The 57,671-nt window shown below is 55.8% G+C and carries 47 protein-coding genes, 1 tRNA gene and 1 pseudogene (1 of these 49 running past the window's edge); 23 read left to right on the top strand and 26 right to left on the bottom strand.

Features of this window, described 5'->3' with window-relative positions; translation table 11 throughout:
• Nucleotides 1-591 carry the 5' portion of a Na/Pi cotransporter family protein gene (locus D9N13_RS13125; protein ID WP_290590783.1) on the bottom strand. The gene continues 1,029 nt to the left of window position 1, outside the view, so the window shows 591 of its 1,620 coding nt (coding positions 1-591); it begins with the start codon at nucleotides 589-591; the stop codon falls past the left edge of the window.
• 208 nt (nucleotides 592-799) lie between these two features.
• On the opposite strand from D9N13_RS13125, the gene D9N13_RS13120 reads away from it, so the two are divergent.
• Nucleotides 800-1,339 carry a porin family protein gene (locus tag D9N13_RS13120; RefSeq protein ID WP_290590780.1) on the top strand — a complete coding sequence of 180 codons (540 nt, stop codon included), beginning with the start codon at nucleotides 800-802 and terminating at the stop codon, nucleotides 1,337-1,339.
• Nucleotides 1,340-1,348: 9 nt separating this feature from the next.
• Here D9N13_RS13120 and D9N13_RS13115 read toward each other — a convergent pair whose 3' ends face one another.
• The 15 genes and pseudogenes from D9N13_RS13115 to D9N13_RS13050 all read right to left on the bottom strand — a co-directional run bounded on the left by D9N13_RS13115 (nucleotide 1,349) and on the right by D9N13_RS13050 (nucleotide 15,647).
• Nucleotides 1,349-5,107 carry a DUF6701 domain-containing protein gene (locus tag D9N13_RS13115; RefSeq protein ID WP_290590777.1) on the bottom strand — a complete coding sequence of 1,253 codons (3,759 nt, stop codon included), beginning with the start codon at nucleotides 5,105-5,107 and terminating at the stop codon, nucleotides 1,349-1,351.
• Nucleotides 5,094-5,498 carry a hypothetical protein gene (locus D9N13_RS13110; protein ID WP_290590774.1) on the bottom strand — a complete coding sequence of 135 codons (405 nt, stop codon included), beginning with the start codon at nucleotides 5,496-5,498 and terminating at the stop codon, nucleotides 5,094-5,096. Before D9N13_RS13110 ends, D9N13_RS13115 begins: the two co-directional genes overlap by 14 nt.
• Nucleotides 5,495-6,364 carry a prepilin-type N-terminal cleavage/methylation domain-containing protein gene (locus tag D9N13_RS13105; RefSeq protein WP_290590771.1) on the bottom strand — a complete coding sequence of 290 codons (870 nt, stop codon included), beginning with the start codon at nucleotides 6,362-6,364 and terminating at the stop codon, nucleotides 5,495-5,497. The genes D9N13_RS13110 and D9N13_RS13105 overlap by 4 nt, the downstream gene beginning before the upstream one ends.
• Nucleotides 6,339-6,860, bottom strand: coding sequence for a hypothetical protein (locus D9N13_RS13100; protein ID WP_290590769.1), 522 nt, complete (start codon nucleotides 6,858-6,860; stop codon nucleotides 6,339-6,341). The genes D9N13_RS13105 and D9N13_RS13100 overlap by 26 nt, the downstream gene beginning before the upstream one ends.
• Nucleotides 6,850-7,257 carry a GspH/FimT family pseudopilin gene (locus tag D9N13_RS13095; RefSeq protein ID WP_290590766.1) on the bottom strand — a complete coding sequence of 136 codons (408 nt, stop codon included), beginning with the start codon at nucleotides 7,255-7,257 and terminating at the stop codon, nucleotides 6,850-6,852. Before D9N13_RS13095 ends, D9N13_RS13100 begins: the two co-directional genes overlap by 11 nt.
• Nucleotides 7,258-7,335 (bottom strand): annotated as a pseudogene (locus tag D9N13_RS24335) (prepilin-type N-terminal cleavage/methylation domain-containing protein); the annotation flags it as partial.
• A gap of 11 nt (nucleotides 7,336-7,346) precedes the next feature.
• On the bottom strand, nucleotides 7,347-7,790 hold the full coding sequence (locus D9N13_RS13090) for a type II secretion system protein (RefSeq protein WP_290590763.1): 444 nt from the start codon (nucleotides 7,788-7,790) through the stop codon (nucleotides 7,347-7,349).
• A 24-nt stretch (nucleotides 7,791-7,814) separates the two neighbouring features.
• Entirely contained in the window at nucleotides 7,815-8,333 is a 519-nt protein-coding gene (locus D9N13_RS13085) for a Tfp pilus assembly protein FimT/FimU (RefSeq protein ID WP_290590761.1), read from the bottom strand.
• A 129-nt stretch (nucleotides 8,334-8,462) separates the two neighbouring features.
• Complete coding sequence (locus D9N13_RS13080; protein ID WP_290590758.1) at nucleotides 8,463-9,683, bottom strand: type II secretion system F family protein; 1,221 nt, start codon at nucleotides 9,681-9,683, stop codon at nucleotides 8,463-8,465.
• Nucleotides 9,684-9,688: 5 nt separating this feature from the next.
• Nucleotides 9,689-11,398 (bottom strand): GspE/PulE family protein, encoded by a 1,710-nt coding sequence (locus D9N13_RS13075; RefSeq protein ID WP_290590755.1) that lies wholly within the window; start codon nucleotides 11,396-11,398, stop codon nucleotides 9,689-9,691.
• A 3-nt stretch (nucleotides 11,399-11,401) separates the two neighbouring features.
• Entirely contained in the window at nucleotides 11,402-13,126 is a 1,725-nt protein-coding gene (mshL, locus tag D9N13_RS13070) for a pilus (MSHA type) biogenesis protein MshL (protein ID WP_290590752.1), read from the bottom strand.
• A complete protein-coding gene (locus tag D9N13_RS13065; protein ID WP_290590749.1) occupies nucleotides 13,119-13,445 on the bottom strand; it encodes a hypothetical protein in 327 nt (108 codons plus the stop codon). Before D9N13_RS13065 ends, mshL begins: the two co-directional genes overlap by 8 nt.
• Nucleotides 13,432-14,103 (bottom strand): hypothetical protein, encoded by a 672-nt coding sequence (locus tag D9N13_RS13060; RefSeq protein WP_290590746.1) that lies wholly within the window; start codon nucleotides 14,101-14,103, stop codon nucleotides 13,432-13,434. The genes D9N13_RS13065 and D9N13_RS13060 overlap by 14 nt, the downstream gene beginning before the upstream one ends.
• Entirely contained in the window at nucleotides 14,081-14,701 is a 621-nt protein-coding gene (locus D9N13_RS13055) for a PilN domain-containing protein (protein ID WP_290590743.1), read from the bottom strand. The genes D9N13_RS13060 and D9N13_RS13055 overlap by 23 nt, the downstream gene beginning before the upstream one ends.
• Nucleotides 14,688-15,647: a hypothetical protein gene (locus D9N13_RS13050; RefSeq protein WP_290590740.1), complete on the bottom strand. Its 960-nt coding sequence runs from the start codon at nucleotides 15,645-15,647 to the stop codon at nucleotides 14,688-14,690. The genes D9N13_RS13055 and D9N13_RS13050 overlap by 14 nt, the downstream gene beginning before the upstream one ends.
• Before the next feature lie 138 nt (nucleotides 15,648-15,785).
• Here D9N13_RS13050 and trmL point away from each other — a divergent pair, with 138 nt between their 5' ends.
• The 3 genes from trmL (at nucleotide 15,786) to D9N13_RS13035 (ending at nucleotide 17,224) form a co-directional block, all read left to right on the top strand.
• Nucleotides 15,786-16,250: a tRNA (uridine(34)/cytosine(34)/5-carboxymethylaminomethyluridine(34)-2'-O)-methyltransferase TrmL gene (gene trmL / locus D9N13_RS13045; protein WP_290590737.1), complete on the top strand. Its 465-nt coding sequence runs from the start codon at nucleotides 15,786-15,788 to the stop codon at nucleotides 16,248-16,250.
• A complete protein-coding gene (locus D9N13_RS13040) occupies nucleotides 16,234-16,392 on the top strand; it encodes a hypothetical protein (RefSeq protein ID WP_290590735.1) in 159 nt (52 codons plus the stop codon). Before trmL ends, D9N13_RS13040 begins: the two co-directional genes overlap by 17 nt.
• 85 nt (nucleotides 16,393-16,477) lie before the next feature.
• Complete coding sequence (locus tag D9N13_RS13035) at nucleotides 16,478-17,224, top strand: ParA family protein (RefSeq protein ID WP_290590732.1); 747 nt, start codon at nucleotides 16,478-16,480, stop codon at nucleotides 17,222-17,224.
• Nucleotides 17,225-17,241: 17 nt separating this feature from the next.
• Here the strand turns inward: D9N13_RS13035 and D9N13_RS13030 are convergent, their stop codons facing one another.
• Nucleotides 17,242-18,807 carry an autotransporter domain-containing protein gene (locus tag D9N13_RS13030; RefSeq protein WP_290590729.1) on the bottom strand — a complete coding sequence of 522 codons (1,566 nt, stop codon included), beginning with the start codon at nucleotides 18,805-18,807 and terminating at the stop codon, nucleotides 17,242-17,244.
• A gap of 135 nt (nucleotides 18,808-18,942) precedes the next feature.
• On the opposite strand from D9N13_RS13030, the gene D9N13_RS13025 reads away from it, so the two are divergent.
• Entirely contained in the window at nucleotides 18,943-20,169 is a 1,227-nt protein-coding gene (locus tag D9N13_RS13025) for a glycosyltransferase (RefSeq protein ID WP_290590727.1), read from the top strand.
• A gap of 71 nt (nucleotides 20,170-20,240) precedes the next feature.
• Here the strand turns inward: D9N13_RS13025 and secB are convergent, their stop codons facing one another.
• The 3 genes from secB to D9N13_RS13010 all read right to left on the bottom strand — a co-directional run bounded on the left by secB (nucleotide 20,241) and on the right by D9N13_RS13010 (nucleotide 21,532).
• Nucleotides 20,241-20,720, bottom strand: coding sequence for a protein-export chaperone SecB (gene secB / locus D9N13_RS13020; protein WP_290590723.1), 480 nt, complete (start codon nucleotides 20,718-20,720; stop codon nucleotides 20,241-20,243).
• 90 nt (nucleotides 20,721-20,810) lie between these two features.
• A complete protein-coding gene (gene grxC, locus D9N13_RS13015) occupies nucleotides 20,811-21,065 on the bottom strand; it encodes a glutaredoxin 3 (RefSeq protein WP_290590720.1) in 255 nt (84 codons plus the stop codon).
• 47 nt (nucleotides 21,066-21,112) lie between these two features.
• Nucleotides 21,113-21,532 (bottom strand): rhodanese-like domain-containing protein, encoded by a 420-nt coding sequence (locus D9N13_RS13010; protein WP_290590718.1) that lies wholly within the window; start codon nucleotides 21,530-21,532, stop codon nucleotides 21,113-21,115.
• A gap of 198 nt (nucleotides 21,533-21,730) precedes the next feature.
• Here D9N13_RS13010 and gpmI point away from each other — a divergent pair, with 198 nt between their 5' ends.
• From gpmI to D9N13_RS12940, 14 genes are all read left to right on the top strand, one after another.
• Nucleotides 21,731-23,272 carry a 2,3-bisphosphoglycerate-independent phosphoglycerate mutase gene (gene gpmI / locus D9N13_RS13005; RefSeq protein WP_290590714.1) on the top strand — a complete coding sequence of 514 codons (1,542 nt, stop codon included), beginning with the start codon at nucleotides 21,731-21,733 and terminating at the stop codon, nucleotides 23,270-23,272.
• A gap of 10 nt (nucleotides 23,273-23,282) precedes the next feature.
• Nucleotides 23,283-24,434 carry a murein hydrolase activator EnvC family protein gene (locus tag D9N13_RS13000; RefSeq protein ID WP_290590711.1) on the top strand — a complete coding sequence of 384 codons (1,152 nt, stop codon included), beginning with the start codon at nucleotides 23,283-23,285 and terminating at the stop codon, nucleotides 24,432-24,434.
• 191 nt (nucleotides 24,435-24,625) lie between these two features.
• Nucleotides 24,626-26,017 carry a S41 family peptidase gene (locus D9N13_RS12995; protein WP_290590707.1) on the top strand — a complete coding sequence of 464 codons (1,392 nt, stop codon included), beginning with the start codon at nucleotides 24,626-24,628 and terminating at the stop codon, nucleotides 26,015-26,017.
• Between the two features lie 197 nt (nucleotides 26,018-26,214).
• On the top strand, nucleotides 26,215-28,356 hold the full coding sequence (nosR, locus tag D9N13_RS12990) for a transcriptional regulator NosR (protein WP_411268162.1): 2,142 nt from the start codon (nucleotides 26,215-26,217) through the stop codon (nucleotides 28,354-28,356).
• 15 nt (nucleotides 28,357-28,371) lie between these two features.
• Nucleotides 28,372-30,252 carry a TAT-dependent nitrous-oxide reductase gene (nosZ, locus tag D9N13_RS12985; protein ID WP_290590701.1) on the top strand — a complete coding sequence of 627 codons (1,881 nt, stop codon included), beginning with the start codon at nucleotides 28,372-28,374 and terminating at the stop codon, nucleotides 30,250-30,252.
• Complete coding sequence (locus D9N13_RS12980; RefSeq protein ID WP_411268170.1) at nucleotides 30,252-31,538, top strand: nitrous oxide reductase family maturation protein NosD; 1,287 nt, start codon at nucleotides 30,252-30,254, stop codon at nucleotides 31,536-31,538. Before nosZ ends, D9N13_RS12980 begins: the two co-directional genes overlap by 1 nt.
• Nucleotides 31,535-32,464: an ABC transporter ATP-binding protein gene (locus D9N13_RS12975; RefSeq protein ID WP_290590687.1), complete on the top strand. Its 930-nt coding sequence runs from the start codon at nucleotides 31,535-31,537 to the stop codon at nucleotides 32,462-32,464. The genes D9N13_RS12980 and D9N13_RS12975 overlap by 4 nt, the downstream gene beginning before the upstream one ends.
• Nucleotides 32,461-33,285: an ABC transporter permease gene (locus tag D9N13_RS12970; protein WP_290590686.1), complete on the top strand. Its 825-nt coding sequence runs from the start codon at nucleotides 32,461-32,463 to the stop codon at nucleotides 33,283-33,285. Before D9N13_RS12975 ends, D9N13_RS12970 begins: the two co-directional genes overlap by 4 nt.
• Nucleotides 33,286-33,299: 14 nt before the next feature.
• On the top strand, nucleotides 33,300-33,785 hold the full coding sequence (locus D9N13_RS12965) for a nitrous oxide reductase accessory protein NosL (protein ID WP_290590683.1): 486 nt from the start codon (nucleotides 33,300-33,302) through the stop codon (nucleotides 33,783-33,785).
• Between the two features lie 152 nt (nucleotides 33,786-33,937).
• Nucleotides 33,938-34,801: a divergent polysaccharide deacetylase family protein gene (locus D9N13_RS12960; protein ID WP_290590680.1), complete on the top strand. Its 864-nt coding sequence runs from the start codon at nucleotides 33,938-33,940 to the stop codon at nucleotides 34,799-34,801.
• A gap of 75 nt (nucleotides 34,802-34,876) precedes the next feature.
• Entirely contained in the window at nucleotides 34,877-35,914 is a 1,038-nt protein-coding gene (locus D9N13_RS12955; RefSeq protein WP_290590677.1) for a hypothetical protein, read from the top strand.
• Between the two features lie 209 nt (nucleotides 35,915-36,123).
• Nucleotides 36,124-37,299, top strand: a complete 1,176-nt coding sequence (locus D9N13_RS12950; protein WP_290590674.1) for a S8 family peptidase — start codon at nucleotides 36,124-36,126, stop codon at nucleotides 37,297-37,299.
• Nucleotides 37,292-38,497, top strand: coding sequence for a TIGR03032 family protein (locus D9N13_RS12945; RefSeq protein WP_290590672.1), 1,206 nt, complete (start codon nucleotides 37,292-37,294; stop codon nucleotides 38,495-38,497). The genes D9N13_RS12950 and D9N13_RS12945 overlap by 8 nt, the downstream gene beginning before the upstream one ends.
• Before the next feature lie 25 nt (nucleotides 38,498-38,522).
• The gene (locus tag D9N13_RS12940) at nucleotides 38,523-47,225 is read left to right on the top strand and encodes a tandem-95 repeat protein (RefSeq protein ID WP_290590669.1); all 8,703 of its coding nucleotides are present in this window, start codon (nucleotides 38,523-38,525) and stop codon (nucleotides 47,223-47,225) included.
• Here the strand turns inward: D9N13_RS12940 and D9N13_RS12935 are convergent.
• The 6 genes from D9N13_RS12935 to D9N13_RS12910 form a co-directional block, all read right to left on the bottom strand.
• Nucleotides 47,219-47,656 (bottom strand): GNAT family N-acetyltransferase, encoded by a 438-nt coding sequence (locus D9N13_RS12935; RefSeq protein WP_290590666.1) that lies wholly within the window; start codon nucleotides 47,654-47,656, stop codon nucleotides 47,219-47,221. The genes D9N13_RS12940 and D9N13_RS12935 overlap by 7 nt on opposite strands.
• 15 nt (nucleotides 47,657-47,671) lie before the next feature.
• Nucleotides 47,672-48,448: an imidazole glycerol phosphate synthase subunit HisF gene (hisF, locus tag D9N13_RS12930; RefSeq protein WP_290590663.1), complete on the bottom strand. Its 777-nt coding sequence runs from the start codon at nucleotides 48,446-48,448 to the stop codon at nucleotides 47,672-47,674.
• An 18-nt stretch (nucleotides 48,449-48,466) separates the two neighbouring features.
• Nucleotides 48,467-49,201, bottom strand: a complete 735-nt coding sequence (hisA, locus tag D9N13_RS12925) for a 1-(5-phosphoribosyl)-5-[(5-phosphoribosylamino)methylideneamino]imidazole-4-carboxamide isomerase (RefSeq protein WP_290590660.1) — start codon at nucleotides 49,199-49,201, stop codon at nucleotides 48,467-48,469.
• A gap of 202 nt (nucleotides 49,202-49,403) precedes the next feature.
• Nucleotides 49,404-50,054, bottom strand: coding sequence for an imidazole glycerol phosphate synthase subunit HisH (gene hisH, locus D9N13_RS12920; protein ID WP_290590657.1), 651 nt, complete (start codon nucleotides 50,052-50,054; stop codon nucleotides 49,404-49,406).
• A 46-nt stretch (nucleotides 50,055-50,100) separates the two neighbouring features.
• Nucleotides 50,101-50,694, bottom strand: a complete 594-nt coding sequence (hisB, locus tag D9N13_RS12915) for an imidazoleglycerol-phosphate dehydratase HisB (protein ID WP_290590655.1) — start codon at nucleotides 50,692-50,694, stop codon at nucleotides 50,101-50,103.
• Between the two features lie 186 nt (nucleotides 50,695-50,880).
• Nucleotides 50,881-53,877: an ATP-binding protein gene (locus D9N13_RS12910; RefSeq protein WP_290590652.1), complete on the bottom strand. Its 2,997-nt coding sequence runs from the start codon at nucleotides 53,875-53,877 to the stop codon at nucleotides 50,881-50,883.
• A gap of 189 nt (nucleotides 53,878-54,066) precedes the next feature.
• Between D9N13_RS12910 and mutY the strand changes: the two genes are divergently transcribed.
• The 4 genes from mutY (at nucleotide 54,067) to D9N13_RS12890 (ending at nucleotide 56,899) form a co-directional block, all read left to right on the top strand.
• Entirely contained in the window at nucleotides 54,067-55,143 is a 1,077-nt protein-coding gene (gene mutY, locus D9N13_RS12905; protein ID WP_290590649.1) for an A/G-specific adenine glycosylase, read from the top strand.
• 8 nt (nucleotides 55,144-55,151) lie between these two features.
• On the top strand, nucleotides 55,152-55,424 hold the full coding sequence (locus tag D9N13_RS12900; RefSeq protein ID WP_290590647.1) for an oxidative damage protection protein: 273 nt from the start codon (nucleotides 55,152-55,154) through the stop codon (nucleotides 55,422-55,424).
• Nucleotides 55,425-55,502: 78 nt separating this feature from the next.
• Nucleotides 55,503-55,578 (top strand) — tRNA-Phe (locus D9N13_RS12895).
• Between the two features lie 178 nt (nucleotides 55,579-55,756).
• Nucleotides 55,757-56,899 (top strand): hypothetical protein, encoded by a 1,143-nt coding sequence (locus D9N13_RS12890; protein ID WP_290590644.1) that lies wholly within the window; start codon nucleotides 55,757-55,759, stop codon nucleotides 56,897-56,899.
• The last annotated feature ends 772 nt before the right edge of the window (nucleotides 56,900-57,671 follow it).

Below are 57,671 nucleotides of genomic sequence, written 5' to 3'. Positions count from 1 at the left end.
GGAGGCGCTGGAGGACTGCATGATCACCGTCAGCAGGAAGCCCAACGCCAGCAGCAGTAAGACATGCGGTACATCAAAGGCGCCCTCGTCCAGAAACAGCAGCTGATCCTGATAGGCGGACATACTGCCCTGGAGGAAGTCCAATCCCACGAACAACAGACCAAAACCGGTAAGCGCACTGCCCAGGGCCCGCCAGCGGGCACCACGCCCCAGCACCTGCAGGAACGCTCCCACCCCCACCATCGGCAGGGCAAACAGCTGTACCTGCACTTTGAAACCTATCAGGGCCACGATCCAGGCGGTCATGGTGGTGCCCACATTGCTGCCGAACACCACCCACACCGCCTGCCCCATGGACAGCAGGCGGGCATTGACGAACCCAATGGTGGCCACGGTGACCACGCTGGAACTCTGTACCAGCGCCGTCAATAAAAAGCCGGAAAAAAAACCGCGCCGTTTGGTGTTGGTGCTGCGATGCAGATACAGATCCAGTTTATCCCCGGCGGACTGCTTCAGACCATCGGTCAGCAACATCATACCGATCAAAAATAATCCAATCCCACCCAGCACCGTGCCCAAGGCAATCAACATACACACCCCTGTTCAATGACTCCGTTGATAATGCTAAGCGCTATTCTAAACACTTTTGCCGCCTCCTATTATTAACCTTGGTCAACCGGGTGCCGGGCAACCTCCATTTTCAAAGGCCTGATTCAGCTCACATTCAGTTAAGCCCACCTATGGTATAAACGCGTTCATAACAGGCCTTGGACCTGTTTATTACAACGGAGAGACCAATATGAAATCAGTAATAACCCATTCCGCCTTTGTACTCACCTTGCTGGCCGCAGGTTCTGCGATGGCTGCCGATCCTTACGCCGGGGGCAGTATTGTCTTCCTGGATGCCGATGCAACCGACGTAAGAGGTGCCGATGCCTCCCTCACGGGGGTTACCGGGCGCCTGGGGGCCATGGCCAATGACAACATCGGTGGCGAAGTCAGGGTCACCCTTGGGGTTGGCGACGACTCAGTGGGGTCCGGGGTCTTTGAAACCGATGTGGAACTCAACAGCATGATCGGCGGCTACCTGCGGGCGGGCATCCCGGCCGGGCCCAGCTTTTATCCCTACGCCATTCTGGGTTTTACCCGAGTGGAATTGGAATACTCCAATCCGAATTTTGGCAATGAGTCCGAAAGCGAAACAGATGTGTCTTATGGTTTTGGGGTGGACCTGAGCCTGGACCGCAACCTGAGCCTGAACGTGGAATACATGAACTATTACGATAAGGACAGTGACGAGATCAGTGGTTTTTCCATTGGCATCGCCTCCAAAATCTAACGTCATGGGCTAACGATAGGATTCCCTCATGAACAACAGCGGTCTGTCGTCGGACTGTTCACCGAAAACCGCGGTACCATAGGGGTTCTGTCGCAAACCATCGCCGTTAAAATCATAGCAGAGCCAGTGCTCACCGCATTCTTCACCGGGATCGTTGTCACTGGTATCTGCATCCAACAACCACCGCAGGGTCGCGCGGCCGGAATTGGGGTTATCGGCGCCATCATAACCCGGCGCGGTCAAACTGATCAGGGCATACCCCGGCGCCTGCGCAATTCCACCCACGCTGGTTTCCCCCGCATCCAGGTTACCGCTGTACTGCGCCAACTCAACATCGCTGGATAACACCAAGGTTCCCAGACAGGCATTGTTATCATCGGTGTTATTGATAAACGCCCCGGCGCTGTTCCAGTATTGCAGGCGCAGGGTCATGATCAAGGGCGTCTGCACCGAACCATAACGGTTATCAATCCAGCCCCGGCCGTAACGCAGCTCCACTCCACTGATATCCTCCAGCACGTACTCGCTGCAACTGCCCGCAGGCTGATAGCAAATACGGTCACCGTTGCTTTCGGTGACGGTTAAAGCCGCATCCGAAATCCGATAATCCAGTAACGGATTCCAGGGTACATCGCCGGCATCGGGCTGGTCATTCAACTTGGCGATGGTTAGCCCATGGGAAGTGGTGCTGTACAGACCGATCCCCGCTGCCCGGGAAAGCCAGCCGGCACCGCTGATGCTGACATCAAAACAGGCCCCATCAATACCACCGAAGCCATCCAGGCAGGCCGAACCTGCGGCCACACTGGCGGGGTCCAGCAACACTTCGTGGGTCAGTTGCGGCAGGCTCCAGAAATCCCCCTCATAGTTTTCGGTGGTCGCCCCCAGGGTGTTCACCGCGGTCACTGTGATGATGGGTTCCGCCACAAAGCCAAAAGCTTGCCCCTGATAGGTCATGTCGCAGCTCCAGGTGGCCGGGTCCGGGCCATTGCGCAATTGCGGCGTGTTGTCCGCCAGCAGAAACTGATCCGGGTAAAAACGCCCCACATTGTCTATCCTGCCGGTAACGTTGCGGCCCGAGTTCAAATAGCCACCGCTTTGCAAGCCGGCGTCCAGCTGAATGATCCCCACTTCATCAAAACGCACCGCCGTGGTGGCCACACCACTGCTGAAGGTGTTGGCCAGCGCCACGGTTGCACCGGCCAGACCATTGTCCACCCCACCCACAGGGGCCACCAGTTGCGAGGAAAGGATCACGTCTTCCCCTTCACTGCCGAAGCTGGGGGTAACGCCGTTGGCAGACAAATCCGCACCGGCATCGGCATAGCCATCCACCGGGCTGGTATCATCGTTGGCATCGTACAACACTGCCCGCACCTGTACATCAAACAGTTCTCCTGCCTTCACAAACCCGTCGCCGGCAAACGTGGTGGCCGCAGGGTTGGGCAGCGGCGTTGCATCCCCGGATTGCGCCGATAGATCAAACCCGAACGGCCGCACGGTGTAGTCGTTGGTGTTGGCGCTGATGACCACCGGCTGGTTATTAATATCCAGAACCAATCCGGAGCTGTCGTCCATCAGGTTCAATGCGTACTCCCCCACATCCGTGGTTACCAGGGTGGTGGTGGCTTCACCCTGGGTAAAGCCAAGGGTAAAATTATTGCTGCCCGGTTGGGCGTCCGGCAGTGTTACGTTGCCGCCGCTGCCGGATAAAGCCGGAGCAGCACCAGCGGAGAAATTCGCCCCGCGGCTGATCCAGGCCTTGAGGGCGATATCACCGTTGTATTCCGCAAACAGGCCGCACTCTGTGCCATCGGTTTCACGTTTCAACATCTGCACCAAAAAACCGTGATCACGGCCGGCAATCACATCATCACCCAGAGTATCGTTGGTGGAAATCACCAACGCGTTCTCACTGAACGTGATGGCGTTGGATACGCCGCTGGCGGTGCCGCCGTTTTCACTGGCCGTCACCGTTAAGGTATCCGCATGGGTATTGCTCAGTGACAACACCACCTGGCCGTTATCACCGGCTGCAAAGGTGTACTGGGCCGCGCCATCGTCGTTTGTGTCCGGATCCGGCGCCAGGCTGCCACTGGCACCCGGCGCGCTCCAGTTACCGTGATTGGTACTGGTGCTGAGATTGATGGTGCCGGTAAACCCGCTATAGGTGGAGCCATCATCCAACAGCGCCCGCAGCGTCACCTCGGTGGGCGCACAAACACTGGCGGTGCTGGCGACGGTGACTTCAAAGCCATCCAACACACTGGCACAGGGATTGGTGGCGTTCATGTCCGCAATCACATCCGTGGTAGTGATGGCGCGATCATACAGTTTGACTTCATCGATGATGCCCCGCCAGCGGCGCGAGGTGATGCCCTGATCCGCGCCGATTTCCATGGGATCACTATTGGTTACCAGGGTTTCTCCGGTGTAGGTGCGATTCGCCACTTCCACCCCATCCAGATAAATACTCTGCCGACTTTGCGAGTACACGATGCCGATGTGGTGCCAGTTACCCAGGGTAATGGTGGCGCTGCCGGAATCAAAAGAACGGGTGGTGTTACCGTTGCGGGTACTTTGCCACCACCAGTAAATCTGACCACTGGGATTGATATGAAACTCATAGTTTTCATCTTTCGAAAAAATCGAGCTGAGATCCCCCGGCGCATACTCATCCATACGAATCCAGGCCAAAATGGCCAGCTCACTGGTGAGATCCAGCAGCGGATTATCGTTCACCCGAATCAGGTTATTGCCATCAAACTCAGCGCCATTACACACCTGAGCCGGTACCGACGCAGGGTTGCCAATGCTGGTTCCATTCAAGCCGTTAAACGATGAATCAATCACCTCACCGGTGCTGCCATTCCAGGTAGGGCCTTCCAGTTTGTAGTGGGCTACCAGACCATCATCGCTGACGAAGGAATCCACGCAGGTATGAAAATTGGCATTGGGCACATCCACGAAGCTGCCGCCGGCGGGTGTTTGCCATTGTAAATGGGCGGTTTTGGTAGAGAACGCTTCCGGTTCTTTGAAGAACTCCATCAATACGGAATAGCGTTGTCCGGCAAGCAGCGGGATCACTGTACTGGTCTGCGTGCCATAGGTATCCACCCAGCGATTGATGATCTGATTGCTGTTGCCCACCTCACCCAACCAGACCCGGGAGCCGTCTTCGGATACGGCACGAAAGGTATAGTCACCGCTGATGTCCGGCTCGATCATGCCCTCCCAGCGGATGGAGAAGCCGTTAAACCAGGCCCCCGCCGGCCAAGTAAAAATGCCCCAGTCAAAATCAATGGCGCTGTCCACCCGTTGAAACTGAGCGTTGCCCGAGAGGGTATCGTTACCCCAATAGGAGGCCGCCAGACCATTTTGTTGCGTGGTAAAATAGAAACCATCGCTGGTGTTATTGAATACGGTATCCGTAATATCCTCGATCCCGCTGGCGGCAACGTTATAGGTGCGGCCAGCCGTCATGTCTGTGCCCAACACCAGTATCACCTGATAGCCTTCATCGGATAATACCGCACGGGAAATGGCTGGCGCCCCCCCGCTGTTTACCGTCAGTGTATAGTTCGTCACTGTTTCCGCGCTGGATTGCTTGAGCATGGCCTGCCCGCCCACCGAATCAAAGGTGAGCATAATCTGATTGTCAACGCCGCATACCGCATTGGCCTGTAAGACCCGTGCCACCGCACCCTGACACAGGGCAGCAAAACAGAACAACAGGGTAATAACAGCGCGGAGGCTATAGCTCAACATTCAACACCACCGTCAATTGCCGTGAAACAAAATCCAGATCAGAGGGTACACCGCCACTTTGCGCCTGCACATCAACCTGAAAAACCCTGGTGGTATTGCCTGCCTCGTTGTAATCCAGACTGCTGCAATTCACCACCACCTGAACGCCATTGATGGTGTACGTTCCCGCTGCCGGGGCACAGGTGTCGGTTGCATTGATGTGATAGGCCGCCCGTTCGACACCGGCTTTTGCTGCCCAGAAGGCACGGCTGGACTGCAATCGAATATCGGTAACCCCGGAAGCAACGTTCAACAATTGCGCCATGGCCCCCACCAGCAACGCCACAATCACAATCATAAAAATAATGGCCGGTAGCGCAATGCCCGAATGCTGTCTGGCGTTCCGCTTCATGACCGATTCTCTATGGTGATGGAACGAACCAGGGTGACACTCTCACCGGAGTCGGTCACCTGCAGGGAGATCGTGAGCATGCCGTAGGTGGCATCCAATGTGGTATAGCCGAACTGGCAAAGGGTGACGCCATCAATTAATAGCGCCGCACTGGAACCGGCAGGGGCCGAGGTGGGTTGGCTGGATTGAATAGGATAGCCGCCATAGCGGGTGATGCTGGTTCCATTGCACAGGTAACTGGCGGCGTTGTTCACCAGATAGAAACGCCCGGCGGCCGACCCCAATGCAAACTGAAAACCCGGCGCCAGCGTAATCTGGTTGCCGCTGATGGCCGGGATCACCCCACTTGGTGTGATTACATGGCTGCCCAAAGGCACCAGGGTTCCGCTACCCGAGCCAGCGTACAGATTGATGCCTGCGCTGCCCATGGCGGAGGTATTGCCCACCACCACTCTGGCATTGGCGGGCAGGGCGGGCATGGTGCCGGAATGCAATACGTCGAATTCTGTATCCAACGTGGAAAAATCCAGGGTAGCCACCTGCGCCGCTACCGGGTCTGCCAGGGAACTGTCCGGACGTTTACGATAACGGCCCCAATCCTGAACGGGCACCCATTCCAGCGCATTGCCGCCACTGACCCGGATGCTGTGTGGTACGGCGTTGCGCAAATCCCGCGCCATGACCTGTAATGCCATATCCGCTTTTGCCACCAGCTCCGCACGCCGGGCTGTGTCTACATACCCCAGCATCTGATTACCCACCATGGTGGTTACCAGCACCGACACCACCCCCATCAGCGAGATGGCGATCACCAGTTCCACCAAGGTGAAACCGCTATGCTCAACTACACGCGGGATCACTTTCATATTGGGTCCGATAACCAATGAGGCTGACGGTTTCATTCAACGGTGTGGTGATATTGACGGTGACTTTCAGGGCACAGTTGGACGGCACACTATCCAGATCCGAGGTGGTGGCCACACTCATGGCAACGCTGTAACCCGCCAGCCCGGCAACAGTAACCCCATTGGGCAGTGTAATACTGCTGCTGTTGTAATTGTTGTAATCGCACACGCGTACAAAGTCCTCCCGGTTACCGGTGGGGGCAGAGGCCGGACACACACTGCCATCTGGTGCCAGAAAAGGTTTCAGCAGCGCTTCTTCCAGGTAGGATTCCGCCAGTGAAATGGCCTGAGTTCGAATCATCGGATCGGCACTGCGCCCGGCAATGGAAGCATAGGCCGTCATCAGGCCGACAATCATAACGCCGGCAATGGCAATCGCCATTACCAGTTCGATCAGGGTGGTGCCCTGCTCGGTGCACCTTACCGCAACGGGGTAATCACGCAGATCAGTGCACATAGCCGGTTGCCCCTTCCACCGTAATCACAGTACCACCCACGGTGACCTGGGCTGCGGTACTCAGGACATTCAATGCGCTGTTCATGGCCCGGCCGCGACCATCAAACAATATAGGGTCCACTGTGGCTACATAACTGGAACCTGAAGGCAGTGGGGCACGCTCACTGAATCCCGTGGTGTAGTCGCCGGGATTGGTAACGGCGGTGGCGGCAAAACCATTGCTGCTGTTGCAATCGGAATCAACGCTGACCGTAAACCCGCTGCTGGTGAAATCCACCTGGGTGATGCAGCCGGAACCGGCGGCCTTGGCCCGGGCGTACTGCAACGCGGCGGACAGATCATCCAGGAAGGTGCGCTCCTCGTACACATCACTGGAAGCAAATCGGGGTCCGACCACAACAGCCAGGACCCCGATAATGGTAATTACGGTGATGAGTTCGATTAGGGTGAAGCCACTAGCCCGGCTACCATTCATATGAACCCAATTTAACAGCCGGTATCCACACCGGTGAACGTCGGTGGAGTGGTGGCAGCGGTGGCGGCGGTATAGATAATCGTGCAGTCTGTCACAAAAGTGATAGTGCCCGCCCCTGCAGCATAAACAGGTGTTATATCGCCCAGATCCACTGCGGTTCCAATCCCTCCAGCGGTAGCGGCGGGATAGCCGTAAGCCATCGCTACAGTCTGTCCTTCCAGAGTGACTGTTTCACCGGTTGCAGCAGACTGATCACAACCGGCATCTGCCAAGCAGGCCGCATGCGCAATTGCCGAGCCCGAGCGCAGACTACCCAACACACCACTTCGCGCCGCCGCCTGAGCATCACTACTCAAGTCCGCAAAGCGCGGCAGCGCGAACGCCGACAGAATACCCAGAATGACGATCACCATGATCAATTCAATTAAGGTGAAACCCGATTGTTGCTTCTTCATTACTCTACCTCTTGATAAAACTCACTAATTTATCGTTGTAATCACTTCGCCGGTTCTGGCGTTGTACACAATATTGCTGCCGGTATCGGTGCGGCGATACAGGTAGCGGCAATTCCCATTTACGGTATCCACCAGATAATCAGAGCTGGAAGCCACGCTGGCCGATACCGACGGCGCGTTGGCAACCAACACCCCACGCCAAATTCGTACGCAACGTTCCGCACTGTCCATTACGTCGCTGTTGTTGGAGCCGGAGCCCTGACCAACATCCGTAGGCCAACCTTCATTGCTGGTGGCCACATCATCATTGCCAAAGCCGTCCACTTCATCCACTGCCAGGGAACTGCCGTTCGCCACCCACTGACTGCGCACCAGCACCACCGCCGACGCCATTGCACCGCCCGCGCCGAATACCGCCGCCTCATGAGCGTTGTCGTAGGTATCCAACATCTTGGGCAGCGCAACCGCCGCCAGTATAGAAATAAGCGCGATTACCACCACCATTTCTATCATCGTAAAACCGTTGCTGTGTATGTTGCCCATCAGGTTTTCCGTTAAAACCCTTGTTTTCAAAACATTTGTCGAACGTGCTGCCTGTCTCATAAATATAGTCCAGATTTGCGCAACCATTAGCCGTTTAACGATTCTTTACAACCGCTAATCCGGCTTTTCTCACCGCTTCATTGCTGAGCCCAGCTCCCACATGGGCAAGAACACACCCAAGGCCAACACCAGCACCAAAATACCCAAAAAAACCAGAATGATAGGCTCAATGGCATCGGCCAATCCTTTCAGGTCGTAATCCACTTCCTCATCATAAAAATCCGCAACATCGTGTAACAGACGATCCAGCGAACCGGTTTCTTCTCCAATAGTGATCATCTGCACCACCAAATCCGAGAAAATTCCCGCCGCAGACGAGGTCCGCGCCAGGGAATCACCCCGTTCCACTCCACGCCGAATGGAATCAATATGAGAGGCGATATATTCATTACCTACAGTGGGGCCTACTATACTTAGGGCCTGCAATACCGGCACGCCGGATTCAAACGTCATGGCAAAGCTGCGGGCAAAGCGCGACAACGCGATCTTTTCAAAAATGCTGCCGATGATGGGTATTTTCATCTTGATTTCATCCCACCACAAGCGCCCCGACTCGGTATCGATATAGCGCACAAACCCAACGCTGCCGCCCACAATGGTACCGATCACCAACCACCAGTAATCCACCGTAAAATTCGATACCGTCACCAGTATCTGAGTGGGTACCGGCAGCTCTGCCCCCACCTTGGTGAACACCTTGGCAAACTGGGGAATCACAAACATATTCACAATCATCAGCGCAATGAACATGGCACTGACCACAAACATGGGATAACGCATGGCCTGCGTCATGCGGTTGCGGGTGTCCCGCTCCATTTCGATATGGGAAATCAGTTTGGAAAAAGCATCTTCCAGACGCCCCGTGTTTTCACCCACGTGAATCATGCTGACGAACATGGTGTTAAAAATGTTGCTGTGGGCACCCATGGCATTGGCCAGACTGGAACCGGTGGCCAGGCGCACATTGATATCCGATAGCGCCTCCTTGATGAGGTCCGATTTACTGATATCCGCCAAACCGGCAATGGCTTGAATGATGGGCACACCGGCCCGGGTCAGGGCCCGCATCTGACGGCACAGCATGATCAGATCGTCGTACTTTACTTTCTTGCGAAACGAAATATTGAGGTCGAGCAGACTGGCAGGCTTGGCCTCCAGTTCCCGAATGGCAACGGGCACAATGGATTGATTCTGCAACTGGATGGCCGCAGCCTGGGCATTGCTGGCCTCCAGCGTTCCGGATACTTCATTGCCCTGGGCAGTTCGCCCCCGATAGGAAAACGTCTGCATGGCGTTTATCCGTCATCCAGCGTGGCGGTGATCTTGAAGACTTCCTGCACTGAGGTGATGCCCGCCCGTGCATAATCCAGTGTACACAGGCTCAAGCTGCGGAAGTTCGGATTGTCTGCCGCCGCCCGTGCGAACTCCGCCGCATCGCCTTTGCGCAGCGCGTAAAGCAGGTTTTCATCCATCTCCAACAATTCATACACACCAACGCGGCCGGAATAGCCGGTGTTGTTGCAGTGGTGGCAACCGCTGCCTTTATGATATTCCGCATCCAACGCGGTGCCATCGATATTGCCCAGCCAGGTAAGCTCCTGCGGACTCAATTTATAGGGCTGAGTACAGTGTTCACATATTTTTCTGACCAGGCGCTGCGCGATCACCGCCCGCAGAGAGGATGCCACCAGAAACGCATCACAACCCATGTCGATCAGGCGCATGGCGGTTGAAATGGAATCATTGGTGTGCAGCGTTGAGAGCACCATATGCCCGGTCATGGCCGCCCGCAAACCGATCTCCGCTGTCTCGTGATCCCGCATCTCCCCCACCAGAATCACATCCGGATCCTGACGCAGGGCGGTACGCAACACCGAGGAAAACGTCAAACCAATCTTGGAACTGACCTGCACCTGATTGATGCGGGGCAAACGGTATTCAATGGGATCCTCTGCCGTAATAACTTTGCGTTCCGGCACATTCAACATACTCAAGGCCGCATACAGGGTGGTGGTTTTACCGCTGCCGGTGGGCCCGGTCACCAGCACCATACCGTAGGGACGCTGAATCAGATTTTCAAACCGCTTGCGGATAGTCTCCGGCATGCCCAGCTTGTCCATGGACAACATGCCCGCCGACTGATCCAGCAAACGCATGACCACGCACTCACCATAAGGCACCGGCAGGGTAGACAATCGCACATCAATACTCTTGCCCATCACCCGCACATTAAAGCGACCATCCTGGGGTAAACGCTTTTCAGAAATATCCAGGCCGGACATGATTTTCAGGCGCGACACCAACGCCGGGGCGATGCGGCGTTCTTTCATCACCTGCTCCTGCAACTCACCATCGATCCGCAAGCGCACCCGCAATACCTGCTCATCCGGTTCGATATGTATATCCGAGGCCCGTACCTGCACGGCATCCTCAAAGATACTCTGCAGCAAACGTACGACCGGTGCTTCTGCGGTATCGGTGGTGGTGGCCAGGCTCTCCAGATCGAAGTCGGTGCTTTCCAGCTCTGAATCCAATTCCACCGCAATCGAGGCAATCTGTTCAGAACGTCGATAGGAGCGATCCATGGCGGAGAGCAACTCCTGCTCCTTGACAAACGCAGGGTGCACCGGCCGTTTCAGAATACGTTGCAGTTCGTCGATCGCGATCAAATCCAGCGGATCCAGCATGCCCACTAAAATGCCGTCTGGCTGCTCGGCCAGCAAAATGGCACGAAAACGGCGGGCATAGGTTTCCGGTAGCACTTTTATAAGTTCGTTGTTCAGTCGGAAGCGGGCCAGATCCACAAAGGGATAGCCAAAATGATTGGCCATGGTTTGCAGCATCTGGGATTCGGTGACAAAGCCCAGGTCGATAACCACTTTACCGATTTTCTTACCGGTGCGCTTTTGTTCGTTCAACGCCTGTTTCAGCTGCTCATCCACAATGAGCCCTTTGGATACCAACAGATCACCGATACGTACCTTGGGCGCTTTGGAAGGTTCCATGGCTTAATCCACCTCCTGCTGTTCAGCTGGTTGTGTTGAGCCTTGCTCCTCTTGCTGTTGCAGGATCGGCGACTGATTCATTCTCGGTAGATAGGGTTGGAAACGGTGTTCGATGGACTCCACCTCACTGCGGTATCCGCGGTCATCCACCACAAAGGGTTTCAGCAGGATCACCAACTCACTTTTGGTCTTCCGCCGCAAGGTCTGCTTAAAGAGGATATCGCCGATCAGGGGAATGTCACCCAGGTAGGGGATCTGCGATACCTCTTCCCTGAAACTATCCTGCATCAGTCCACCAATCACCACCACCTGGCCGTTACCGGCGCGAATAATGCTGTCGGTTTCACGAATAGTACTGAATGCCAACGGCAGCGACAGCTCATCGTCCCCCAGGCCAATATCCTTACGTTTTTCCACCACCTCGGAAATAGAGGGATGCACATGCAGGATCACATCGCCACCATCGGAAATTTGCGGTGTCACATCCAACGCGATACCGGAAAAGAACGGGGTGAGCGTAATATCCGGGGTGTCACTCACCGTCGACGAGGTAGTGGTGGTGGTGCTGGAAATATCCGTCACAAAAAACTCATCAGAGCCCACTTTGATAACGGCCTTTTGATTGTTCAGGGTGGAAATCCTGGGGCTGGACAACACCTTCACCTGGCCTTGCAGTTCAAGCAAACGCAGCACGGCGGTAAAGTCGGTAAAATTGGCGCCCAAAGTAAACACGCCACCAATCAGGGAAACGTTTTCGTTCACCAGGGAACTGAAATCCGCCTGATCCAGGCCGGCGGCAACACGGTTGTCGCTGGTTTCCAGGCTGCCGTTATAGCCCTCACCAAAAGTGTCCCATTGAATCCCGGTGGCATAACCCTGGGATAACTCCACTTCCAGAATTTTAGCTTCAATCAACACCTGTTGCTGCAGGCTCAATTGGGCGCTGTCGAGAAAATCCTGCACTTCCCGCAGCTCTTGCGGCAGCGCTTTCACCACCGCAATTCCGGATACCGGATCCACCACCACGCTGCGACCATCACCACCGCCCACAATCATGGTTAAAATGTTCTGCAGTTGCTGCCAGAAGGCGCTGTTGCTCTCGGTTTTAATATTGCTGCTTTGCTGCACCTGGGTTTCGCGGGAACTGCTGGTGCTGTTGCCGCTGCTCTCATCCTCACCGGTGGTACTGACCTGGCCGCTGCTGACGGAGGTCGTGGACACTCCCAACCGATTTACATTCAGGTAGTTAATACGAAACACCCGGCTGAGCATGGTTTTAGGCAGTATTTGATAACCATAGGGTTTGCGTACGTAATCGTAGCCGTAGGCATCTCGCACCGCACGCAGGGTTTCTTCCAGATTAACACTGCGCAGTTGAATCGAAATATTCCCGGTTACCTCCGGGTGCACCACCATATTGACGGACGTGCCATGCACCAGGCTCATGAAAAACTGGCGGGCGGGAGTATCGGCCGCAGTCACATCAAACCGTGGCATTGCTGTTTTGGCTTTTCTGACCGACACAGGCTTGATCACCTCCGGTGCGGCCTCGGTTTTTACCTTACTCTGAGTACTGCCGGTGGATTCAGGTAAAGGCTGCGCTGCCGGCTGGCTTGCAGATTTGGCTGCAGGTGCGGCTGATTCCGGCACAGGCTTATACCAGGATGCACAGCCGCTCAGGGTGACCAGCGCCAGCAATACAACGGCGTGCAGACACACTTTATTCATGGTCACGATCCTTTCTTATAGCAGCCACCGGCAACTGTAGCGTGAGCCTTTGCCCGGCCCTTCGTACCACCACCGATGATTCATTAATGGCCACAACCCGGGCCCCGGCCACTTCATCCGCCACCGCCACCACTGCTTCATTGATCACGGCGCGCAGGCTACCGGCATCATTCAAAATCATGGTGAGCTTCAGCGGTTCATACACCGGTGCAGCCTGGTTATTATGGTAAAGGGGTGGCCGGGTAGGATCGCCGGCCGCCAAGGCCACTGACCCCGACACCATCATCAACAATAAACAACAAACTCTAATGAGCAACACGTAACAACGCCTCCTGTGAGCTCAGGGTATGCACCTGCAAAGTCAGGCTACCTTTTGGATACTCTTCGACAACATACTCCAGCTGATCCCATAACAGCTTAGACGGCAGTTCCTCCACCGCTGCCAGATAATCCCTTACCTGAAAAAACGAACCGGACAGGGTCAGCTCCAGGTCGTGGCGAAAAATCGCTGCAGCGTTGTGCTGGTTCTTGTCTGCCACCATTAGCCGCTGCGCCGCTCTGGACTGGACGCTTTGCACTTTCAGGCCAAACCGCTCACTGAGCAATTCACCGAGAATAACCGGCATCTCCTGCGGTGCGATCATGCCATCGGTGATCGCGGATATTTGGCCATCCAGCGCGGCATGCATGGTCTGAAGACGGGCTATGGAATCCTGCAATACGATATTGGGATTACCGGCAATAGCCGCCTGCAATTCATCAATGCGCAGATTGGATGCCTGCATTGACGACAACAATACGGCTTTGTCCTTTTCTATCTGCTCCCGCTCCTGCATCCAGGGTCGCAACAACAACTGGTCAAACAGGCCCAGCAACAGCACGCAACTGAGCGCCAACAGGATGGCCCGCTCCCGCACACTCAGGCGGTGTACCTTTTCCTCCAGCTCCCGATATCTAGTTCGCAGGTCGTTCATCATGCTGCGTACTCACGCTGAATGTTAAAAATCGCTGGTTGTCCTGCATCCTTTCCAGATTAAACACCTTGAAACCAAATCCCTGGAACTGGTCTTCCTGCTTAAGATCCGCCACGTAGGCTGGAATGGTCTTCGGCTTATCGGTAATGCCATGCAGGCTCAGCTCCGGCCCCGGTGACTGCATCACAATCCGGGTCAGCCAGATGGAGGGGTTATCCCGATTAGCCAGCGCCTGCAGGTATCCGGAAAAATGCACCATGTGGGTATCGCCCTGCTGTTGCAACTGATAAAGAAACTGCCTCTTGCTTTGCAAACCATCCTGCAGGCGCTGTTCTTCCTGCTGCAGGCGCTCATCCAACACGATGCTGTCCACCTGCTGTTGCAACTTGTCGATGGAAACTTCCAGCCGTTGCCGCGATAATTCCATGGTCGCCAGGGTTTCACGCTCGGCAAGGGTGCGCGACCATTCCAGCGCAGTCACCACCAGTAACAAACCCAACACCAGACCGATGCCCAACAGCAGTTGTTTCAGCGGCAGTACGATCACCGGCTTGCGGAAACTGTCCTGATAAAAGTTAATGCGTTGGTTAAGCGTACTCACGCAACCCTCCCAACGCTGCGCCCATGGCCGGCGCCAATGGCCCCTCCGCAGTGTCGGATTGCCAACCGGGATCTTTCAGTGTTTCTTCCACGCTGAATTGTTCTGCGCTAATGGGCAGGCGTTCGCTCAAGCCTTCGCACCAGGCATTATGAGCCTCAGAGTTGGAGACCATATACAATGCACCAATACCGGATTTGCCGATCTGGCTTTCGTAGTAATCCAGGGAGCGCTGCACGTCCAACGCCAAGTTATCCACCGGTTCCTGCTGGAACTCCAGATTGCCGGTGAATACGCCACCCCCGCTGCCCAACTCAATGGTGCGGGTCAAATACAGGTAGCCATTCTCGATCAGGTTAATGGTGCCGCCATCACCGTTCAGATACAGGAACGCGGCGCCCCGTTCTGCCGATGATGTCAGAGCGCTGGCCAGCGCAGCCATGGCCAGCTCATTGATGGTGATTTCCTGCAGGTTTATGTTGTGCTGATCACACTGCTCAACAATGCCCTGTATCAGGGCCCGTTCGATGGCCGCCACATAGAGCATGTTCATGCGGCCACGGTAGGCATCGTCCGGCAACCGAAACGCATCCATCACCATATCGTCCACCGCTTGATGAATAAGGTCTTTTACCTTCCAGCGCACCGCTTCACGTAATTCCTGATCCGGGACATCCGGTGCATCCACCAGCAACAGGTTGTAATACTGATGGCCGAGGCAGATATAACAGGGCGCCGCGGGCAACGGCGCGCTGCTGCGTAACGCCGCCAGCGCGTCCGCCGGGCTGGTAAAGGATTGCTCAATACTGTGGCTTTGGGTAATCTGCGGGCCGGATGCAGCCTGTTGCACGAGACACCACACCGCCTGGTCCGGGGTCAAACTGATCCCCAGCACCGCCTCGGCACCGGCTTTGCTTTTTTGAAACAACTGTTTATACCAACGACTCATTACCCTATCCCACTTTGGGAAAATTGCCTGCTTATTGAAAGAGTAGACGAGAATTCGTAATTGGGATGTAAATCACACAGTTAGGGGTTGTTTTTTGTACAGAATTTTGCCCCTCAAGCTTAACGGTAAGCCATTAATATGCTTCATATTGTGCTCTTTCAACCGGAAATCCCGCCCAACACCGGCAACATCATCAGGCTCTGCGCCAACACCGGCATGCAGTTGCATCTGATTAAACCACTGGGCTTTGAACTGGATGACAAGCGCATGCGGCGGGCCGGGCTGGATTACCACGAATGGGCAAGCCTTGAGCTGCACGACAGTTTTGATGATTTTATAAGCCACGCCAAACCCGGGCATTGTTATGCCCTGTCCACCAAGGGCAGTCGGCACCACCACACTGTGCACTATGAGCCGGGGGACGCCATTGTGTTCGGACCGGAAACCCGGGGCCTGCCCCTTGGCATCCGCGAACACCCGGCCATGACCGCCTGCATCCGCATCCCCATGCAGGCCGACAGCCGCAGCCTGAACCTGTCCAACGCCACCGCCATTGTGGTATACGAAGCCTGGCGTCAATTGGGGTTTGCCGGGGCACAATAAACGCACCACCCAACTTGCAACCTGGCTGACCGGCAGCCTGGGCCTGGGCTACCAGCATGACAACGGTGATGAATCCGGTTTTCCCGATGAAGAATACGGGCTGTATTTCTTCTACAGGATCTGGTGCGCGGGAACGCGCTGATCCCGCTGGTGAAGCACCGTCATCGCAGATCAACAAAGCGGTGATAATGTAGTACAGTGCAGAAGCGGGGGAAGCAAACACCATCATGAAACGAATCGCATTTTTCAATGTAAAGGGCGGCGTCGGCAAAACCACATCGGCGGTGAATATCGCCTGGCTGGCGGCGCAGGATGATATCAATACCATTTTGTGGGATCTGGACCCACAAAGTTGTGCATCCTGGTACATGGGCATCGCCGACGATCACCCCAACAAATCCATCAACATATTCAAGGGCAAAACCCCCATCGGCAAACTGCGCCTGCATACCACTCAACCCAGGCTGTCGGTAATACCCGCTGACCTGAGCCTGCGCAAACTGGAAGCCATCCTGGCCGATGAAGTCAAATCCGAGCAGTTGTTACAGAAACTCACTGAGCATTTAAGTGAGCAGAGCAAGCTGTTGATTTTTGATTGCGCCCCTGCCTATTCAAAGCTGTCGGAGAACCTGTTTTCCAATTGCGACGTGCTGGCAATTCCACTGCTGCCCTCGCCCCTGTCATTGCGTTCCTACTCACAACTGAAAGAGTTTCTACAAAGAAAAAAGCGCTGGCGCAAACTGACCCTGCAACCGTTTTTTACCATGGTGGACCGCCGACGCAAAATCCATAACGATGTAATCAAAGACGCCACAAACGTGATCGATGATGATGACCCGATTGTCATTCCTTATGCCAGCGAGTATGAAAAAATGGGGATACATCAGGCACCCATTCATGCCTTTGCACCCGCTACGCAGGCTGCAAAGGCATATGAGTTGTTATGGGAGCGACTGAAGCAGGCAACACATTAATTGCTACCTGCTTGCTTTTACATTTCGTAATTGAAACCCAAGCTATATTGATAAGCGGTTATATTTTCATAACCTTCAATTGACCTGACCGATACAAAGGTAGAAAAACCTCCAGCCAAGATAAACACCGAGTTAATTTCCGCTTCGTAGAACAGGCTATCCTCGGATTCAGGTTGCAGTGAAAACTCACCATTACTACTGGAATCCGCCAACAGTGAAAATTCCACTGGAGAATAGTCAGAGCTATTCTCACTGACCATGGAGGCGCTGAAGCCCGGCACCCACACACCCCAGTCGTAACTGACGGCGTAGGTGCCCGAGACACCTAACGAGGTCGAAAGCTGGTTCATTTCCTGATCACCGACCCCCATGAGCCAGGCACTATCGCCAGTTTCATCGTAGCCATCCACTTCTGTCATGATGTAGTCAAGCCGCAGATACGGGGTCAAAGTCCAGCCATCACGACTGAATGTCCATTGAACCTGCGTGCTAAGATTCCATTGTTCACTGTCAGTGTCGCCGTAGACAACCTGAGTCACGGGAACCGTTATATTTCGCTTGGTGTCTATGGTGCCCATCGCATATCCCAGTTGCACATCAACCCCTAATTGCTGGTTGGCAAACCAAGAGAAATACCCGGTCAAGCTGTAGACATCGGAATCCAACTGCCCGGACTCCTGAGCATATTCAACCTCATGGGTTGCCCAATCGAAAGCCCCTCCCACATGCAGATTCGGACGCAGACGGTAATCAACCCCAACGGTAACACCATAGGTGTCTGAGTCATATGCAGACTCCAAGCCACTGGCATCGTGTTCAACTTGATCGATATGTATGGTTCCAAACACACCGATAGGCGCGGCTTGGTCAGATGATGCCGTACCACCTTTATAATCCGCCAAAGGGATGCTGGTACCATTCAGAACCAGTTGACTTGGATTCAATCCCTGCCGAATCAACTGCTGACCGGAGTAAATTCGGTCAGTTTGACCGCGGCTCATCTCGCTCATCATGCGCCGGGTGACGAGAATTTCTTCTGGTGTAATTTCGGCTGTCAGCTGCGCTAATTCTTCGTCGGTCAAGGCACCTATTCCAGCACAGGCGGCAGCCAATTCTTCACTGACATTGTCGCTATTGCTGTCATCACAAACGCTATCAATCATTTCTCCGGTGGATTTATTATTGTCCCCAACAACAATGCTGGATGCTCCAACTCCAACTGAAACAGTCACCAGCGCGATGTCGGAGCCGTAATCCTCACCGTTTTCGAAAACCTCGTACTCGAAAGTATCTTGCCCCTGGAAATCGGGATTGGGTACATACGTAATCGAACCATCATTGTTGACGCTTACGCTGCCATTTTCAGCGGGTTTCAGGCCAGACTCTCCGTTATCGACATTAACGAATGGATCCCCAAACTGAACTCCGGTGAAAACATCATTGGCCAATACGTTAATAACTATGGTGTCGTTAACGGCACCCCGAGCGACATCATTCTTCGCCGTTACATCAGCGTAAGCCTGTTCCGAGACCGCAGCCGCCAGTAGTAGCAACGGCACCCCATGTTGTGGTCTTAGTTTCATAGTGACATTCCATTTTTGAGTATTTGTGTGCGATTCTACCCGTATTGAATCGCCGTGAGTAGGTAATATGTCAACCATTGGTCTGTACTTTTACCGCCGGGCAAACTGGCTTGACTTGCTGGAACATAATAAGGAATGAACCATAAAAAATGTAGGAAAACCGTCTTGTGCACCTGGGAGTTGGGCGGGCAACTGGGTCATATTTCCTCTTTGTCCCACATCACCGGCGTTCTGGAAGGGCGGAATTACCGATGTTACGCCGCGCTGAAAGACTTGTCACGGGCCTCCTCCTTCTTTGAAGGGCAACGTACATCGCTGCTACAAGCACCGGTATTCTTGCCCAAAATCAAGATGCAAAGACCTGTTCAATGCCTGGCAGATACTCTTTTGCTGGCTGGATATCTTAAAGTGGAGGAGCTGCAGGGTCTGTTGCAGGCTTGGCGCAACCTGATCGAATTGATAAATCCGGACATCTTGATCTCAGACTATTCTCCCACTGCTGTGCTGGCTGCCCGTGAACTCTCCTGCAGTAAGATTTTTGTGGGCTCCGGCTTTGCACAGCCCGTTCAGGGGCACCCGATTCGCAGCTGGAATCCGGATCACCCACAACCGGAAATGATAAAACGGCAGGAAGCAATGGTGGTGAACACGATCAACAAAGTGCTGCAATTACAGACAGAGGGATCACAAAAAGAAGCTCCCGTTACCCGAATCTCGGATTTGTATGAGGACTCGAGTCGCGTAATCATTACGTCAACACCGGAATTTGACCTTTACAATGACCTTCGCAGCCACGCCATATATCAGGTAAAAACCAACGCCGGCAAGACTCGCCCCTCCGTGCGATTCGGCTGCAACGATCGTCCGAAATTATTGGCCTACCTCAACCCCGGCCACCCACAATTCGACATCATCGCTGAGGCACTGGCGCAGTGTAAAGCGACTGTGTTTGTGATCTGCCCACGCACCAACCCTAATCGACTTAAGCACCTTGAGTCTGAGCACTTCCAATTCAGCACTGAACCAGTCCAGTTCACCCAGGCGCTTGCGGAAGCTGATTTGCTGGTAAATCATGGTAACAATGGAGCAACCATGGAAAGCGTGTTGATGGGAACACCGGTGTTTGCTCTTCCGATCCACCTGGAACAATTACTTACTGCAAAAACATTGGAACAATTGGGAATTGGACACTGCTTCATCAAGCCCGCTTCGGTTACACAATTAAAGCAGGCGCTGAATAAGGCCTTGGAATCCGAAGTATTAACCCGTAAATGCGTGCTATATGCCAAGAATCATGGCGAACTGGTGGAAATGTCCCTTGGCGACAGGGTTGCCAATGAATGTGATGCATTGCTGAACTAGTACAACGTACACAGTAAAAGGGCCAAGTTCTTTGGCCCTTTTAGCTTCAATACACTGTTCGAATTCCGGAATCAGTGAGTAGGCTGCGCGCCCTGCTTGGCCTGTTCCTGCTGTTTACGCAGATTTTCAGCAAATGCCGCCTCGAAATTAATGGGCTGCAACAAGAATTGTGGGAACGTGCCACGGGCCACCACATCGGAGATGGTTTCCCGCGCATAAGGGAACAGAATATTGGCGCACACGCCTTTCAGAATGGCTTCTTTCTGGATGCCTTCCACCCCCTGCAGCAGGAACAGGCCGGCCTGAGCCACTTCGGCGATGAAAGCAGTATTCTCACCGTTTTTCACCGTGACCGTGACTTTCAACACCACCTCATAAATACCGCTTTCAATTTCACTGGCTGTATTGTTCACTTCCAGATTCACTTCCGGTTTCCACTGTTCTTTGAACAATTGCGGCGTTTTCGGCGCCTCATAGGAAAGGTCTTTCAGAAAAATGCGTTGCAGTTGAAATTGTTGCTCGGGTTGCTGCCCGGCGGCTTGTTCAGTCATTCTCTTCACCTAAATGTGTTGTACTACTCTGTTGTACTGATGTGTTGACTGCCAGGTTATCAGTGTGTGGTACTACCAGATGATTCTGGCCTATAAACCCAGCAGGCCGTTGAGCGTACCGGCACGTTCCAATGCGTACAGTTCATCGCATCCCCCAACGTGGGTATCGCCGATCCAGATTTGCGGCACAGTGTGGGCGCCGCTGCGATTTTCCATTTCCAGACGCAGGTCGGGTTTGCCGCTGACATTAATATCCTGAAACGACACACCCTTGGCCTTCAGCAAATGCTTGGCCCGGATACAATAAGGACACCAGGGCGTGGTATATAAAACAACATCAACCATACTATCAACCTGCCTATTTATCAGCGGACAGTTCAACCTGTCGCGCGCTACTTGCCTTTCACCAGCGGCAAACTGTCTGCTTTCCAGGTGGTAATGCCACCGGACAACCTGAGAACCTGTTTGAAGCCGGCGCCATGCAGAATTTTTCCGGCCGCACCCGCATGCTGGCCCATCTTGCACACCAGCACTACCGGTTTGTCCTTGAACTGTTCAATGTCACCCAAGTTATCCTTCAACTTGCTGAAAGGAATATTGCGTGATCCGGTGATGTGCCCTTCACGATATTCCTTACTTTCCCGCACATCCAGTACCAACCCTTCCTCTTTGTTCATGAGATGGGTCAGTTGCTGGCTGCTCACGGTTTTCCCGCCGCGACGGGATTCCAAGACAAAAAACAGCACCAGCAACACCACAAACGTAACCACCAGCTCAGGATGGTTGAGCGCAAATTCAAGCAGACGATCCATTTAAACTTCCCAGAAATTCAATAAGTTACCCACCAAGAAGCAGGCCAGGACAAGAAATAGCAGCAGAGTATACCCGAAACCGGCGAACCACGACCACCGCTACGCCGGCTCACCTCATGCTTTGCCCGCAATTTTCAGGTAAAATGCCCCTCACACTGGAAACGCCACTCACCGAGAAGTAGCCGATAAGTTGGAATCATGACCCAGACACGAAAACCCCATGTTCTTGTTATTCTGGATGGTTTCGGACACCGCACTGAAACCGAATTCAATGCCATTGCCCAGGCCCACACCCCCACCTGGGACAGGCTCTGGAGTGAGCGCCCACACACACTGATATCCGGATCGGGCATGGATGTAGGCCTGCCCCAGGGGCAAATGGGCAACTCGGAAGTGGGCCACATGAACCTGGGTGCCGGGCGCATCGTGTATCAGGACTTCACCCGCATCACCAAGGACATTCAGGACGAAACCTTCTTCGGCAACCCGGTGCTGGTGGGCGCCATCGAGAAAGCCGGGCAAAGCCAGGGTGCCGTTCACCTGATGGGGCTGCTGTCACCCGGCGGCGTACACAGCCATGAGGATCACTTTCTGGCCATGATTGAATTGGCCCACCGCCGCGGAGCCAGGCAGGTTTATGTGCACGCTTTTCTGGACGGCCGCGATATGCCGCCCAAATCCGCCCAGGCCAGCCTGGAGCGGGTCCAGGCCAAACTGGAGTCTCTGGGCATAGGCCGCATTGCCAGCCTGGTGGGCCGCTACTATGCCATGGACCGGGATAACCGCTGGGAGCGGGTGGAAACCGCCTATAACCTGCTGACCCTGGGTGAGGCCGACTTCACCAGCGCCAACCCGGTGGACGGCCTGCTGGCAGCCTATGAGCGCGGTGAAACCGACGAGTTCGTCAAACCCACGATCATCGCCGCCCAGGGTGAAAACGCCGCTACCATCAACGATGGCGACAGTGTGATTTTCATGAATTTCCGGGCCGACCGCGCCCGCCAACTGACCCGGGCCATGATCGACCCGGATTTCGAAGGCTTCCAGTGCAAGAAAGTACCGGCCCTGGCGGACTTCGTGATGCTGACCCAATACGCCGCCGACATCAATGCCAGTTGCGCTTACCCCCCGGCGGACCTGGTCAACGTGCTGGGTGATTACCTGGCTCAGCACAACAAAACCCAGCTGCGCATTGCCGAGACGGAAAAATACGCCCACGTCACCTTCTTTTTCAGTGGCGGTCGCGAGGACCCGTTCCCCGGCGAGGAACGCATTCTGGTGCAATCACCGGACGTGGCAACCTATGATCTGCAGCCGGAGATGAGCGCGCCGGAAGTCACCGACAAACTGGTGGCCGCCATTGAAAGCGGACAATATGACGTACTGATCTGTAATTATGCCAACGGCGACATGGTGGGGCACACCGGCAAATTCGACGCCGCGGTGAAGGCGGTTGAAACCCTGGATCAGTGCCTGGCCCGACTGGAAGCAGCCGTGCAGGCCAGCGGCGGCGACATGCTGATCACCGCCGATCACGGTAACTGTGAGCAAATGGAAGACCCCCACAGCGGCCAGCCCCATACAGCGCACACCACCGAACTGGTCCCGCTGGTTTATGTGGGCCCGAAAGCGGTCACACTGCAAGCCGAAGGTGGCAAACTCTCCGACATCGCCCCCACCCTGCTGAAATTGATGGACCTGACTCAACCAGCGGAGATGAGCGGTAAACCGCTGCTCTGACCGCTGCTTGATGGGCCGTCACCGCTTGCTCAAACCCTTACTGATTGGCCTGGCCCTGTGCTGGGCCTTTCCTGTTTCGGCCAGTGTTGATCCTGTGGCCACCAAAAAAGAACTGCAACAGATACAAAACCGCATCCAGGATCTGCAAAAGGACATCAAGCGCACCCAGAGCCGGCGCAGCGCCACCGAACAGGCTTTGCAGAAAGCCGAACAGGCCATCAGCGACACCCGCCGCAAGCTGCGCGAGGTGAACCGATCCATGACCCAATCGGAAGCCAAACTGGCGGAGCTGCGCCGGGCGCAACAGGATCTGAACCGGGCCAAAGAAGCGCAACGCGCGGCGTTGAAGCAGGACATCAATGCCGCCTACCGGGCCGGACGGCAGGAGTACGTAAAACTGCTGTTGAACCAGGAACAACCGGACAAAATGGCGCGCCTGATGAAGTACTATGACTACTATCACCAAGCCCGCATGGCCCGCATCCAGGCGTTTAATCAAACCCTGCGCGACATCAAAGACAATGAAATCAGCATCAATGAGGAAGTGGCCGAGCTCAGCACACTCAAACAGGCCCTGGCCAATGAACAGCAGCAGTTGCAGGCGGCCAAGGAACAGCGCAAACAGGCCCTGGCCAAACTCGACAGCAGCCTCAAGAATGACGCCTCCCGGGTCACATCACTGAAAGCCAGCCAGGCTGAACTGGAAGAGATCCTGCACCAGGTTCAGGCCACCCTCAGTGACTTGCCCAGCAATGTAGGCAAGCAACCGTTTGCACAACTCAAGGGTAAACTGGCCTGGCCCAGCCAGGGACGCGTGATCAAGCGTTTCGGCAATCGCCGGGACAGCGGCGCCCTGCGCTGGAACGGGGTACTTATCCGCACCGCGGAAGGCAGTACCGTGAAGGCCGTTCATCACGGCCGGGTGGTGTTCTCCGACTGGATGCGGGGCTTCGGCATGCTCACCATCGTGGACCATGGCGATGGCTACCTGAGCCTGTACGGCCACAATGAAACCCTGTTGAAAAGCCCTGGCGATTGGGTGGATGGAGGGGAAGTCATTGCCTACAGCGGCCGCAGCGGTGGCCAGGAACAAGCCTCCCTGTATTTTGAGATCCGCAAGAACGGCAAGCCGGAAAACCCTTCCCGCTGGTGTCGGGGTTAACAAAACCGCAGCAGAATTGGACCTGCGTAGTGCGGCAGGCATTATTTCGCGCTAAGCTAAACAGGCTAACTAAATGATTTTGATGTGAAACCAGACCCTGAATGAGCGGTCTTAACTCACGTCGCCGCAGGGGCCGCACCCTGCTCACCCCCACTACAGTTACCCCGTAACCGGTTAAACAGGAGCACACTATGGGTTTTCGACCTTCGTCTTACTGGCGGCTTATCTGGCAACGCAGCCTGTTGATCTCGTTGCTGGCCGTAAGCCCAGTTGCCCTTTCCAGCGAAGCGCCAGGCCAGGCAGAAGACGAAGACGTCAGCGCCGCCGACACGACCCAACAGCAGGAGCAGGAGCAGGGTCTGCTGCCCATCAATGAGCTGCGCACTTTTGCCGATGTGTTCGATCGCATCAAGCAGGCCTACGTGGAAGAGGTCGACGACAAAACCCTGCTGGAAAACGCCATTCAGGGCATGCTCACCGAACTGGACCCGCACTCAGCCTACCTGAAGCCGGAGGCATACCAGGACCTGCAGATCAACACCACCGGCGAGTTCGGCGGCCTGGGTATTGAAGTGGGCATGGAAGACGGCTTTGTCAAAGTCATTACCCCCATTGACGACACCCCCGCCAAGAAAGCCGGTGTGGAAGCCGGTGACCTGATCATCAAACTGGACAGTACACCGGTGAAAGGTCTGAGCCTGGGGGAAGCGGTGAAACTGATGCGCGGCAAGCCGGGCTCAGACATTGTCTTGACCATCATCCGTGCCGGCATCGACAAGCCGCTGGAGATTACCGTGACCCGAGCTGTCATTCAGGTCCAGAGCGTGCGCGGGCGCCTGCTGCAGAAAGATTATGGTTATGTGCGTTTATCCCAGTTCCAGATTAATACCGGTGCCGACATGCTGAAACTGCTGGAAAAACTGCGCAAGGAGAACGACGCCGACCTCAAGGGTCTGGTACTGGATTTGCGCAACAACCCCGGTGGTGTGCTGCAGGCCGCAGTGGATGTGAGTGATGCCTTTATTGACGACGGCCTGGTGGTGTACACCCAGGGCCGCCTGCCGGATTCCGATATGAAATTCCGCGCTGCCCCCGGTGACGAATTGAAAGGGGTGCCTATCGTGGTTCTGGTAAACGGCGGTTCCGCCTCGGCATCGGAAATTGTCGCCGGGGCACTGCAGGATCACAGCCGGGCGGTGATCATGGGCACCACCACATTCGGCAAGGGCTCGGTGCAGACCGTGCTGCCGTTGCACAACAATCGCGCCCTGAAACTCACCACCGCCCGCTATTACACGCCCGGTGGCCGCTCCATTCAGGCTCAGGGTATCGAGCCTGACATCGTGGTTGAGAATGCCCGTCTCACCCGGGTGGAAGAAATGCAGCGGGTGAAAGAACGGGATCTGTCCGGCCATCTGGAAAACCCAGAGGGCGAAGGTGAGACCGGCGCTGCCTCCGATGGCAAGCAAGCCCTGTCGGACACCGACTACCAGCTTTATGAGGCCCTGAATCTACTGAAGGCCTTAAACGTTATCAAACGCCCGGCGACAGCCAGCGCCCACCAGGACAACAAACGTATCTGACCTGCAAACAGAAATACCAGTTGTATAAAGTCCCATACAGGGGGTACCCATTTCGCGGTACCTCCTCCTACCTCTGAAGCACATCGCTCAATAGCTGTTGACCTGCATCAATCCTACCTAAGCACACACTTCTATACTGCATTGGCACTGCGGCAAATTGTCGCCACCCTCTTTATCATTCGCGCAGTGAGGACCCAATGTACTCGCACGAATTACGCAGTATGGGCGCAACTTTATTCTCCGTAATCATTTCAATTGTATTGCTGCTTCCTGCCTTTGCCCTGGCCTCCTCACAACTGGCTGAAGATCATAAGCAGCGCCTGTTATCCCCTTTTGGTGAAGAGGCAAGTCTCGGTGAGTGGAACACAGATCATAAAGTCTGGCCAATTGAAGTGCAGGGCGAAGTGGTCGGTTATGGATTTGAAACCATCGATCAATTCAATATCCCGGCTTACTCTGGCAAGCCGATCAACATACTCCTGGCCCTGGATCTGGAGGGTGTTATTCGCCGCGCCTGGGTACTCTCCCATCATGAACCGATTTTATTAGTGGGTATTCCCGAGAAAAAACTGTGGGATTTCGCTCAACAGTATGAGGCGTTGACAATCACCGATCACATACGGGTAGGCCATTCCACTGCAGAACAAAGTAAAACCATCGATGCTGTCACCGGTGCCACGGTCACCGTCATGGTGGTACATGAAACCATCCTGCGCTCCGCAAAAAAAGTAGCCCGGGCCATGGGGCTGAAAGCAGTTGCGGCATCACCGCAAAGCCGGGCTTCAGTGAAACAGGAATTCTACCAACCTGCCAGTTGGGCAGAGCTGACCGGCGATGGTTCCATTCGCCGCCTGATGCTGGATCAGGCCGAGGTGGACAAAGCCTTCGAGAACACCCAAGGCATGCGGCACCGACGCGGCCGCAGCGAAGAGGAAGCTCAGGAAACCTTCATCGATCTGTATTACGGTTATCTGAATGTGCCCAGCATTGGACGTAACCTGCTGGGTGATAGTGAATATCGTTGGCTCATGGACGAACTGGGCCCGGATGATCATGCCATTGCGGTGCTGGCCAATGGGGAATACTCCTTCAAGGGTTCCGGTTATGTCCGCGGTGGCATATTTGATCGCCTGCAACTGAGCCAGGACGGCATCCAAATCAGTTTTCGCGACGTGGATTACTATCGCCTGAGTGATGTGTATGCCGCCGGCATGCCCGAGTTTTCGGAAATGGCAATCTTCATCGTACGGGATAACTATCAGTTCAACCCTGCCGCCCCCTGGCAGATAGAACTCCTGGTACGCCGACAAACCGGCCCGGTGGAAAGTATATTTGTGACGTTTGAGGGGCAGTACCAACTGCCAGACTATCTGCTGGTGCAACCGGATCCCGTTGCTGCCGATTTGGAAGTGGATCAACCCATGTGGGTCGGCATTTGGCAACAGCGCAGCTTCCAGATCGGTGTCCTGCTGGTTAGCCTGCTATTACTGACCGGCATCATTTTCTTGCAGGATTGGCTGGTACGCTATCCCCGCCTGCTGCACAACCTGCGGCGGGGCTTTCTCATCTACACGGTTTTCTTCCTGGGCTGGTACGCCCTGGGCCAACTGTCCATTGTCAATGTGCTCACCTTTACCCACGCGTTAATGGGCGAATTCCGTTGGGAGCTGTTTTTAATGGACCCATTGATCTTTATCCTTTGGGGCTTCACTGCGGCCACCATTGTGTTGTGGGGGCGCGGTATTTTCTGTGGCTGGCTATGCCCCTTTGGCGCACTGCAGGAGCTGATCAATGAACTAGCACGCAAACTGAAAATCAAACAGTTTGAACCTCCCTTCGCGGTACACGAGCGCCTTTGGGCCGTAAAGTACATCATCCTGCTGGCGTTATTCGGAATTTCTTTGGAGTCCATGGCAACCGCAGAGCGTTACGCGGAAGTGGAGCCGTTCAAAACGACATTCTTCCTGGTTTTTCAACGGGAGTGGTGGTTCGCCACCTGGGCACTGCTACTTCTGTTTGTGTCCTTGTTCACCCGAAAAGTTTATTGCCGATACATCTGCCCCTTGGGTGCAGCCCTGGCCATCCCCACCAAACTACGTCTGTTCGACTGGCTGAAACGGCGTAAGGAATGCGGCAGCCCCTGTCAGCTATGTGCTGTGGAATGTGAAATTCAGGCAATCCATCCCGATGGCACCATCAACGCCAACGAGTGCCATCACTGTCTGGACTGCCAGATGACTTATCACAATCCAAACAAATGTCCACCGTTGATCAATAAAGCCAAGCAACGCAAATCAAAACCCAAACCCGAACACCTGATAGAAACCGTAAACACCTGATATTGGAGATATACTATGGACGACCAACATAACGACGAACAACACACCGTCAGTCGCCGGGGTTTCCTGGGCGCTGGCACGCTGGCAGGAGTGGCCGGTATCACAGGATTCGGCAGCGCCATCATGAGCCGGGAGGCCTTTGCCAAGGCAGCCAAGGACGCCATGGCCAATGCCACCGTTCATCCGGGAGAACTGGACGAGTACTACGGCTTCTGGAGTGGCGGCCATTCCGGTGAGGTCCGCATTCTTGGCCTGCCTTCCATGCGGGAACTGATGCGCATTCCTGTCTTCAACATCGATTCTGCCACCGGCTGGGGCTTGACCGACGAAAGCAAGCGCGTGAAAGGCGATTCCAAAGATGTTCTGTGCGGTGACGCGCATCACCCACACATGTCCATGACCGATGGCCACTACGACGGCAAGTACGTATTCATTAACGATAAGCTAAATACCCGTGTTGCACGTATTCGCTGCGATATTATGAAGTGCGACAAGATCCTGACCATTCCCAACGTGCAAGCCATTCATGGTTTACGGGTGCAGAAAGTACCGCGCACCAAATACGTGTTCTGCAATGGCGAGTTTCGCATTCCCCAACCCAATGATGGCCGTGACCTGAACGACCCCGGCAAGTATTTCACCATGTACAACGCAGTGGATGCAGACAGCATGGAGATGGCTTTCCAGGTTATCGTGGATGGCAATCTGGACAACACCGACGCCGACTACAGCGGCCGCTTTACCGCTGCCACCTGTTATAATTCGGAAGAAGGCACCACTCTGCCTGAAACCATGCGCAACGAACGTGACTGGGCCGTGGTGTTCGACATTCACGCCATCGAGAAAGCCGTTAAAGCCGGCAAGTACACCACCATTGGCGATTCCAAAGTACCGGTGCTGGATGGTCGCGCCAAGGCCGGGAGCCCCTTCACCCGCTACATTCCTGTACCCAAATCGCCACACGGTCTCAACACCTCGCCGGATGGCAAATACTTTGTCGCCAACGGCAAACTGTCTCCCACGGTAACAGTAATAGCAATCGATAAATTACCGGACCTGTTCGCAGGCAAGATCAAAGAACGGGACACCGTGGTGGCAGAACCCGAACTGGGGCTGGGGCCATTGCATACCGCTTTCGACGGTCGCGGCTATGCCTATACGACTCTGTTTATCGACAGTCAGATCTGCAAATGGAACGTGGCGGACGCCATCAAGGCTTACAACGGTGAGAAAGTAAATTACATCAAACAGAAACTGGATGTGCATTATCAACCCGGGCATAACCACACCACCATGGGCGAAACCCGCGATGCCGATGGCAAGTATCTGGTGTCGTTATGCAAATTCTCCAAGGATCGTTTCCTGCCGGTTGGCCCTCTGCATGCGGAAAACGATCAGCTGATCGATATTTCCGGTGACGAAATGAAACTGGTCCATGACGGCCCCACCTTTGCCGAGCCCCATGACTGCATGATCGTTCATCGCAGCAAAATGAAACCGCTTAAAATCTGGAAACGGGATGACCCGTTCTTTGCAGAAACAGCGGCCATCGCCAAGCGTGACGGCATCGCCCTGGAGCGGGACAACAAGGTGATACGGGATGGAAAAAAGGTCCGTATTTACATGACCTCCATGGCACCCAACTTCGGGCTTACGGAATTCAAAGTTAAAACCGGTGATGAAGTGACGGTGATCATCACCAACATGGACCGTATTGAAGACGTTACCCACGGTTTTGCCCTGTGCCAACATGGTGTGAGTATGGAAATCGGGCCACAACAGACCAGCTCCATTACGTTCACTGCCGGTAAGCCTGGCCTGTATTGGTACTACTGTCACTGGTTCTGCCATGCACTGCATATGGAAATGCGTGGCCGTATGATGGTCGAGGCCTGATTGTGTTGCGCTTTGCACTGTTCGTTATTGCTGTATTCCTTCAGCCGGCCACCCTGCGGGCGGTTCCGGTAACGGACAGTGCAAGCCTGCAACAGGCACTGCAAGACAAACAAACAACCATAGAATTGAACCCCGGTACCTACCGGGGTAACGTTCTTATAACGTACAGCACGACACTCAACTGTAAAACAGGTGCGGTGCTGGATGCCGACAACCAAGGGGATGCCCTGCGTATTACCGCCGCCGACGTTACCGTCCGGGGCTGCACCATCATCAACTGGGGCGGGGATCTGACCGCGATGAATGCCGGTATTTTTGTGGAGCAACAGGCGGCCTCCGTACAGCTTACTCACAACCAACTCAAAGGCGACACCTTCGGCATCTGGATTGATGCCAGCCGGGATGCCCTGATTACCCACAACCGTATTGAAGGCAATCTTGACATTCGCTCCCAGGATCGGGGCAATGGCATCCATCTGTATGCAGCCCAGGGGGCCAACGTCGCCCACAACGAAGTCTGGCACACCCGGGATGGCATCTACATTGATACCAGCAACGGCAACCGCCTCCACAACAATCATCTGCATCATTTGCGTTATGGCGTGCATTATATGTATTCCCATCATAACGAGGTGTCCCACAACCGCACCCATCACACCCGCACCGGTTACGCCCTGATGCAATCCAAGCATTTACAGGTGTTTGGCAATCAATCCGATCAGGATGAGAACTACGGCATTTTAATGAACTTCATTACCGATTCGCATCTGCATCACAACCGCATCAGCAACGTCCAGACCGGCAGCAATCCAACCGGCGCAGCCACCATCACCGGTGCCGAAGGCAAAGCCCTGTTTATCTATAACTCCGTGTTTAATATCATCGAAAACAATTATTTTCAAAGCTCGGATCTGGGCATCCATCTTACCGCCGGATCAGAGGACAATCGCATCAGCGGCAACGCGTTTATTCACAATCGGCAGCAAGTCAAATACGTGTCGAACCGTACCCAGGAATGGTCCTATGCCGAACGGGGAAATTACTGGAGTGATTACCTTGGCTGGGATCGCAATCAAAACGGAGTGGGCGACACAGCCTATGAACCCAATGATGCCATGGACAAACTGCTGTGGACCTATCCCCTGGCACGACTGCTGATCAACAGCCCGGCGGTAGCAACCCTGCGCTGGATTCAACAGGCATTTCCCGTGTTACGCCCGCCGGGCGTGCAGGACAGCTATCCTCTAATGGCTCCCATTGCGCAGGCGCAAGGAGTAACGCCATGACCCTAATCAGATTGGATCAGGTACACAAACACTTTACCAATGTGCATGCCTTGCGGGATTTATCCCTGACACTGAATCCCGGAGAAGTGCTGGGACTGTTCGGCCATAACGGCGCCGGCAAAACCACGACCATGAAACTGATTCTGGGGCTGGAAAAACCCAGCCAGGGCTTGGTGGAGGTGCTGGGTCAAAGCCCATGGCGACGGCAATTCAGTGAACAACGGCATCAAATCGGGTTTCTGCCGGAAAGCGTATCGTTTTATCCGCAATTAACCGGACGCGAAGTGCTGCACTACTTTGCCCGCCTGAAAAAAATCGACACCGCACAGGCAGACAACCTGCTGGAGCGAATCGGTTTGGCCCACGCAGTCAATCGCAAGATCAAAACCTACTCCAAGGGCATGCGGCAACGGCTGGGGCTGGCCCAGGCGCTGCTTAGCCAACCCAGGCTGTTATTACTGGATGAGCCCACCGTGGGCCTGGACCCCATCGCCACCCAGGAATTCTATGGCATGGTAGACGAACTACGGGATCAGGGCTGTGGCGTAATTCTTTGCTCCCACGTTTTACCCGGGGTGGAAAAACACATCAATCGTGCTGCGATTCTGGGGCAGGGCCGGCTGCGAGCTTTGGGTACCCTGACAGAACTGCGCGCACAAGCCAATCTGCCCATGACCATTCGGGTCAGCAGCGCTCTGGCCCGCCCTGCCCTGCAACAACAGCTGGAGGATTTGGATGTGAGCAGCGCAGGGATGCGTCCCATCAACGGCCACACTCTGGAGTGGCAGTCCGCGCCTGGCAACAAAATGCAGATCCTGCGCCGCCTGGCGCGACAACAGGAATTGGATGATATCGACATTCAGGAGCCCTCCCTGGAAAGTCTGTACCGCCATTTTGTGGAACTCGCCACCGAGGTAAGCCCATGAACCCCATATTCCACATTGCCCACAAAGAGTTGAAAGATGGCTTTCGCAATCGCTGGATTCTGGCCATTACCCTGATTTTTGCCCTGTTGTCCGTGGGCATCAGCTGGTTTGGTGCCGCCGGAGCCGGGGTGATCGGCTTTACGTCACTGCCCAACACCATCGTCAGCCTGGCATCACTGGCCGTCTTCCTGATTCCCCTGATTGCGCTGTTTCTGGCCTACGATGCCATTGTCGGGGAAGACGAAGACGGCACCCTGCTATTGTTGCTTACCTACCCGCTGAGCAAAGGCCAGTTGTTGTTGGGCAAGTTACTGGGGCACGGCGCCATGATGGGCCTCTCCACCCTGCTGGGCTTCGGAGCCAGCGCCATTACCATCATGATCTTCGCCGATGGCATCAATGCTGTGGAGGTGATCCGGGCCTTTGGCGGTTTTGTGCTTTCCGCCACCCTGTTGGGCCTTGTGTTTCTGGCGTTCGCTTATGTCATCAGCGCCTGGGTATCGGAAAAATCAAAGGCCGCCGGGGGCGCCCTATTGTTCTGGTTCACCTTTGTGTTGATCTTTGACCTGGCGCTACTGGGCACCTTGGTCGCCACGGAAGGCCGCTTCCACCCGGAGGTGTTCCCGTTTTTACTGTTGCTGAACCCCACAGACGTGTTTCGGCTGATCAACCTGGTGGGGTTTGAGGGTAGCGGGCAAGGCGTGCTCGCCATGGCCCAGGACCTCTCCTTTGGCCATGGGGTGCTCTACAGCGCGCTGATAGCATGGCTACTGCTGCCCATGGGTATCGCCTATGGGTTGTTCCTGAAACGACCACTGTAACCGGAGGACCCACTATGCAACGGCTGGCAAAATACCTATTCGGACTTGGGCTGTGCATGCTTCTGGGCGCCTGCCAGGAGGATGAATCCGTCACTGCCATGATCCCGCAGGCATTTACCCAAGCCGATGAATGTCACCTGTGTGGCATGGCCATCCTCAGCTTCCCCGGCCCCAAAGGACAGGCATTCGTGGGCCGTTCCCCTCAGGTAGTGAAATTCTGCTCCACCCGCGACCTGATCAGCTGGTACCTGCAACCGGAAAACACCCCCAACACTCAGGCGCTATTTGTACACGACATGGCCCGTAGCGACTGGCATCACCCGGATGATCGCCACCTGATCAATGCCTATAAAGCCTGGTTCGTCGTGGGCTCACAGCAACGGGGTGCCATGGGCCCGACACTGGCCTCCTTTGCCACTGAAGAATCCGCACAATCCTTTGCCCATCAACAAGGCGGCAAAGTATTGTCATTTCACGAACTGAGACTGGAGCGGCTCTGAGCAAGTTGCTTGTCTTTCCGGGCACCTGAACAGGAGAACTGGCTCACAAAAAAACCACCCTACCGGCACTGATTGGGCAAACCAACCCCCAAATACACTACACTTTCACTATACAATTCCCCGTTGCTCTGAAGCCGTTGTCCCGAGATAGAATGCTCCGAATCACCGCCGCAATTTCAACGCTACTGCTCCTGCTGTGTTCCGCACCCGGCAGTGCCGCGCCATCGCAAATCCTGCCCGAGCCCACTGAGGAGCTGCCTAAAATCGCCATCATTCTGGATGACCTGGGCTACAATCGCCATGCCGGGGAGCAGGCACTGCAGCTACCGGGTAACCTGACTTACGCCATCATTCCCTTCACCCCCTACAGCCAAACCCTGGCCCAGGCCGCCCATGATCGCAATCGTGAAGTGATCCTGCACCTGCCCATGGAAAGCAGCGACCCGAATCGGCGTCTGGACGAGGGCGGGCTCACCAGTGAACTGGATGAACACGAAGTCAAACAGCGGGTCAAAAGCGCGCTGGATTCCGTACCCCACATTGCGGGCCTGAACAACCACATGGGCAGCCATGTCACCACCAATGTGCAGATCATGCACTGGTTGATGCAAGAGGTGCAGACACGCCCCCTGTACTTTATCGACAGCATGACCAACCCCCATTCGGTAGCCAATCGATCAGCGCAGCACTATCACATACCGTCCCTGAAACGGGACGTTTTTCTCGACAATGTGCAAAGCGAAGCGGACATCGACCGCATGTTCCGCTCACTGGTGCGCATCGCCCACAAACGGGGGCACGCCATCGCCATCGGCCATCCCTATCCGGCCACCCTGGCCTATCTTGAAAAGGCGCTGCCGCGCCTTGGTGAACTGGGTGTGCAGCTGGTAGACGCCTCTGAACTGGTCATGTTTCACGGCCAGCCCGTGGATCAACCGATCGATCTGCAGGAAATCATGGAGCTGATCGTGGCCATGCCGGCACCGGAAAGCCAGCGCCTGAATTTCTCCGACTGACCCTTCACGGAACCTTCTCGAACTCGCCGCGGTACTGATGTACCATGCAACAAACTTCTCGAGTACGGTGTAACCATGAGTGAACACGCACAACAATTGGCTCAATCTTTATTGGATGCCCAGGTGCAGTTCTGGTTACAGGAGCTGACCACCGATAAACTGCAATCCCTGCTGGAGCAGGAACTGCCCTACCTCTATGAAAAAATAGGCGCATTGACGTTGCGCGAGGCCATATCGGAAGACAAGGTCAAGGCCACCGCCCGGCGTTATGCCGTGGAGATGGAAATAGAAGGGGGCATTCCGGAATTATTCGGTGAAATTGCCAACATTATTTACGAACATCCCAACAACGAGTTGACCTCGGTGCAGGAAGTTCTGCCCGACGACATCGTCAATGATTTTCTGGAAAAGATTTTTGAGCGGGGCAGCCTGCTGGATGAAGCGGTGAACAATATCCGCGGCAGTGCCCCCTTCCGCGAATTCCTGGCCGATGTGGTGTTTACCGTGGCCAAAGGCTATGCCCTGGAACAGAATCAACTGGTGAAACTCGCGCCGGTTGCCAGCGGGGTACAACGGTTGCGGGCCTGGCTTAACGATCAGGCACCGGGGCTGGCGGAAAACATGCACAGCATGGGCAAACAACTCTCCCGCGCCAGCGTGGATCAATCCATTCGCCTGGTGGATGACATTCTGGATAATGACCTCTATCGGGATACCGCTCTAAACAGTGTGCTGGACCTGTGGGACGACATCAAAACCTGGAAAGTGTCTGGCTTCCAACGCTACTTTACTGAGATGGATTTGCAGGAACTGATGGTACTGGGTTACGAGTTCTGGCTGCAGTTCCGCCATACGGACTACCTGAAATCCTGCATCGATGCCGGAGTCAAGTTTGTCTTTACCAAATACGGCGACGAAACCGTCGACTATATGTTGCAGGATCTGGGTGTCACCCAGGACATGGTGGTATCGGAAATCCTGAATTACGCCCCGGATCTGGCACAACTGCTGTTGCAGCACGACATCGCCGAACCCCTCATACGCCGCCACCTGCAGCGCTTTTATTTCGCGGACACCACGTTGCAACTGCTTGGCGAGCGCCCTGCCGGGTAGCGCCATATTCATGCCGGCACACAGCGGTGACTATAGCGTCACGCTATCCTTTCATTAGCCCTTAGAACATTTGCCACCGGCATCGGCCGGTGGCTTGCCAACCCCCATATCCACTGCTTAGCTGTTAAATCGTTTCACAGACAACGTCACCCGTGGGCACGCTTGTGGCTGCCCCGTGACTCATTGTTTCCATGGAGTTTCGGAACTTAATGAAAACCCCTTGGCTTGCTGCCTGGATGCTAATACTGCTGGTTCATCCCGCGATTGCCGCCGATCTCAGGTTTTCCAATTTCACCAATACCGTGGTGATATACACCGATGAAGGCATGCCGTACTGGCAGACTGCCGATGGCCGGCGCTTTCAGGTTGCCCCACGCATCATTGTCCGAACCCATGCGGACAATAGTCCACCGCTGGAACGCGCACACCCGGCCATCAACCGCGTACAACCGCTGTTTCAATTGGGCCAAACCCATTTGTACCTGCTTGAGATTGATGCCCGCCCGGACAACCTGCAAACGGTCCTCAATGCACTTGAAGCCCGGCCCGAGGTGGCCTGGGCTCAACCGGACCTGCTGCAACAACGCACACCGGCCCACGCCAGTCATGGGGTGACCGGTGGCCGCAACACTGCACTGCCGGCGCTGCGACTGAACTGGCCTGTGCTGCAGCAGCACAACCGGGGCCAGGGGATACGCATTGCCATCATTGATGATGGCATCGACCTCACCCACCCGGCCTTGCGGCAAACCAAGGTGGCCTTTGCCTACGACATCGGGCAACGCCAACTGGACGCCAGCCCCCAGCTCGCCGCCGACACCCACGGCACCCGGGTTGCCGGAGTACTGTTTGCCGCCACAGAAGGTCTGGATCAACCGGGTCTGGTTCCTGATGCGGAATTGATTGCCATTCGCCAACCGGACACCTGGACCTCCAATACCCTGTTGGCGTTTCATCTGGCGCAACTGGCCGGCGCCGACATCATCAATTGCAGCTGGCACAGCCATGGCCTGCTGCAGCCCGTGGCGGACGCGGTTTCTGCGCTGGCGCAGTATGGCCGCGACGGACGCGGCACCGCCGTGGTGTTTGCCGCAGGCAACCAGGGGCAGCGCATCACCGCCACCAGCAGCGAAGCAGCCATTGACGCCGCCATCGTGGTGGGAATGAATTCACCCCACAGTAATTTCGGGCCCAGCGTTGATCTGGTTCTGACGGCAGAACCCATGCGCAGTACGGCGGTGGATGGCGGCTTCGCGCCAATCGGCGGCACCTCTCTGGCCAGCAGCCAGGTAACCGCTGCTCTGGCACTGCTGTTGGCCCGCGATCCCCGGCAGGATCTGACAGCCCTGCTGAGCGCACTGCAACAGGGGGCTTCCCATGACTGACCCGGTAACACAGGAAATGGATTTTTCCTGCCAGTACAGCAGCAATCTGCCGCAGGTGCTGCAACAACTGAACATCAGTCTGGCCTTCACCTCGTACCAGGCCGGTCGGCTGATGGTGGTACGCAGTGATGGCCAACAACTGGATGTGAACTTCAAGAGCTTTCCCCGCCCCATGGGCCTGGTGGCCACCGACGAAGGGCTCACCTTGGGCATCTTTACCCAGGTGCTGCATTTTCAGCGGGAAGACGGCCTGCTGCCTCAGATAAAACGTCCTCTGGCCGCCATCGAGGAGGACATTACCGCGCCCCGACTCCACAGCCCGGCGGAACCCGAAACAGAATCAGCTACCACAACCGGCCTGACTGCAGAACAGCAGCAAGAACGGGAGGCCTGGCAACGCCAGCAGGAAGCGTTGCTGGCACCGCTGGATCAGCGCATTGACGGCTGCTACATCAGCCGCTCGGCGCACTATACCGGTATGATCAATATCCACGACATTGATTGGGGCGATGAAGGCCTGTGGGTGGTGAACTCCAGTTTTTCCTGCCTCTGCACACTGGAACCGGATTACAGCTTTGTGCCGCGCTGGAAACCCCACTTTATCAGTGAACTGGTGGCCGAAGACCGTTGCCACCTGAACGGTATGACCCTGCGCGACGGCAAACCCGCCTACGTGACAACGTTTTCCACCGCCAATGAAAAAGCCCACTGGCGTAAAGGGGCCGCGTTTGACGGCACCGTAATGGACGTGGAGCACAATGAAATTCTGCTGCGTGGACTGGTGATGCCCCATTCACCACGCTGGTACAACGATCGGCTGTATTTCTGCAATTCCGGCCAGGGTCAGGTATGCCGCCTCGACCCCGCCACCGGCAAACTGGAAACCTTGCTGGAAGTTGCGGGCTTCACCCGCGGCATGACCTTTTGCGGCCCGTTGCTGATTGTTGGCCTGTCCAAAGTACGGCAATCCGATGTCACGCGGCCGGCACCGCTGGCCCGGCGCCACCAGGAAACGTTCTCCGGTCTGTGGATCTTCAACCTGGACACTCAGCAGGAAGTGGGACACATCCGATTCACCGGCAATGTAGACCAGATCTACGATGTAGCGGTATTGCCTGATTGTCATTTTCCCGAGTTCATCGAACCTTCGCACCCCCGCATGCGCAACCATTTCAGTCACCCAGGCTTGCAAAACTAATTTGCATTCTAAGTAGTAGGGCCCTATGCACAAGTTACCGTCTTTCAAGCGTTATTCTCTGTCCAAAGCCATTTGCCTGGCGATGCCGTTGTTGGCAGTATCCGCATCCGCGAATACCGCTTCCCGTAACGTCAGCTCCAGCCGCCGCTCACGACACAACGCGGTGGTGCATGTTGCAGATAAGCAGCAAGCCACGCCGGCACGAAACAGTGCTGCATCACGGAGTGCATTTTCCCGCTTTGGCGGTCATGGCAAGTCACCACAGAAAGCACAACACCGGGTTGATTCGAAGGCACTGACATTCCTGCAGCAACATGGCCTGCTGGACGCCAGCACTGACCAATCCGCGTCCCTGTCAGGGGAACTCATCGGCCGCAAACAATTTGCCACTGACAGCCCGTTTGCCCACTGCCACAGCAGTTGGGGCGGCACCTACTACACCAACACCTATACCAGCACCACCTCTGCCCGCTGCGTCAATAACTACGGTGGTACCTGGCATGAGGGTGTCACCTCGCCCGTGGTCATGAGCACCACCGTCGCAAATAAAACCAGCACCAGTTTCGACGTCAATTTCACCATGAGCGAAACCAGCACGGTGTATGCGGTGCTGGTGGACAGCTCCAAACCAACGCCCAGCAGTGCCCAGGTGTTGGCCGGCACCGACGGCAACGGCACCGCCGCCATCCAGACCAAAACCGTGGCCAATGTCACCAGCGGCACCCTGTCGTTCACCGGATTGACCGCCGGCGCCTCCTATATGGTTTACATCGCAGGCCAAGACACCAGCATGGAAGTGTCCTCGTCACCGGCTCAGGTCAACCCGGCCTATGAAACCGGCCTGATTTCCAATGTGGGCACCTGGAAGTTCCCGAAAGTAAAAGTGGACGGCAGCGGTAACTTCTACGTTGCCCACTCTGCCAACGGCACCATCAAGTTTTTATTGTGGAATGGTTCCGGTTTCAGCGACTACGCCTCCTTCAGCGCAGCGGATATCAGTGGCCGAGCCTACACCGGATGGGGCAATCAAAACCGGGTGGATTACGAGCTGGACAGCAGCGGCAATATCCATGTGGTGTTCAGCGCCGGTGAAACCAACATGGCAGTGACCTACGATCCGTTTTACGGCTATTACAACGGCTCCACCTGGACCTTTACCAATATCGCCGAAACCGGAAACTCCGTTGATGAAGTGGACCTGTTCCTGGATGCCAACGACAAGGCGTTTACCTCATTCAAGTACTATAACGGCAGCGGCTATCAGGTGAACTACGCCACCAACGTGTCCGGCTCCTGGGTCATGAGCAACGTGGTCATCGCCGGCAGTGGTACCGATGAAGTACACGACACTTACGTTGTGGCCGACAGCAGTGGCACCGCCACCGTGTTCTATCGCCGCGAAGACAATCAGAACAACGCCCAGGACAACTATTACCGGGCATCCTCGTCGGACAGTTTCGCCACCAAAACCAAAATCCTGGACGGGGTCAACGATGCCAAGATTTATCGCTTCGGCAACGTAATCATCGACAGCAGCGACAAAATTCACTACGCCTACAGTAATCAGACCGATGGCCTGTCCTATTACGTCACCAATGCCTCGGGCAGCTGGGTATCCACTGAGATCACCAGCAGCGCCCACAGTGTGGTCAACACCCGGGACATACAGCAGGTTGGCTCTACTTTTTACTTCGCCAGCAGCAGTGGCACCACTTATTTTCTCACATCCTATGACGGCTCCACCTGGACTGATGGTTTTGACTTCGAACTGAATGGCTACATGAACGACCGGTTTGCCATCAGTTCAGTGGCAGACCGCGCCATGGTGGTGTCGGAAGACAGCAGCGCGTGGGAGATCCACTATCACACCTCTACCGTGAGCGGCTACGTAACGGCAGCCTCGGCTCTGGACAGCGACGCCAACCTGATTGCGTCGTCAGCCGTAACCGAACCGGTGGGCCTGGATACGACAGCAGACAGCGATCTCGAGGCAGTGGATGTATTCGACTTCACTTTGAGTGATGGCGGTGGTGGCGACAATGCCAGCCTGGACGTCACGCAAATTGTGCTCAATGTATCCGGCACCAGTACGGATACCGAGAGAGGCAATATTATCTGGCGCCTGAGCGGACCGGACGCCAGCAACGTAACCGGTTCCTACAGCAGTGTTGCGGACACCATTACCTTTTCCGGGTTGAACGTTTCCATCGCCGAAGGCGAAAGCGAAACCTATACCGTGAACGCGTATTACAACACCAACAGCAACATCACCGAAGATCACACCATCATACTGAGTGTGGATGGCGATACTGACCTGACCCTGGCCGCCGGCAGCACCAGCATGGGCACCACCAGCGCCATCACCAACGGCACCGGTACCACGCTGGATGTAGTGGCAACGGCCCTTGCATTCACCACCCAACCATCCGGATCAGTTTCCGGCTCGGCCCTGTCCACACAACCCGTGGTCACAGCCCGTGATGCCTTTGGCAATACGGACGTGGATTTCACTGAAACCGTCACCCTGAGCCAAGCCAGTGCCGGCAGCCTCGGTGGCGATGTGGACGTAAGCGCGGTAAGTGGTGTGGCAACCTTTACCGATGTCACCTACACCGCCACCGCCGACCAGCAAAGCTTCACCCTCACCGCCAACGACGAGGACGGTACCGGCAGCAATTTGTCCACCACCGACGCCAACGCAGTCACGGCGGATGTAGTGGCCACCACACTGGTGTTCGCCACCGAACCTGCGCCCACCACCATCAACAGCGCCCAGGCGACCGCGTTTTCTACCGTACCCGTGGTACAGGCAGTGGATGGCAACGGCACCGTGGACACCGGTTACAGCACCGATATTGTGTTATCGGTGACAGATCCCAACGACAGTACGCTGGACGGCGTGGTCAACAGTCTCACCGGCACCGGGGACAGCGATGGCAGCGGCACCACCGTAACCCTGACCCCCGGCTCCGGTACAGCCACCTTCAGCAACCTGAATCTCACCTATACGGTGGGTGGCATCAGCGATAGCATCGCATTAAACGCCACCTCCGGCGGGTTGGCAGCGGCCAACAGCAGCACCATCACCGCCAATGGCCTGCCGACCGTTACCGACGCCTACATCAGCATCAGTGGCGCCAGCGGCAGCGGCGGCACATTCAAGATCGGCGATACGGTTACCGTCACCTGGAACAACACCGGCAGCGGCGACAACAACAGCGGCGTCAGCAGCGTCAGTGCAGACTTCAGCGCCTTTGGCGGTGGTGCGGCGGTGGCCGCCAGCAACAGCAGTGACACCTGGACCGCCACATACACCATTACCAGTGGCGCCATCGACAGCACCAACCTGAACGTATCGGTGACCGCCACCAACAGCGGCGGCAGCACCACCACGGCGGATACCAGCAACGCCAGCGTGGACAACATCGCCCCCAGCGTCACCGATGGCAACATCAGCATCAGTGGCGGCAATGGCAGCGGCGGCGCCTTCATCGTGGGCGACACCGTCACCGCCACCTGGAACGACACAGCAGGCGGCAACAACAACAGCGACACCATCAGCACGGTCACCGTGGATTTCAGTCAGTTCGGTGGCGGTTCCGCTGTGGCCGCCAGCAACAGCAGCGACACCTGGACTGCCACCTATGCCATCACACCCGGATCATTGCAGGCCAGCAACCTGAACGTGTCCTTCACCGCAACCGACAACGCGGGCAACACCACCACCACCGCCGACACCAGCAACGCCAGTGTGGACAACCAGGCACCCAGCGGCCACAGCGTTGCCTTCGGTGACAGCCTGTTCAATGCCAGTGAAGCCAGCGCCGGAAACTTCAGTTTCGCCGGTGCAGAAGTCGGTGCCAGCTACAACTACAGCATCAGCAGTAGCGGTGGCGGCAGCAACGTCACCGGCAGCGGCACGCTCAGCTCTGCCACCCAGAACGTATCGGGCATCAACCTCGGCGGCCTGGGGGACGGCACCCTGACATTAAACGTATTGGTGACCGATGCGGCCGGCAATATTTCAGCAGCAGTGGGTGACAGCAGCAGCCTGGATGCCACTGCGCCTGCCTTGAACAGCTCCACCCCAGCGGATGAAGCCGGCAATGTTCAGTACGACGCCGATCTGGTTCTGCAACTGAGCGAAAACGTAATCGCCGGCAGCGGCAGCATCAATCTTTACAACAGCGGCGACGACAGCCTGCTGGAGAGCATCAGTGTGGCGGCGGCCAGCATCAGTGGAGATACCGTCACCATCAATCCCGCTGTGAATTTCACCCCCACCCAGAGCTACTATGTGCAGATTGGCAGTGGTGCACTGACCGACACTGCCGGCAACCCCTACAGTGGCATCAACGACAACAGCAGCCTGAACTTCACCGTGGTGAACAATGCACCCACGGGAGTGGCCGACAGTGCCACCACCAACGAAGACAATGCGGTCGCCATCGATGTACTGGCCAACGATTCCGACAGCGACGGCAGCCTGAACCCGGCCAGCGTCACAGTAGTGGGCGCACCCGCTAACGGCAGCACCAGTGTCAACACCGGTACCGGGGTTGTCACCTACACCCCCACCGCCGATTACGAAGGCAATGACAGCTTCACCTATACGGTGGACGATCTGTACAACGGCACGTCTGCAGCCACCACCGTGTCCATCACCATCAATGCCGTCAACGACAACCCGGTGGCGGTAGCCGACGTGGTCACCACCGATGAAGACACCCCCATCAACATCGATGTTGCCGCCAACGACACCGACGTGGACAACGGTGACAGCGCCGACAACAGCACCATCAGCCTGCTGACCCAGCCTGCCAACGGCAGTGCCAGTGTCAATGCCGGGGTGGTTGTGTACACGCCGGATACCAACTACAACGGCAGTGATTCCTTCACCTACACCATCGACGACCAGAACGGTGCCACCTCCAACACCGCCACCGTGATGATCAACGTCACCGGCGTCAACGATGCACCGGTGGCGGCCAACGACAGCGCCAACAGCGACGAAGATAACGCCGTTAGCGTGGACCTGGTGAACAACGACAGCGATGTGGACGGCACGGTGGATGCCACCACTGTCACCATCATGGGCCAACCGGCCAATGGTACGGTGGCCGTCAACAGCAGCACCGGCGCAGCCACCTACACCCCGGACGCCGACTTTAACGGCAGCGACAGCTTCACCTACGTGGTGCAGGACGATGCCGGTGCCACATCCAACCTGGCCACCGTCTCCCTCACCATCAACAGCGTTAACGATGCGCCAGTGGCAGCCGACGATACCGTTTCCCTGCAGGAAGACACCGCTTACAACATCAATGCCCTGGGCAACGACAGCGATGTGGATGGCACCCTGAGCGCCGGCTCACTGGAACTAGTCAGCACACCCGGTAACGGTACGGCGTCGGTCAGCAACGGTGTTATCACCTACACCCCGGGGGCCGACTTCAACGGCAGCGACAGCCTCACCTATCGGGTGCAGGATAACCTGGGTGAATGGTCCAACACCGCCACGGTTTCCATCACTGTGCAAGCGGTGAATGACGAGCCCCTGGCCAACAACGACAGCGCCACCACCGATGAAGATACCGCGGTGGTGATCGACGTGCTGACCAATGACTCAGACCTGGATGGCACCCTGGACGCCACCACACTCCAGATCGTCAGCGCCCCGGCCTCCGGCAATGTCAACGACAACGGCGACGGCACACTCACCTATACTCCGGCCGCTGACAGCAACGGCACTGACAGCTTTACCTACACTGTGCAGGATGATCTGGGTGGTACCTCCAACAGCGCCACCGTGAGCATCAGCGTGCAGGCCGTCAACGATGCTCCGCAAATCAGCGGCAGCCCCACCACCACGTTGCTGGAAGGCCAGGCCTACAGCTTCACTCCAGCCATCACTGATGTGGACAACAGCAGTTTCACCGTCAGCGGCAACAACCTGCCCGCCTGGATCAGCCTGAACACCGGCACTGGTGAAATCAGCGGCACGCCGGTGGTGGGCGATGCCGGTGTTTATTCCAATATCCTGTTGACGGTATCGGACGGCAGCCTGACAGCGGACCTGGTGGCCTTTGACATCACGGTGTTGGGCGACAACGACACCGATGGCACGCAAGACAGCGTCGACACCGACGATGATAACGACGGCATGAGCGACGAGTACGAAGTGGCCTACGGTTTCAATCCGCTGGACGACAGTGATGCCGCCGAAGATCGCGACGGCGACACCCTCAGCAACCTGCAGGAATCTCTGGACAACACCGATCCGGATGACGCCGCTGACTACTATGATGTTACGGCACCCATCGTCAGCGCCCCCGCTGATCTGGTGATCGACGCCGTGGGCCTGTTTACCCCGGTTCCACTGCATCAACTGCTGGGGCTGCCGAACACCACCACCGACACCGATCAGGACGCCGCACTGGACAGCCTGGTGTACGACAATGTCGATGGTGCCGGTTGCTGCGGCACCCGGGTTGTCAATCTGAGCAACCGCAGCCTGCTGTTGGCCCCGGGCCGCAACACAGTGACCTACCAGGCCGAGGATCGTAAGGGCAATGTGGGCAGCGACACCCAGATCGTGGATGTGCGGCCACTGGTATCGGTGAACAAGGATCAGATCAGCGTGGAAGGTGCCAGCGTGCAGTTCCGGGTGATCCTCAACGGACGCTCCCCCCAATACCCGCTCACGGTTCCCTACCTGATCGACAGCAGCAGCACCGCCGATAGTGCAGACCATAATCTGGTGGATGGCACGGTGGTGTTTCAGGCCGGTGAAACCGAAGCCAGTATCAACATTCAGTTGACAGACGACATGGTGGCCGAAGGCAACGAGGTACTGGTGATCCGCTTGGACGACATGACCAGTAACGCCGAGGATCTGGCCAACGGTTATGACCCCATCAACCCGGACATTTATGACATCAACAGTGGCGCCAAAAACCGCCACCGCATCACCATTGCCGAAACCAATGTGGCGCCGGATGTGGTGTTGCAATTAACCCAAAACGGCAGCAACACCATACTGGTGACCAATGACGATGGCCTGGTGACATTAAGCGCCACCATCACTGATCCCAATCCGGGCGATACCCATAGCCTGGACTGGTCTGGCAGTGACAACCAACTGCAGGAGCTGGATGGCGTTGCCGATGACAACACGCTGGTGTTCGACCCGGCCACCCTGCCTGCCGGTTTGTACCGGGCGCGGGTGCTGGTGAGTGATGATAGCGATGCCACGGATACCGCCACCCTGTACTTCAGGTTGGTGGCAACGCTGCCCACCCTGGGTACGGACGACAGCGACGGTGACGGTGTGGATGATCAAAGCGAAGGCACCGCGGACAGCGATGACGATGGCATCCTGGATTACCTGGACAACATCAGCAGCAGCAACGTATTGCCGGAGCAATCTGATCAAACCGACTCCTATCTGCTGGAATGCGATCCCGGCGTACGCTGCCGGCTGGGCCAGCACGCCTTGCTGGGCAGCAGCGGTGGCGCCCGGGTGGACAGCAGTGACCTGCAAACCCAGGGCGTGGCCGACGACTCGGCCTTTGCATTCAGCGGCGGCATCTTCGACTTTGAAGTGCATGATCTGCCGACCCTTGGGCAAAGTGTCAGCATCGTGATTCCTCAGGTCACCGCCATCCCGGCGGGCGGTATCTATCGCAAGTTGCTCAATGGGCGCTGGCGCACCTTCGTGGAGGATGCCAACAATGCGTTGCATTCAGCACCGGGCAATCCGGGCTACTGCCCTCCCCCTGGGGATGCCAGCTGGGAATCCGGCCTGGTGCCCGGCTATTATTGTGTGCAGCTCACCATTGAAGACGGCGGCCCCAACGATGCCGATGGCCTGGCCAATGCCAGTATTGAAGATCCCGGCGGTGTGGCACTGCAGGTGCTGGACGATGACGATATCGAACAAACCTTTACTGACATTCGCAGCACCGGCTCAGGCTCCGGTGGTTCCGGTGGCGCCGCCGGGGTCAACCTGCTGCTGATGCTGGCGGCCCTGGCCTGGGGGCGCCGCAGGCAGTGCAGCCGCTATCTGTCACTGACTCTGGCGGCCACACTGGGCTGGGGGGTACTGAGCTGGGGTTTACTGGCCAGCCCCAACGCCCATGCCGACTGGACCCAGATGCAGGAGCGTTTGCAGGATCGGGGTTATGTGGCCCTGGCGCTTTTTCAGGCCCGGGGCAGTCAAACTGCCGGGGATTTTCGCTCCGGCATGGCCGCCAACGATGTTGATGTAATCTTGCAGCGTTACGATGAGGACCGCACTGCCCATCAGTTTACTCTGGGTTACCGCTACCGGGCACAGCTTGCCGCGGAGCTTGGCTACCTGGATCTGGGTGACGTGGATGTGAATCTCAGCGCCACCGGCACCAGCAACAATCTACAGGCCGGGTTGGATGACCACTACCCGGCCAGCGGCAAAGGCTGGACGCTGGCCAATCGTTTTATCTGGCCATTGCAGGATAAGCTGGAATTGTCGGCAGAGGCGGGATTGTTTTTCTGGGATGGGGAAATCAATCTGAGTGGTGCCGATGTGCGGCCGGACCTGGACGGCGGAACGGACTGGCTGCTGGGTGTTGGCGCTCATTATAAAGTGGTGCCCAACCTGACCCTGGGGGGATCAATCCGGCGCGTGAAGCTGGATGACCAACACGTGGACCTGCTGGGGCTGGACGCCCGTTTCCACTTTCAATAATTTTTCATGGCCCGGTGCAGAATACCCGCGTCCAGGTATTCTGCACCGTAGGCTTCAAAACCGAAGTGTTCGTAAAAACCGATGCTGGCAAGCTGTGCTTTCAACATAACGTTGGGCTGGCCTTTGCGCGCAATGAAACTCAATGCTGTGTGGAACAGGCGTGAACCAATCCCCTGCTGCCGTAACGTTTTTTTCACCGCAAAACGACCGATCTTGGCGTGCTCCGGCAACCAGAGAATGCGCAGTACAGCCACCACGTCACCATCCTGCACTGTCACTATATGGCTGGCGTCCGGGTCCTTGCCGTCGAACTCATCTTCCAGCGACACGCCCTGCTCATCCATAAACACTTCACGCCGCAGAGCGCAGCCCTGGTGGTACCAACTGCTGTCGTAGGGCGCAATGATGTGCTGTTCTGCCAGTTCCGCCATGGATGATCCCGGGCGCTATTCCAAACGCATTTCAATACCCTGATCGGCCATAAACTGTTTGGCCTCCTGGATACTGTATTCGCCAAAGTGGAAAATGCTGGCCGCCAGCACCGCATCGGCCTTACCGATGGTGACACCATCCGCCAGATGCTGCAGGTTGCCCACACCGCCGGAAGCAATCACCGGCACATGCACCGCATCGCTGATGGCCCGGGTCACATCCAGGTCAAATCCGTTCTTGGTGCCATCACGGTCCATACTGGTCAAGAGAATCTCGCCGGCGCCCAGCTCCACCATTTTACGCGCCCACTCAACGGCATCCAGCCCGGTGGGTTTGCGGCCACCGTGGGTGAAGATCTCCCAGCGTTTGGGCTCGCCCTGGGCACTGACCTGTTTGGCATCGATGGCCACCACAATGCATTGAGAGCCAAACCTGGCGGCGGCCTCGCCGACAAATTCGGGATTGAAAACGGCGGCGGTATTAATGGAAACTTTATCGGCACCGGCATTGAGCATGGTGCGGATGTCTTCCAGTTTGCGGATGCCGCCACCCACGGTTAAGGGAATGAATACCTGGCTCGCCATTTTCTCCACGGTGTGGACCATGGTGTCGCGATCCTCGTGGCTGGCGGTAATATCCAGAAAGGTGATTTCGTCTGCGCCCTGCTCGTCATAACGGCGCGCCACTTCCACCGGATCACCGGCGTCGCGGATATCAACGAATTGTACGCCTTTAACGACGCGACCGTTGTCCACGTCCAGGCAGGGGATGATGCGTTTGGCTAGGGCCATGGTTTTGCTCTCTCGCTGTTATTCGGCAGCGTCTGAAAGTGTTTGTGCTTCTTTCAAATCCAGGGTGCCTTCGTAAATGGCGCGGCCGGTGATGGCACCGGCAATACCGGACTGTTCTACTTTCAGCAGTTGTTTTACGTCGTCGATGTTGGTTACGCCACCGGAGGCGATCACCGGGATACTGATCGCTTCGGCCAGGGCAACGGTGGCCTCGATGTTCACGCCCTGCATCATGCCGTCGCGACTGATGTCGGTATAGACGATGGCGCTGACGCCGTCGTTTTCAAACTGCCTGGCGCAGTCCACCGCCAGCATCTCGGAGACTTCCGCCCAGCCATCGGTGGCCACCAAACCGTTCTTGGCATCGATGCCGACGATGATGTGGCCGGGGAATTTTTCACAGGCCGCTTTTACGAAAGCCGGTTCTTTCACCGCTTTGGTTCCGATAATCACGTAATCCACACCACAGTCCAGATAGGTCTGGATGGTTTCCAGACTGCGGATACCGCCACCGATCTGGATGGGCAGATCCGGGTATTTTTTGGCAATGGCCTGCACCACCGCGCCATTGACCGGTTCGCCATCAAAGGCGCCATTCAGGTCCACCAGGTGCAAACGGCGGGCGCCCTGTTGCACCCATTGGTCGGCCATGGCAACCGGATCATCGGAAAACACCGTGGCGTCATCCATCAGGCCCTGACGCAGGCGTACACATTTTCCGTCTTTGAGGTCGATGGCAGGAATAATCAGCATAATGGTTCTCGTATCATCACAACATAAAAGGGTTTCTGAGTGGCGCGACTATGTCAGCAGAAGCCTGGGAGAAAAACGGATCTGAAACCCTCAGCGACAGGGATGTCGCTGTGGAGCCCCCAGGGATGGGTTCACGGCGAGTTTCAGATCCTTTTTTCTCCCAGGCTGACGGCGCCAGGACCATTTCCACGAAGAAACAGCCTTAAGCGGCGCCATCCCACTCCATAAAATTCTGCAACAACTGCAACCCGGATTTCTGGCTCTTCTCCGGGTGGAACTGGGCCGCAAACACATTATCGCGCCCCAGGGTCGCCACAAACGGCACACCATATTCACCACGGCCGGTCACCAGCGACGCGTCATCCACCGCCACATAGTAACTGTGCACAAAGTAAAAGCGCGCGTTATCGGGGATATCCCGCCACAACGGATGGGCACGGACCTGCTGCACCTGGTTCCAACCCATGTGGGGCACTTTCAGTTTTTCACCGTTGGCATCCTTCAGGTTATCCCCAAAGAACTTCACCTCACCGGGGAACAGATCCAGGCAATCCACACCGCCGTTTTCCTCACTGTGGCTCATCATGCTTTGCATGCCCACGCAAATACCCAGCAGGGGTTTGCTTTTGGCGGCTTCCCGCACCACCTCATCCAATCCCAGGCGCCGGATTTCACCCACACAGTCGCGAATGGCACCCACACCGGGGAACACTACGCGATCGGCAGACAGAATGGTGTCCGCGTCCGGCGTCACCAGCACCTGCGCTGCAGGCGCCACATGTTCCAGCGCTTTGGCGGCACTGTGCAGATTACCCATTCCGTAATCAATCACAGCAACGGTTGATTTAGTCATATTACTTCTTCCGACAGAATATACAGACGGGCGTATGGCACCGTGGCTATAACGTGCCTTTGGTGGACGGCATCACCCCGGCCATTCGCTCATCCCGCTCCACCGCCATGCGCAGGGCACGGCCGAAGGCTTTGAACACAGTCTCGGCCTGGTGGTGGGCGTTCTTGCCTTTCAGGTTATCGATGTGCAGGGTGATCATGGCGTGGTTCACCAGCCCCTGAAAGAATTCACCGAACAGGTCCACGTCAAAGCCGCCGATCATGGCACGGGTATAGTCCACATCCATCACCAGACCGGGGCGGCCGGACAGGTCTACCACCACCCGCGACAGAGCCTCGTCCAAAGGCACATAGGCGTGGCCATAGCGACGGATGCCTTTTTTGTCGCCCCAGGCCTTAGCCAGCGCCTGCCCCAACGTGATGCCGGTATCCTCCACCGTGTGGTGAGCGTCAATGTGAAGATCCCCTTGGGCCAGTATTTCAATGTCGATCAGCCCATGACGGGCCACCTGATCGATCATGTGCTCCAGAAACGGCACCCCGGTATCCAGTTTGCACTGGCCGGTGCCATCCAGGTTTACAGACACGGTAATCTGGGTTTCCAGCGTATTGCGCTCAACGCGGGCCGTACGTTGCGACATGGGTACTCCACTGATGGATTGGGGAAAGCGGGGGATTATAACGCGAAGGCGGCGAAATTCCTAAGCCGATGGACGGTTTCCAAGGGCCTGGGCCTGCACTGGGTTGAGCCAGTGCTCCACCATCTTGTACAGAGTGTCCTTGCGCAGGGGTTTGGCCAGATAATCATCCATACCGGCGTCCAGGCACTATTCCCGGTCCCCTTCCATGGCATTGGCGGTCACGGCTATGATGGGCAGCGGCTTGCCCTGCAGGTACTCACGGATGGCACGGGTAGACTCGTAGCCATCCATTACCGGCATCTGGCAATCCATAAACACCATCCCGTAGGGGTTCGTTTTCACCGCATCCAGGGCCTGCTGGCCATCTTCGGCGATGTCACAGCTGAATCCCAGCTTACGCAGGTAACCACAGGCCACACGGCGATTCACCTCGTTATCATCCACCACCAGCACCCGCGGCAAGGCCGACTGGATGGGTACGTTGGACTGCACCACCTGGACCATCTCTTCGCCCCGCCCCAACAGGCAATCCGCCAGTTGCCGCTGTGAGAACGGCACATACATATGGGGTAGCGGACGCTGCCCGTAGCGCTCCGTGGGCACTCTTAACTGTATGATTTTAGGGCCGTCTTTTTCATCCAGATAGGGGTTGAGCTTTTCCCAGAAACGGTCACTGATTTCCTGGGCGATGAATATCCAGCGGTAATTGCGGCGGTACAAAACCTCATCCAACTGGCGGATGATACGGGATTCCTTGGGCTCCCAGTGAAAACCCAGCGCCCACTGCTGGCAGGCCATCTGCATCACCATCTGGGTAGCCGGCAGATCCCCGATCAGCAACACCGCAGCCTCCGGATATTGCTGCTGAAAATCATGGCGCATGCGAACCGACAGCGACGTCTGATTGGCAGGCACCTCCACCGGCAGTTCAAAGTAGAAGGAGGAACCCACTCCCTTTATGGAGCGTACCCCGATGCTGCCGCCCATGGCCCTGAGCAACCCCTCACACAGGGCCAGCCCCAGGCCGGAGCCACCGAATTTACGGGTATTGGAGAGATCCTCCTGCACAAAGGGATGGAACAAGTCGCGCTGGCGCTCGGCGGCAATGCCCACCCCGGTGTCCTTGATCTCAACATAGAGCCGGTTTTCCGGCAGCAACTCCGCCCACAGCATGATGGAACCATGCTCGGTGAATTTCGCCGCATTGGACAACAGGCTGGTAAGCACCTGGCGCAGCTTGGTCACATCCGTCACCACCCGCTGGGGCAGGCCGGCCTCCGCCACCATGCCCAGGTCAAGCCCGCGCCGATAGGCATCCACCGCCACCAGGCTCACCGCGGAATTGAACAGGTCGTGTATGTTCACTTCTTCGTTATGGAATTGCATTTGCCCGCTTTCCAGGCGGGTGAAATCCATCACATCGTCCACCAATGCCAGCAGGTTGCGGCCGGAGCGTTTCGCCAACTCCAGCATCTGTTGCTGATCATCCCGCAGCCCGCTTTCATTGAACATATCCAACATACCCAGCATCCCGTTCATGGGGGTGCGGATCTCGTGGCTGACGATGGCCATGAAGCGGCTCTTGTTCTCGGCGGTTTTCACCGCCATGTCACGCGCCTCCTCCATCTCTTCCGACGCCTGTACGATCTCATTGATGTCCACCACCACGCCGCGCAGACCCACGACGCTCAGGCCTTCAATCACCACACTCACCAGCGCCTTCACCCACACCCAATCGCCATCACCGTGGCGCACCTTGAACTCAATGTAGGTATCACTGCCTTCCTGGGTGGCATAGCGGAACGCTTCCAGCACCTGCTCATGATGATCAGGGTGAATATGCCGCCGCCAATACACCAGTTCCTGCTTCAACTGTTCGGAGCTGTACCCCAGGACATGTTTCACCTGGCCGGATATAAAGCTCACCTTGGGGGGATTCAGTTCCGCCTCCCACACCACACAATCAATGGAGTTGATGATGGACTGGTAACGCTCTTTCGAATCGTACAACTCGTCCAGATTTTTTTTCAGATTGCAGCGCATGTTGTCCAGGGAGGTGGCCAGCTGGGCCAGTTCATCGTTGGAACGCAGGCTGATCTGGCGATCCAGATTGCCGCGGGTAAGCTCCTCGGCCCAGGACGACAAACGGGCAATAGGCGCTCCGATCTGGCGCGACATCACGTAGGCCACCACCCCAATCAGCAACGCCGCAATCAACCCGATCAGCAGCGCCCGCTCGCGGATAAAGGCGATGTCTTTCAGCGCATCCTCGGCATCCCGCACCAGCACCAGGCTCCAACCGGTATCACGTATATATTTGAATTCCCTGGCCGGCATGTTCACCAACAACAGCTCCTGCTTGCCGCGGCGGATATAGCGGTGACCGGGCCGGTTCAGCAGCCGATCCAGCAGCATGGGATTGTCCACCACCCACCAACGCTTGCCGTACACCCGGGTCGAACCATCCACCCCCGAGGCGTCCTCATCGAACAGAATAAAATCCGGTGCCGCCAGCACATAGCCGTCGACGTCAATCAACACCGCGTAGCCGCTTTCCTCCTGCTCATCCGGCCCCACATTAATGGCGCTCACCTGCGACAGTAATTCGCGCCAGTCCAGGCTCGCTTTCAAGACCCCCACCAGCTTGTCCGGCTGGTACTTGCGGAAAATGGGCACCACGATACTGACCCCATACCCGCCCAACTCGGGATCCAATCGCAACGGCAACAAGAACGGCTGGCGATCCTGCATCACCCGTTGAAACCAGGCGACCTGTTCCAGGGAAATGCCGATCAGATCGGAATCCCCGGCCGCCACCACCACACCATCCACATCCACCGCCACCAAGGTGTTGTAGACACCGTAGGCCCGCTGGTAATCAAACAGCATTTCCGACACCACCCCTTCGGGATCGCCGCGCTCCACCGCCTGCATCACATCCAGCGCCGCCCAGGAACGAATGTTTTCCTGGCTAAAACCAAAGGTACGGTCGATCTGGGACATGGCCAGCAACGACGTGGCCTGCAGCCGTTCGCCCACCTGATTGATGATGGTTTCGCGGGATTTAAAATAGGCAAGAGTGCCGAAGACCATGATGGGCGCCAACGCTACAATCAACATGACGGCCAACAGCTTGTTTTGAATGGTGGGAGCGAGCCTGAAGCGCGCCTTGCGTCTATCCATACTTTACTTGTCAGGGAGCCTTGCTTCACAATCCATGGTCTTCGCCCGAGAGGCTGGGGCAGGTTCACTACTCCATAAGCAATCAGTATAGAGGACAAAAAGCGTATTTGCCCAAGAACAGTAAGGCTTTACTAACCTGTCGCTAAGCCCCTGAATTTATAACCACAATCCGTCACAAAAAGTGCAAATTTGAACTCAGATCTTATACAGAACGCAGACAGCTTGCGGGCCCGGGTGCTGGACTGGTATCACCAGTTCGGCCGCAAGGACCTGCCCTGGCAGCAGGACATCAGCCCCTACCGGGTATGGGTGTCCGAGATCATGCTGCAACAGACCCAGGTCAGCACGGTGATCCCCTATTTCGAACGCTTTATGGGCCGCTTTCCCACGGTGCAGGCGCTGGCTGAAAGCCCCCAGGATGAGGTGCTGCAGCACTGGTCCGGCCTCGGCTATTACGCCCGCGCCCGCAACCTGCACAAGTGTGCGCAAACCGTGTGGGCAGAACACGGCGGGGCGTTCCCCCGCTCGGTGGCTGAACTCAGCGAGCTGCCCGGTATTGGACGCTCCACCGCCGGCGCCATCGCCAGCATCAGCATGGGCATTGCCGCCCCCATTCTGGACGGTAACGTAAAACGGGTGCTGACCCGGCTGCACGCGGTGGCAGGCTGGCCCGGTGACAAAAAAGTCGCCGATCAACTCTGGCGCATCGCCGAACACTACACCCACCCCACCCACACCCGGGAGTACACCCAGGCCATGATGGATCTGGGGGCCACCCTGTGCACCCGCAGCAAGCCCGCCTGCACCTTATGCCCCCTGGTGGATGGCTGCCGGGGCGCCGCCCAGGGCCAAGCCACCGACTACCCCCATTCCAAACCGAAAAAAGACAAGCCGGTGCGCCAAACCTGGATGCTGATGCTACAACATAAGGAAGAACTGCTGCTGTACCGCCGCCCGGAACAGGGCATTTGGGGTGGCCTGTGGAGCTTTCCGGAGTATCCACATGCCGACGCGCTGCAGGATGCCCTGGCACTGAGCGGCACCAAGGTGCAGCATCAGGCCGCGCTGGCCCCCTTTCGCCATACCTTCTCCCACTACCACCTGGACATTCATCCCCAGCACGTGGTGCTGAACCGAAAACCCCGGGCAATCATGGAAGGCACTGAGCAGGTCTGGTATAACGAGGGCCAGATAACCCAGCTGGGGCTGGCCGCCCCCATCAAGAAGCTGATTCACAGTCTCCATCAAGCCGAACCTATCAAGTGAGTGACCCCATGAGCAGAACGGTTTTTTGCCGCAAATACCAACAAGAGATGGAAGGCCTGGAGCGGGCGCCCTACCCCGGCCCCAAAGGTCAGGACATTTATGAACATGTGTCGAAACAGGCCTGGCAGGAATGGCTGAAACACCAGACCATGCTGATCAATGAAAAGCACCTGAACATGTTGGAACCGGAAACCCAGACCTTCCTGCAACAGGAATTTGACAAGTTCCTTGCCGGTGAAGAATACGAGCAGCCAGAGGGCTATGTGCCCCCAAGCGACTGATTCGGAAAAACTTTCCCAATTGGAATATTCAGGTATTGACTCAAATGTCTTCAGCGGGTTTAATAGCGCGCTCTTGACGCCCGGATAGCTCAGTCGGTAGAGCAGGGGATTGAAAATCCCCGTGTCGGTGGTTCGATTCCGCCTCCGGGCACCATATATAAAGGCCTGCAAGCAATTGCGGGCCTTTTTTCATATCCTTGTCACACCCACGTCACACCCCCGAGCTACTCAGCAACAGCCAACCCACTAGCAATCTTAGCGACCGCCTATTATGCTGCCTAATTATCTTAATTATCAGCCTGGACAAATCTGATACTTTGCAGGGCCGCAGAATGACCAAACACGAAGCAAAAGCCGAAAAAAAAGAAGAATTGGAACGGGAGCAGGGACAATCGAAGCAGCCCAGAAATAAGAAATCAAAACGAATTCAGCTAAGCAAAACCCAAAGAGTCAACTTGAGAATTATTTCAGCAATTCTATTTGGCTGGATTCTTCTTTGCATAGGAATCTTTATATACTCCCCCCCCACAAGAGACGTTAGAGTTACAACCCAACAAAGCACCTATATTCAAGAAGCTGGCCAAGCCCCCGTTTACATAAGAGAAAACGAGGAGTCCGTCGACGAGCGTAGCGATTGGACAGACTTTAAAATTTCCTTTCTGGCCTCCGCAGTTGAAGACACCATCTTTTTCATCGTTATCGGTGGAGTTATTGCAATCGCAACACTTAGGAAACCAGAAGAAGAGCACATTGATAACAGAATTGGCTTTTTGTTTAAAGATGATAGCGAAGGGGCGGCTAACGCAAAAAAATATGCGAAGAAAGCTATTGAGAAACTAGCCTGTTACAGTGAAAAATCAAATGTGAGAATCCGCGTCATTTCATATAACGAAGAGCTTGATGCCTTCAAAGTCCAAACCGACTGGGAGTTCCACCTACACAACTTATATAACAACTGCGCTTACAAAGATGACGACACATTTCACGTAGATATAGAAACCGACAACGTTGGCACAAAGGATGGCATCCAAGGAGAGATGCTAAAAATCAGAACAATCACCACCGATGGTAAGAAATCAAAACTCTCTGACATTACAACCTCTCACTTGGATGACCCAGAACCTATAAAAGGGGAAAAATTCAACAAGCAAGTTGGAATAAGGATTGAGTCAGATGAACAATGCATCTACGAGGTCAGTTTCTGGATGTGGTGCAAAAGCGATGTTCAGTACCACCAGTGGGTTAGACGCTATACTAAAAACTATGTTGTTGAAGTCCACAACTCAAAAGACTGTGAAGATATTCAAATTTGCACTCAAAAACCATATAACAAAACTTCAGACTCTAGCAAAACCCCAACAGATGCTAACTTCAAGCTCCTTAAGGCTGGCGAAATTAATGAGATATATTCTGGGGAAATGACCCCTGAGCAAGACATGTGGGTAATCTTAAAAAGGCAACAGAAAAACTCTTGACATTTACAAAAACAAGCCTTGGAATTGGGAAAATTTTTACTATATTTGGGGTGATAGTGCCAAGTACAGTCAGAAATTGCATGTATAATTGGATTGTCAACAAATCATAATTCTTCCACCAACCAACACAAGGAAGCACAGTATGTACCTAACTACTAGCGGAGCTGGTGGCGGCTGAAGGGCGCAACCTGCTAACACAGATACTTTAAAAGCGCAGGCTATTAGCCTGCGTTTTTTATTACCCCTAGTCATGCAAGTGCCTTATTTGTGACCCTCCAAAGAACCAAAAAATAACCTATTGAATTTTCAACAAATATATTCACCGACCGGTGATTATTAGTCCCCTGTTGCCGTTTATTGTCAATTGTTGTAACCTTTTGCTGTATATTTAAACAGTTTAAAGGTCTTCTACATGGCTACTATCCGGGAGCGCAAAACAAGTAAGGGTGAAACCCGCTATCAAGCCATAGTCCGCCTTAAGGGATTCCCTCCCCAAACAGCCACATTCAATAGAAAGACTGACGCCAAAAGATGGGTTACCAATACCGAAGCAGCTATACGCGAAGGCAGGCACTTTAAAACTACTGAATCCAAAAAGCACACTCTCAGCGACCTAATTGAACGCTATATAAAGTACGTTTTACCGTAACCGTCCGGCAAACCCATCTGGATAAGCCTGCTTAGCTGCTTGACCATAGTGTCCACTAAAAAATAAGTGGACACTACTATGGATAATATAAGAGAGAGCTCACTCCCCGCACCCGCTAAGGGA

This window comes from Ketobacter sp. GenoA1 (genome assembly GCF_003671475.1).
Classification (GTDB): Bacteria; Pseudomonadota; Gammaproteobacteria; order Pseudomonadales; family Ketobacteraceae; genus Ketobacter.
Note: the sequence above shows the minus strand (reverse complement) of the source record. Positions and strands in the feature narration are given on the sequence as shown.

Coding starts and splice junctions, on each gene's coding strand:
- D9N13_RS13120 (WP_290590780.1), top strand. CDS start 800: ATGAAATCAGTAATAACCCATTCCGCCTTTGTACTCACCTTGCTGGCC.
- D9N13_RS13115 (WP_290590777.1), bottom strand. CDS start 5,107: ATGTTGAGCTATAGCCTCCGCGCTGTTATTACCCTGTTGTTCTGTTTT.
- D9N13_RS13110 (WP_290590774.1), bottom strand. CDS start 5,498: ATGAAGCGGAACGCCAGACAGCATTCGGGCATTGCGCTACCGGCCATT.
- D9N13_RS13105 (WP_290590771.1), bottom strand. CDS start 6,364: ATGAAAGTGATCCCGCGTGTAGTTGAGCATAGCGGTTTCACCTTGGTG.
- D9N13_RS13100 (WP_290590769.1), bottom strand. CDS start 6,860: ATGTGCACTGATCTGCGTGATTACCCCGTTGCGGTAAGGTGCACCGAG.
- D9N13_RS13090 (WP_290590763.1), bottom strand. CDS start 7,790: ATGAAGAAGCAACAATCGGGTTTCACCTTAATTGAATTGATCATGGTG.
- D9N13_RS13085 (WP_290590761.1), bottom strand. CDS start 8,333: ATGGGCAACATACACAGCAACGGTTTTACGATGATAGAAATGGTGGTG.
- D9N13_RS13080 (WP_290590758.1), bottom strand. CDS start 9,683: ATGCAGACGTTTTCCTATCGGGGGCGAACTGCCCAGGGCAATGAAGTA.
- D9N13_RS13075 (WP_290590755.1), bottom strand. CDS start 11,398: ATGGAACCTTCCAAAGCGCCCAAGGTACGTATCGGTGATCTGTTGGTA.
- mshL (WP_290590752.1), bottom strand. CDS start 13,126: ATGAATAAAGTGTGTCTGCACGCCGTTGTATTGCTGGCGCTGGTCACC.
- D9N13_RS13060 (WP_290590746.1), bottom strand. CDS start 14,103: ATGATGAACGACCTGCGAACTAGATATCGGGAGCTGGAGGAAAAGGTA.
- D9N13_RS13050 (WP_290590740.1), bottom strand. CDS start 15,647: ATGAGTCGTTGGTATAAACAGTTGTTTCAAAAAAGCAAAGCCGGTGCC.
- trmL (WP_290590737.1), top strand. CDS start 15,786: ATGCTTCATATTGTGCTCTTTCAACCGGAAATCCCGCCCAACACCGGC.
- D9N13_RS13035 (WP_290590732.1), top strand. CDS start 16,478: ATGAAACGAATCGCATTTTTCAATGTAAAGGGCGGCGTCGGCAAAACC.
- D9N13_RS13030 (WP_290590729.1), bottom strand. CDS start 18,807: ATGAAACTAAGACCACAACATGGGGTGCCGTTGCTACTACTGGCGGCT.
- D9N13_RS13025 (WP_290590727.1), top strand. CDS start 18,943: ATGAACCATAAAAAATGTAGGAAAACCGTCTTGTGCACCTGGGAGTTG.
- secB (WP_290590723.1), bottom strand. CDS start 20,720: ATGACTGAACAAGCCGCCGGGCAGCAACCCGAGCAACAATTTCAACTG.
- grxC (WP_290590720.1), bottom strand. CDS start 21,065: ATGGTTGATGTTGTTTTATATACCACGCCCTGGTGTCCTTATTGTATC.
- D9N13_RS13010 (WP_290590718.1), bottom strand. CDS start 21,532: ATGGATCGTCTGCTTGAATTTGCGCTCAACCATCCTGAGCTGGTGGTT.
- gpmI (WP_290590714.1), top strand. CDS start 21,731: ATGACCCAGACACGAAAACCCCATGTTCTTGTTATTCTGGATGGTTTC.
- D9N13_RS13000 (WP_290590711.1), top strand. CDS start 23,283: ATGGGCCGTCACCGCTTGCTCAAACCCTTACTGATTGGCCTGGCCCTG.
- D9N13_RS12995 (WP_290590707.1), top strand. CDS start 24,626: ATGGGTTTTCGACCTTCGTCTTACTGGCGGCTTATCTGGCAACGCAGC.
- nosR (WP_411268162.1), top strand. CDS start 26,215: ATGTACTCGCACGAATTACGCAGTATGGGCGCAACTTTATTCTCCGTA.
- nosZ (WP_290590701.1), top strand. CDS start 28,372: ATGGACGACCAACATAACGACGAACAACACACCGTCAGTCGCCGGGGT.
- D9N13_RS12975 (WP_290590687.1), top strand. CDS start 31,535: ATGACCCTAATCAGATTGGATCAGGTACACAAACACTTTACCAATGTG.
- D9N13_RS12970 (WP_290590686.1), top strand. CDS start 32,461: ATGAACCCCATATTCCACATTGCCCACAAAGAGTTGAAAGATGGCTTT.
- D9N13_RS12965 (WP_290590683.1), top strand. CDS start 33,300: ATGCAACGGCTGGCAAAATACCTATTCGGACTTGGGCTGTGCATGCTT.
- D9N13_RS12960 (WP_290590680.1), top strand. CDS start 33,938: ATGCTCCGAATCACCGCCGCAATTTCAACGCTACTGCTCCTGCTGTGT.
- D9N13_RS12955 (WP_290590677.1), top strand. CDS start 34,877: ATGAGTGAACACGCACAACAATTGGCTCAATCTTTATTGGATGCCCAG.
- D9N13_RS12950 (WP_290590674.1), top strand. CDS start 36,124: ATGAAAACCCCTTGGCTTGCTGCCTGGATGCTAATACTGCTGGTTCAT.
- D9N13_RS12945 (WP_290590672.1), top strand. CDS start 37,292: ATGACTGACCCGGTAACACAGGAAATGGATTTTTCCTGCCAGTACAGC.
- D9N13_RS12940 (WP_290590669.1), top strand. CDS start 38,523: ATGCACAAGTTACCGTCTTTCAAGCGTTATTCTCTGTCCAAAGCCATT.
- D9N13_RS12935 (WP_290590666.1), bottom strand. CDS start 47,656: ATGGCGGAACTGGCAGAACAGCACATCATTGCGCCCTACGACAGCAGT.
- hisF (WP_290590663.1), bottom strand. CDS start 48,448: ATGGCCCTAGCCAAACGCATCATCCCCTGCCTGGACGTGGACAACGGT.
- hisA (WP_290590660.1), bottom strand. CDS start 49,201: ATGCTGATTATTCCTGCCATCGACCTCAAAGACGGAAAATGTGTACGC.
- hisH (WP_290590657.1), bottom strand. CDS start 50,054: ATGACTAAATCAACCGTTGCTGTGATTGATTACGGAATGGGTAATCTG.
- hisB (WP_290590655.1), bottom strand. CDS start 50,694: ATGTCGCAACGTACGGCCCGCGTTGAGCGCAATACGCTGGAAACCCAG.
- D9N13_RS12910 (WP_290590652.1), bottom strand. CDS start 53,877: ATGGATAGACGCAAGGCGCGCTTCAGGCTCGCTCCCACCATTCAAAAC.
- D9N13_RS12900 (WP_290590647.1), top strand. CDS start 55,152: ATGAGCAGAACGGTTTTTTGCCGCAAATACCAACAAGAGATGGAAGGC.
- D9N13_RS12890 (WP_290590644.1), top strand. CDS start 55,757: ATGACCAAACACGAAGCAAAAGCCGAAAAAAAAGAAGAATTGGAACGG.